Source organism: Anoxybacteroides rupiense (assembly GCF_014196195.1).
Lineage (GTDB): Bacteria > Bacillota > Bacilli > Bacillales > Anoxybacillaceae > Anoxybacteroides > Anoxybacteroides rupiense.
This window is the reverse complement of sequence record NZ_JACIDF010000013.1, coordinates 20,142-68,014: the sequence shown is the minus strand read 5'-3', so window position 1 is coordinate 68,014 and position 47,873 is coordinate 20,142. Positions and strand designations below refer to the sequence as shown.

Here is a 47,873-nt window from a genome sequence, read left to right as displayed (position 1 = left end):
TCACACCCGTTCCCATCCCGAACACGGAAGTTAAGCTCTCCAGCGCCGATGGTAGTTGGGGCTAACGCCCCTGCAAGAGTAGGACGTTGCTAGGCTGTATATAAAAAGCATGTTTCATAATGAAACATGCTTTTTTGTTTAATATATTGAAACCATCTGTAAATGCTTTACACTACTAATGATGGTGTTGCTAAATAAAAATATACTATTGACCATGCAACGGATGGCGATAACCTCCATAACTCATGCTGATCCTTGTCCTTTCATTTTGAGCTGATGGCCTATTCGTTCAATGTTGGTATGCAAGCCCCATAACTGTTTTCCAAATGTCACCTTCAACAACCCTGGAGTCATATTCGTTCTTTTGATTTCGAGGTGACCCAAAAACACTCCTATGTTCTCGGCGGGCGATAGTTTGAACCTTCTTGCTGTCATAGGCGGCATCTCCTAAAGCAAACCGAATGTTCCAGTCTTTGAGAGCTCAAAAAACCTCTGGTAAGCATATGGGAGACCACGATTTCGTCTGCGGTGATACCTGTATAAAGTTGATAGCCCTTAAACAAGTGATAAGAGTGGGCATCATCCTTCCCCTCATTTGAGAATCATAGGGGCTGCTTCGGAGTGCCATATTGTCAATCCACACAGCTGAAGGCTGCTTGACACTTAAATGCATAAGCAGTTGAGCATGAGATTCCGGAAACTCTTGCTCTTGAAACCATTGTTTTGTACGAGAAAGCGTCGAAACATGCAGAACGCTGTTAGTCCACAAAGGCGGCGACAATAATCAAACCACTGAAGGACTCACATCAACTCTCGCAACGAATCGAGCACAAAATACGTTTTTAAAAATAAGCACCTGAGTAATGCCTTTTTAAAATCGGCGGCCTCTCTGTTGTATACGGCGTGCCAAACAAAGAAAGCCGATGGATCTATTGGAAGAATGCATCAAAAGAGATTTCATCTCCTACATGCATGTTCTTTAATCAAATTAGAACGCATAATGTCCACTCTTTGGAGCTTATTGGTCGCTGTATAGGATTTTCAAGGGAGTGAGTGGGTTTTTATATGTCTTTATTCATTTATGATGCGCTTTGCGACATATTCACAATAAAATTGTACATTTCGTTTTTTCGATACGATTGGTTTTCACTGATTAAAATTTGAACCTCTATTCACCCCATATCATATCCTCGAGCATATTAAACGTTAAATCATGTGAATGACCACGTCAAACTCCTCGGTTCCTGTGCTTCTCTCTCATTCAAAAACAGCTTAATTGACATATTCTACGGATTGAATATGCTTTGCTGCACATGCGAAAACTCTAAAAAAGTGCTGGTGTCTGTTTCCATCGTTGAATGGTTTACTGCTTCAAAGATGGATCTTTGAGCATGTGTCATGTTGAGATATGTCCTTGCTTCATAATTATAACTTTTTTCTTGATATAAAGGATTTTTAGCATATGTTATCGAATTAATTCATACTGCTTTTGTTTTAAATTCGGAAAATCGGCAATCATATGATTATCTGCTCTTGTTTGTTGCATTTTTTTTATATCTGCTATATAGTAAAATTAAGGTCAAATATAGTCAAAGTCAACTACCTAAGCAAGGAGGGGTAGGGTGAGAAACATTTCTGATATTATCGAACAATATTTAAAGCAAGTTTTAAATATGAGTGAACAAGAAATTGTTGAGATTAAACGAAGTGAAATCGCCGATAAATTTCAGTGCGTTCCTTCACAGATTAATTATGTCATTAATACACGCTTTACTTTGGAACGAGGCTATATTGTAGAAAGCAAGCGCGGCGGTGGAGGCTATATTCGAATTATAAAAGTGAAAACAAAAAATGAATCGCAATTAATTGATCAGCTATTATCTTTAATTCGTCATCATGTCAGTCAATCGAGTGCAGAGGATATTATTCGCCGACTTGTTGAAGAAAAAGTCATTTCTGAACGAGAGGCAAATATTATGTTGAGCGTAATGGATCGATCTGTTTTATATATTGACTTGCCTCAAAGAGATGAGTTGAGAGCTAGAATGTTAAAAGCCATGTTAATGTCTTTGAAGTATAAATAGAAAGAGGTGAGATCTTTGATATGTCAAGAATGTAAGCAGAGACCGGCCACGATGCATTTTACGAAAATTATCAATGGTGAAAAGACAGAATTTCATCTTTGCGAACATTGTGCTCAAGAGCACGGGGACGTTTTTATGTTTCATGGAAATGCAGGATTCTCTCTGCAAAATTTATTGGCAGGTCTATTAAATTTTGAAGCTCCTACAAAGGGAGCCAAGCAAAATGCATTTCAAAGCATTGAAATTTTGCAATGTGAACGCTGCAACATGACATATAATCAATTCGCCAAAATTGGCCGTTTTGGCTGCTCTCATTGCTATCATACATTCGCTAAACAACTGCAGCCGATATTGAAACGACTTCATAGTGGCAATACTACTCATGCAGGGAAAATTCCAAGACGAATCGGTGGCAGTATTTATATTCGTAAACAAATCGCTCATTTAAAACAAAAACTGCAAGAGCTTATTGCCAGAGAAGAGTTTGAAAAAGCAGCTGAAGTTCGCGATCAAATTCGTTTGCTTGAATCACGTGTAAGTAAACATGGGGAGGAGGGCTAATTGTGTCGCTTGAGAAGTTTTTGAATACAGCAGTAAGCTCTTGGATGAACCAAGAAGGTCCGGACTCAGACATTGTATTGAGCAGTCGGATTCGGCTTGCAAGGAATATTGTAGATTACCAGTTTCCCACTGTTTTTGGCAACGAAGAAGCCCAGCATATCGTACAGCAATTTGAACAGACATTTGCACGCCAATCACATCCTGTAGTTGGTAGATTTGAGCTTTTAAAAATGAATGAGCTCCAAACGATCGAAAAAAGGGTATTGGTTGAAAAACATTTAATTAGTCCACATTTAGCGGAAGATTGCCCATTCGGAGCATGCTTGCTGTCGGAAAATGAAGAGGTAAGCATTATGATTAACGAGGAGGACCATATTCGTATTCAATGTTTATTTCCAGGACTGCAACTGACAGAAGCTTTAGAGATGGCCAATGCGCTGGATGATTGGATTGAAATGCATGTCAATTACGCATTTGATGAAAAGAAAGGTTATTTAACAAGCTGTCCTACAAATGTAGGAACAGGATTAAGAGCATCGGTAATGATGCATTTACCGGCTCTGACTCTAACACAGCAAATGAACCAAATCATTCCAGCCATTAGCCAACTAGGATTAGTGGTAAGAGGAACGTATGGAGAAGGAAGTGAGGCCTTAGGGAATATATTCCAAATATCAAATCAAATTACGCTTGGCAAATCAGAAGAAGATATTGTGGAGGATTTAAAAAGTGTTGTTCAACAATTAATTGCTCAGGAAAGAATGGCAAGAGAGGCATTAGTCAAAACTTTAAACATACAATTAGAAGACAGAGTCTTTCGCTCCTATGGCATCTTGACCAATTGCCGTGTTATCGAATCGAAGGAAGCGGCCCAATGTTTATCGGATGTACGTTTGGGAATTGATTTAGGGTATATTAAAAACATTTCTCGGAGCATTCTAAATGAGCTGATGATTTTAATGCAGCCGGGATTCTTACAGCAATATGCTGGCGGAGCATTAAGACCTAATGAACGGGATGTTCTTCGAGCTACTTTGATTCGAGAACGTTTAAAAATGGAAGAACGAAAAGCAATGGAGGGTGATGAAAATGATGTTCGGTAGATTCACAGAACGGGCGCAAAAAGTGTTGGCTTTAGCTCAAGAAGAAGCGGTACGTCTTGGTCACAATAACATTGGCACGGAGCATATTTTGCTTGGATTGATTCGCGAGGGGGAAGGGATTGCCGCTAAAGCTTTAATTGCTTTGGGGTTAGGACCAGAAAAGATTCAGAAGGAAGTAGAGGCATTGATTGGTCGAGGACATGAGGTGTCGCAAACGATTCACTATACGCCACGTGCCAAAAAAGTGATTGAGCTTTCTATGGATGAAGCCAGAAAGCTTGGACATTCGTATGTAGGTACAGAGCATATTTTGCTTGGCTTAATTCGTGAAGGAGAGGGAGTCGCCGCTCGTGTTCTCAATAATTTAGGAGTAAGCTTGAATAAAGCACGTCAACAAGTGTTACAACTATTGGGAAGCAATGAGTCTGTTTCCGGACACCAAGGCAGTGCTTCCCATGTGAGTACACCGACGTTAGACAGTCTTGCTCGCGATTTAACAGCCATTGCTCGCGAAGGCAGCTTAGATCCTGTCATTGGAAGAAGTAAAGAGATTCAACGTGTAATTGAAGTATTAAGCCGACGCACGAAAAACAACCCGGTATTAATCGGTGAACCTGGTGTAGGTAAAACAGCGATTGCAGAAGGATTGGCGCAGCAAATTGTCAATAATGAAGTTCCTGAAACGTTACGAGACAAGCGAGTCATGACGTTAGACATGGGGACAGTTGTTGCCGGAACCAAATATCGCGGTGAATTTGAAGACCGCTTGAAAAAAGTTATGGATGAAATTCGTCAAGCAGGAAATATTATTTTATTTATTGATGAGCTGCATACGCTCATCGGCGCAGGGGGAGCGGAAGGAGCTATTGATGCTTCAAACATTTTAAAACCTTCATTAGCTCGTGGTGAATTGCAGTGTATCGGTGCTACAACGTTAGATGAATACCGGAAATATATAGAGAAGGATGCTGCGCTAGAACGTCGTTTCCAGCCAATTTATGTTGATGAACCGACTGTTGAAGAGTCCATTCAAATTTTAAAAGGGTTACGTGACCGATATGAAGCGCATCATCGTGTCTCGATTTCTGATGAAGCAATTATTCAAGCAGTGAAGCTATCAGATCGATATATTACAGATCGCTTTCTCCCAGATAAAGCCATTGATTTAATTGATGAGGCATGCTCAAAAGTGCGTCTTCGTTCTTTTACCGCTCCTCCTAATTTAAAAGAGTTGGAACAAAAGTTAGAAGAGGTTCGTAAAGAAAAAGACGCTGCTGTTCAGAGTCAGGAATTTGAAAAAGCTGCTTCATTGCGCGATACGGAACAACGTTTGCGTGAGGAATTAGAAGAAACAAAACGCGCTTGGAAAGAAAAGCAAGGTCAGGAAAATTCGGAAGTAACAGTAGAGGATATTGCTTTGGTTGTATCTAGCTGGACAGGAATACCTGTATCGAAATTGGCGCAAACAGAAACAGAACGGTTGTTAAAGCTTGAAGAAATTTTGCATTCGCGAGTGATTGGACAGGAAGAAGCAGTGAAAGCAGTGGCGAAGGCGGTCCGACGCGCCCGTGCAGGATTAAAGGATCCAAAGCGTCCAATCGGTTCATTTATCTTCCTTGGACCAACTGGGGTAGGAAAAACAGAGTTAGCACGAGCACTGGCAGAAGCGATGTTTGGAGATGAGGATGCGTTGATTCGCATCGATATGTCCGAGTATATGGAGAAGCATTCTACTTCTCGACTTGTTGGTTCTCCTCCTGGATATGTCGGATATGAAGAAGGAGGACAATTGACAGAAAAAGTTCGCCGTAAACCATACTCGGTCGTTTTATTGGATGAGATGGAAAAAGCACATCCAGATGTATTTAATATTCTTCTGCAGGTATTAGAAGACGGACGTTTAACAGATTCAAAAGGAAGAACGGTTGATTTCCGCAATACGATTGTGATTATGACATCCAATGTGGGAGCTGATGCCCTGAAACGAAATAAGTATGTAGGCTTTAATGTTCAAGATGAAAGCCAGAAATATAAAGACATGAAGGGTAAAGTCATGGATGAATTGAAAAAAGCGTTCCGTCCAGAGTTTTTGAATCGTATTGACGAAATTATTGTATTCCACTCATTAGAAAAACAACATTTAGCAAAAATTGTTCATCTTATGGCCGATCAGCTTGTAAAACGTTTAACAGAGCAAGATATTGAATTAGAATTGACGGAAGAAACGATTGCAAAAATTGCTGAAGAAGGACATGACCCAGAATATGGTGCTCGTCCATTGCGCCGAGCTTTACAAAAACACATTGAAGACCGCTTATCTGAAGAGCTGTTGAAAGGAACGATCACAAAAGGGCAAAAAGTCATTGTAGATGTCAAAGACGGAGAATTTGTAGTTTTATCAGAACAAACCGTTCAGTAAAAGGTGGCAGCAAGGTATGCGGCAGAAGTAGATTGGCGCATACCTTCTTTTTGCATTTGCGAATAGAGAGGAATTAGCTGTTATGAAAAAGAAAACGAAATTTGTATGTCAAGAATGCGGATATGAATCAGCCAAATGGATGGGAAAGTGTCCAGGTTGTCAGACGTGGAACTCTATGATTGAGGAAATTGAGAAAGGAAAACCAGCAGCAAGGGGAGTATTTGTTCATACTGCTCCTTCTTCTATATCCAAGCCAGTGTCGATTACAACCGTAGCAACAGCACAGGAGCCAAGAATGGTAACGGATCTTGCGGAGTTTAATCGCGTGTTAGGTGGCGGAATCGTTAAAGGTTCTCTCGTTCTTATCGGCGGTGATCCTGGTATCGGAAAATCAACCATTCTTTTGCAGGTGTCTGCACAATTGGCGTTGAATCAATATAAGGTGCTATATATTTCCGGGGAAGAATCAGTCAAGCAAACGAAGCTGCGTGCTGACCGTTTGGGCATTTCCGCTAATGAGCTGTATGTATTATCAGAAACAGACTTGGAATATATTCATCAAGCGATTGAAGAAATTCAACCTGACTTTGTAGTAATTGATTCCATTCAAACGATCTATCGAGCCGAGATTACATCAGCTCCCGGCAGCGTTTCTCAAGTCAGGGAGTGTACAGGGGAATTGATGCGAATCGCTAAAACAAAAGGAATTGCGATTTTTATTGTCGGCCATGTAACAAAGGAAGGCTCCATTGCTGGACCGAGAATTTTAGAGCATATGGTAGATACAGTTTTGTATTTTGAAGGTGAGCGCCATCATACGTACCGAATTTTACGAGCAGTGAAGAATCGATTTGGATCGACTAATGAGATTGGTATTTTTGAAATGAGAGAAACGGGGCTGCTAGAGGTTGAAAACCCTTCAGAGGTATTCTTGGAAGAACGATCAAGCGGAGTGGCAGGATCAACGGTAGTAGCGTCAATGGAGGGCACAAGACCCGTGCTCGTGGAAATTCAAGCGTTAATTTCCCCAACAAGCTTTGGCAATCCAAGAAGAATGGCGACGGGAATTGACCATAACCGCGTATCATTGCTGATGGCTGTACTAGAAAAAAGAGTTGGGTTGCTTCTGCAAAACCAAGACGCTTATTTAAAAGTAGCCGGGGGAGTCAAATTAGATGAACCAGCTATTGATTTAGCCATCGCTGTAAGCATTGCTTCCAGCTTTCGCGATCTGCCGACGAATCCATCAGATGTCATCATCGGAGAGGTGGGGCTGACAGGAGAAGTACGTCGAGTCTCTCGTATCGAGCAGCGAGTTCAAGAAGCAGTAAAGCTTGGATTTCATCGTATTATTATTCCAAAAAATAATTTGGGAGGATGGCTGGCGCCAAAAGGAGTGGAAATTATCGGGGTGTCTCATGTCGCTGAAGCGTTGGAATACACGTTAGGAGACAGAAAATCTGTATGAATAAACGTTACAAACATGTATCAAATTTTTAAAAAAGATTAAAAACTGTGTTATCATTGGTTTCAAACATTGGAAACTGTTTATAATGTAGTTGAGGAGGTGAAAGTATGATGTTAAAGAGAGTAGTCCAATTATTTTTCTTAGTCGTCGGAGGGACCTTAGGAATTATTTTTCTTCCGAATATATTTCGACTGCTGAATATCCATCATCTTTCATTTTTTAACAATCCATATATGCTGGCGATTTTGGGAGCACTTATTTTCTTTATCATGACTTTTTGGCTAGTTGATTATGTAGTGGGTTTAATTCACTGGATTGAAGAATCTCTGGTAAAAGCACCTGTCACAGATATTTTGTTTGGAAGCTTAGGGTTAATTTTTGGATTGTTTGTTGCATTTTTAGTGGTGATGCCGCTTAAAGCATTTCAATTTCAAGTCGTTAATACCGTGCTGCCAGTTTTTTTAACGATTTTGCTTGGCTATTTAGGGTTTCAGGTAGGATTTAAGAAACGCCATGAGTTGATGAATTTATTTTCCATTTCTAGTCGCATGTCTAAGAAAAAAGGAACAGAAGAAGAAAGCGACAAGCAAAAAAACAGTACTTTAAAAATTCTTGATACAAGCGTGATTATTGACGGACGAATTGCTGATATTTGCCAAACAGGATTTTTAGAGGGAACGATTGTTATTCCTCGTTTTGTTCTAGAAGAATTACAGCATATTGCTGATTCCTCAGATGTACTGAAGCGAAATCGCGGCCGCCGCGGGCTTGATATTTTGAATCGCATTCAAAAAGAATTGGAAATGAAAGTAGAGATTTATGAAGGCGATTTTGATGACATTCAGGAAGTGGACAGCAAGCTAGTGAAATTAGCGAAATTAACATCAGGAGTGGTCGTGACGAACGATTTCAATTTAAATAAAGTCTGTGAACTGCAAAATGTGAGAGTCCTGAATATAAACGACTTGGCCAATGCAGTTAAACCGGTTGTTTTACCGGGAGAAGAATTGAATGTACAAGTCATTAAGGATGGAAAAGAGCATAACCAGGGCGTTGCCTATTTAGATGACGGAACGATGATTGTTGTCGAAGATGGCAGAGATTATATAGGCAAACGGGTTGACGTCTTAGTCACTAGTGTGTTACAAACTTCAGCAGGGAGAATGATTTTTGCGAAGCTCAAGCTTCTCCAAAAGGCATTATAAGTGTAGACTAGGAGAATAAGTCATATGTTATATCAAGTAGTCATTCCGGCAGCAGGACAGGGAAAGCGAATGAAGGCTGGCATGAACAAACTGCTTATTGAATTGCAGCATCAGCCTGTCATTATACACACGTTAAAGGTGTTTGAACAAGATGACGATTGTCGCGGAATTATTATGGTAGTAAACGAAACGGAAAGACCGCTGTTTGTTGAGCTACTGAAAAAGTTCGGGATCAAAAAAGTGATCTCGATCGTCAGTGGTGGCATCGAACGGCAACATAGCGTCTACAATGGGTTGCAGGCAGTTAAAGAAGGTGAGATTGTCCTCATTCATGATGGTGCCCGCCCGTTTATTAGGCTAGAAAAAATACACGAATTAGTGAAGGAAGCGCAAGAGCATGGTGCGGCAATTCCCGCTGTACCTATGAAAGACACCGTTAAAAAAGTTAGGAATGGAATGGCTGAGGAAACGGTGGAGCGCTCTAGCTTGTGGGCTGTACAGACTCCACAAGCTTTTCGTGTTTCCCTTGTTTTAGAAGCGCATAAACGGGCACAGGAAGAAGGGTATATCGGAACAGATGATGCCAGTCTTGTTGAACGGATGGGAAAAAAAGTGAAAATTGTGGAGGGAGATTATCGAAATATTAAATTAACAACGCCAGATGACTTACTATTTGCGGAAGCGATTTTATCATTAAAGGAAGCAAGGTGAATATATGTTTCGGATAGGGCAAGGATTTGACGTTCATCAATTAGTAACAGGCCGCCCTTTAATAATTGGCGGTGTTTGCATTCCTTATGAAAAAGGATTGCTTGGTCACTCAGATGCAGATGTGTTGTTGCATGCTGTGGCAGACGCGTGCTTAGGAGCCATTGGTGCTGGCGATATTGGGACGCATTTTCCAGATACGGATCAACAATATAAAGATGCCGACTCCGCGCGATTGCTACAGCAAGTTTGGAACCTCGTTAAGAAAGAGGGGTATAAGCTTGCCAATCTAGACTGTACCATTATTGCACAAAAACCGAAAATGGCTCCTTATATTGAACAAATGATAGAGAGAATGGCTGAGTTATTAGAAGCGGAGCGCTCTCAAGTAAATGTGAAGGCGACGACGACAGAAAAACTTGGATTTACTGGGCGTGAAGAAGGCATTGCTGCTCAAGCGGTTGTTTTATTGCAAAGGCAATAATGGCTTAACTTTGTGGTGGTATAATGTTAAAATAACGATACACAGTTAAATGTTGATGGAGGTCTTAACATGTCACAAGAGGTAAGAGTGCGTTATGCGCCGAGTCCGACTGGCCATTTACATATCGGAGGAGCGCGCACAGCTCTATTTAATTATTTGTTTGCTCGCCACCATAATGGGAAATTTATTGTGCGAATCGAAGACACTGATATCGAACGGAATGTGCCCGGCGGAGAGCAGTCTCAATTGGAGAATTTAAAATGGCTCGGCATTGATTACGATGAATCGGTAGACAAAGATGGAGGATATGGACCTTATCGCCAGACAGAGCGTCTTGATATATATCGTCAGTATGCAAATGAGCTATTAGAAAAAGGATATGCCTATAAATGCTTCTGTACGCCCGAAGAATTGGAGCAAGAACGTGAAGCCCAAAAGGCGGCGGGAATTGCAGCACCGCAATATAGTGGCAAATGCCGTCATCTAACGCCTGAACAGGTACAGCAGTTGGAGGCGGAAGGCAAGCCGTATACATTGCGTATAAAAGTACCTGAAGGGAAAGTATACGAGTTTGAAGACATGGTTCGTGGCAAAGTAGTGTTTGAATCAAAAGATATCGGTGACTGGGTCATCGTCAAAGCTAACGGAATTCCGACTTATAACTTTGCGGTGGTCATAGATGATTACTTAATGAAGATTACTCATGTATTTCGCGGCGAAGAACATTTATCGAACACGCCAAAACAGTTGATGATTTATGAGTATTTAGGTTGGGAGCCACCGCGCTACGGTCATATGACATTGATTGTAAATGAGCAGCGCAAAAAGTTATCCAAACGCGATGAATCGATTATTCAATTTGTTTCTCAATATAAAGAGCTTGGCTACCTTCCTGAAGCGATGTTTAACTTTTTTGCTTTATTAGGGTGGTCGCCAGAAGGAGAAGAAGAACTCTTTACGAAGGAAGAGCTCATTCGTATTTTTGATGTATCTCGCCTATCTAAATCTCCTTCGATGTTTGATAAACAGAAGCTGACATGGATGAATAACCAATATATTAAAAAGCTTGATTTAGATCGGCTTGTAGAACTGTCTTTGCCTCACTTAATCAAGGCGGGCTGTTTGCCGGCGCAAATGACCGGAGAGCAGCGGGAATGGGCTCGGCAATTAATTGCTTTATATCAAGAACAGATGAGCTATGGAGCAGAGATTGTAGAATTGTCCAAGCTGTTTTTTAAAGAAGATGTCGAGTATGACGAAGAAGCGCGGGCTGTATTAGTGGAAGAACAAGTTCCAGCCGTATTGAAGGCGTTTTTAGAGGCAGTGAAAAATCTGGAAACATTGGATGCAGAGTCCATTAAAGCCGCTATTAAAGCGGTACAAAAAACAACGGGACAGAAAGGCAAGAAATTATTTATGCCTATCCGTGTAGCTACCACAGGACAAACTCACGGACCGGAGCTGCCGCTCGCGATACAGCTGCTTGGAAAAGAAAAAGTGATTCAACGCTTAGAAAAACTAATTGACTAACATTTTTTCTTTTTTGTAATATGATGATTAACAAATCCATATATAAAGCGTAGATGAGGAGAAGTAAAAAGCATTAACATTACAGAGAGAGTCACCTTGGCTGGAAGTGATTCATGCTTAATGCTTTTGAAATGCGCCTCGGAGCCTCCTTTCGAAGCAGAGATGCTCTGTAGTAGAATGGAGCGGATTCTCTTCCGTTATAAGAGCTGAGGGAGCCAAGCTTTTCATTTGGCTAAACAGAGTGGAACCGCGCGTCCGAGCGTCTCTGTGTTTGCAAACACAGAGACGCTTTTTATTATTCCGATATTCTGGAAGTCTGAGGAGGAGGGAGAGAGATGTTTAAAATCTTGAAAGAGGACATTGAAGTTGTGTTTGAACAAGATCCGGCAGCAAGAAGCTATTTAGAAGTTATTTTGACTTACTCAGGATTACATGCTATTTGGGCGCATCGCATTGCTCATGCTTTTTATAAACGGAAACTGTACTTTCTTGCAAGGCTGATTTCACAAATTAGTCGCTTTTTTACAGGCATTGAGATTCATCCAGGTGCAAAGATCGGTCGTCGCTTTTTTATCGACCATGGCATGGGTGTTGTGATTGGAGAAACATGTGAAATTGGCGATAATGTGACGGTATATCAAGGAGTGACTTTGGGTGGGACAGGAAAAGAAAAAGGAAAGCGCCATCCGACCATTAAAGATAACTGTTTGATTGCAACAGGAGCTAAGGTGCTTGGTTCCATTACAATTGGAGAAAATTCAAAAATAGGAGCAGGATCGGTTGTTTTAAAAGATGTACCCCCGAACTCCACTGTTGTTGGTATTCCAGGGAAAGTCGTGGTGCATAATGGAGTCAGAGTGAACAAAGATTTAAACCATACGGATTTACCGGATCCTATTGCCGATCGTTTAAAAGAGCTAGAGAATCAGGTTGAAAAGCTACAAATGGAAATTCAACAACTTAAAGAAGGGAAGGCACAAAATGAGCATTCAGCTTTATAACACATTGACACGAAAGAAAGAGAAATTTGAACCGATTGAACCAAATAAGGTAAAAATGTATGTCTGTGGTCCAACGGTGTACAACTATATTCATATTGGAAATGCGCGTCCAGCTATTGTATTTGATACCGTCCGCCGCTATTTAGAATTTCGCGGCTATGATGTGCAATATGTTTCGAACTTTACTGATGTTGATGATAAATTGATTAAGGCGGCTAAAGAATTAGGAGAAGATGTTCCAACGATTGCTGAACGTTTTATTGAGGCTTATTTTGCAGATGTATCCGCATTAGGCTGCCGAAAAGCCGATGTTCATCCGCGTGTAACCGAAAATATTGACATTATTATTGAATTTATTGAGCAGCTGATCGAAAAAGGATATGCTTATGAAGTAGATGGGGATGTTTATTATAAAACAAGAGCGTTTGCAGAATACGGAAAACTTTCACATCAATCGGTTGATGAGCTTCGAGCGGGGGCCCGTATTGAAATTGGAGAAAAGAAAAAAGATCCGCTTGATTTTGCTTTATGGAAAGCAGCGAAAGAGGGCGAAATCGCTTGGGATAGCCCTTGGGGAAAAGGACGGCCGGGCTGGCATATCGAATGCTCAGCGATGGCGCACAAATATTTAGGAGATACTATCGATATTCATGCAGGTGGCCAAGATTTAACATTTCCACATCACGAAAACGAGATTGCCCAGTCAGAAGCGTTGACAGGAAAGACATTTGCGAAATATTGGATGCATAATGGCTACATTAATATCAATAATGAAAAAATGTCTAAATCTCTCGGGAACTTTGTTCTTGTACACGATATCATTCAGCAAGTAGATCCGAAAGTATTGCGCTTTTTTATGCTATCTGTTCATTACCGTCATCCGATTAACTATAGTCAAGAGTTGTTAGAAAGCACAAAGAACGGATTGGAACGTTTAAAAACGTCCTACCTTAATTTAAAACATCGTCTTGCGAGCTGCAGCAATTTAACCGATAGCGATGGGCAATGGTTAGATAAGATTAATGAATGCCGCAATGTTTTCATTACGGAGATGGATGATGATTTTAACACGGCAAATGCCATTGCTGTATTATTTGAGCTATCTAAACAGGCAAATTTATATTTGCTTGAAAAAAATACAGCTGAAAAAGTCATTTCTGCTTTCATACATGAGTTTGAAGAGCTATTAGGTGTATTGGGAATTTCTTTAACAGAGGATGAATTGCTCGATGACGAAGTCGAAGCATTGATCCAGAAGCGAAATGAAGCTAGAAAAAATCGCGATTTTGCCTTAGCTGATCAAATTAGGGATGAACTAAAAGCAAAAAATATTATTTTAGAAGATACGCCGCAAGGAACGAGATGGAAAAGAGGATAAGAGTGTGAAAGACTTTTTTGTAGATATAAAAGATGTAAAACAGCTTAATGGTTTAGCTCTTGCTTATATCGGTGATGCTGTCTACGAATTGTATGTGCGGCATCGCCTCCTTGCCAAAGGAAGCGTTAAGCCAAATCAATTACACAAGCAAGCCATCCGGTATGTTTCTGCCAAGGCGCAGGCAAAAGTGGTATTGGCGTTACTAGAACAAGCGATCTTAACGGAGGAAGAGCAAGCGGTCTTGCGCAGAGGGAGAAATGCTAAATCAGCTACAATTCCTAAAAATACCGATGTTCAAACGTATCGATACAGTACAGCCTTTGAAGCGTTGATTGGGTATCATTTCTTAGGAAATAATGAGGAAAGACTGAAAGAGCTCATCCGTTATTCATTTGATATTACTGAAGGCTAAGAAAGGAAGACGTAAAGAAATGGACCTTATTATCGGAAAAAATCCTGTATTAGAAGCGTTAAAGTCGGAACGGGAAGTAAATAAAATTTGGGTTGCCGAAGGGGCGCAGCGGGGAGCGATGCAATCGGTCATTGAGCTGGCTAAGCAGCAAAAAGTGATTGTGCAATATGTTCCGAAAAAAAAGCTGGATCAGATGGTTGATGGAAATCACCAAGGAGTTATTGCTCAAGTAGCTGCTTACCAATATTATGATATCGATGAATTATTTTACCGTGCGGCAGAAAAAAATGAACCTCCTTTCTTCTTGATGCTTGATGAGCTGGAAGACCCTCATAATTTAGGCTCTATTATGCGCACAGCCGATGCGGTCGGAGCACATGGCATTATTATCCCGAAGCGTCGTTCAGTTGGCTTAACCTCAACAGTGGCCAAAGCTTCCACAGGAGCGATTGAACATATTCCAGTTGCCCGTGTGACGAATTTAGCAAGAACGATTGATGAGCTAAAAGAACGGGGAATTTGGATTGTCGGCACGGATGCCAAAGCACAAGACGATTATCGCCAGCTGGATGGAACAATGCCTTTAGCCCTCGTAATTGGAAGTGAAGGGAAAGGAATTGGGAGGTTGATTTTGGAAAAATGTGACTTTTTAATTCGCCTTCCGATGAAGGGGAAGGTGACATCGCTAAACGCTTCAGTGGCAGCCAGTTTATTAATGTATGAGGTGTACCGTAAACGATATCCTTTAGGAGAATAACTCCATGGATATTCTCATTGTGGATGGCTACAACGTGATTGGTGCTTGGCCTGAGCTTCGCAAATTAAAAGAGCATGATCTTGCTTCAGCAAGAGATGTATTAATTTCTAAAATGGCTGAGTACCAAGGATTTACTGGATATAAAGTGATCATTGTTTTTGATGCACACCTCGTACAAGGCGTTGAGAAAAAATATACCAATTATCAAGTAGATGTTATTTTTACAAAAGAGAATGAAACAGCAGATGAGCGAATTGAAAAGCTTGCAAAGCAGCTAATTAATATTCGGACAAAAGTATATGTAGCGACCTCTGATTACACAGAACAATGGGCGATTTTTGGACAAGGTGCTTTGCGAAAGTCGGCTCGTGAGCTTTTGACCGAAATGGAATCAATTGAACAAGGAATTTCTAAAAAAGTAAAAGCCATTCACGAACAAAAACCAGTCTCAAAAATTCCTTTAACAGATGAAGTGGCAAGAATTTTCGAAAGATGGCGAAGAGGCGAAAAATGAGAGGTTGACGCTGTAAAATTTTGTACTGTATAATAATTTTATCGATTTGTGCGGTCGGAGGGATCGGCGTGGGCGAAGGCTTCAAAAGCAAAGATGAGAAAAAGTTGGAACAGTTTGAGGATGAAGTATTAGTCGAACGGGTGCACCAAGGAGACAGCGATGCCTTGGACTTTTTGATTCATAAGTATCAAAACTTTGTCCGAGCGAAAGCGCGTTCTTATTTTTTAGTTGGAGCAGATAAAGAGGACATTATTCAGGAGGGAATGATTGGCCTATATAAAGCGATTCGGGATTTTAAAGAGGACAAGCTTACTTCTTTTAAAGCCTTTGCGGAATTATGCATTACTCGGCAAATGATTACCGCAATCAAAACGGCCACAAGGCAAAAGCACATTCCGCTCAACTCATATGTTTCGCTTGATAAGCCTATTTATGATGATGAATCCGATCGAACACTGATGGATGTTATTTCCGGAACAAAAGCAACGGATCCAGAAGAGTTGATTATTAATCGTGAAGAAGTCGATGATATTGAAATTAAAATGGCCGAGCTTTTAAGTGACTTAGAGAGAAAGGTGCTTGTTCTATATTTAGATGGGCGGTCATATCAAGAAATTTCTGAAGAGCTTAACCGCCATGTTAAATCGATTGATAACGCTTTACAAAGAGTGAAGCGAAAGTTGGAAAGATATTTGGAATATCGCGAAATCAGTCTATAAATGAAAAGGGCATGCTGGGCAACAGGCTAAAGCACTATTTGTCATTGACATAAGAAAGATGGATATGTTAAATTTTTAAAGACATCTCGTAGAACGGTGGGAGGCATATGCGTAAAAAGGTGATATTAGCCTGCAGTCAATGCAATACCCGTAATTATTCAACGATGAAAAATACCGCAAATACTCAAGAGCGTCTAGATATCAAAAAGTTTTGCAAAACTTGCAATGAACATACAATTCACCGGGAAACGAAATAAGTTTTACGATCATGCCAATGACTGGCAAAGCAGCTCTAAGTTGTTGGAGGTTATTAATCATGCAACGTATTATCAATTTTTTTAATGAAGTCGCACGTGAGATGAAAAAAGTCAGTTGGCCGAAAAGAAAAGAGTTAGTCAATTATACCATTACCGTGTTAGCCACTGTTGCTTTCATGACCATTTTTTTTGCGGTTGTGGATCTAGGGATTTCTTCTTTAATTCGTTTTGTGCTTGAATAACTGGCGCTTTGTTATGGTATAATAAAAGATAATAAGGTAGAAATAAAAGGCCCGGAAACGGGTTTTTGTTTTGCTTATAAAACTTAATTGCTGTTTAAGGGGAGGGAAGGACGTTTAAGTCCCAGCCAATGGAGAAAAACTGGTATGTTATCCATACATATTCAGGCTATGAAAATAAAGTGAAGGCCAATCTGGAAAAACGTTTAGAATCGATGGGGATGCAGGATAAAATTTTTCGCGTTGTCGTTCCTGAAGAAGAAGAAACAGATATGAAAAACGGAAAGAAAAAAGTAACAAAGCGGAAGGTATTCCCTGGATATGTGTTGGTTGAAATGATTATGACGGATGACTCTTGGTATGTAGTGCGCAATACACCAGGAGTTACTGGATTTGTCGGATCAAGCGGAGCAGGATCAAAGCCAACCCCTCTTCTTGAAGAAGAGGTTCACTTAATTTTAAAACGTATGGGCGTGCCGCTTAATGAGCTTGATTTTGATTATGAGCTAAAAGAAACGGTACAGGTTAAGGAAGGGCCTTTTGCTAATTTCACAGGAACGATTGAAGAAATTGATATGGATCGGCGGAAGGTTAAAGTGCTTGTGAATATGTTTGGGCGTGAAACCCCAGTAGAGCTTGATTTTTCGCAAATTGAAAAAATATAATTGCTGAAACAACTTGCAATCAAAAAGGAAAAGTGATAATATTTTATAGTCAGTGTATCTCATGATACAAGCTGATCATATGAACTTTTTTATAATCAATGATAAATCAGTGGCATTTCCTATGCTTTAAGCATGATAGGAAATAGAAGGGCGAAAGGTTACGTCCTGCCTTACGAAAGAATAATGCAAATGCTGCATTATTCATAACCTTATATGAGTGGGAGGGAACGTCCCTAATACCACATCACGGACTTAAGGAGGTGTGTCTCGTGGCTAAAAAAGTAATCAAAGTTGTAAAGCTACAAATTCCTGCGGGTAAAGCGAATCCGGCACCACCAGTTGGTCCAGCTTTAGGTCAAGCTGGTGTAAACATTATGGGATTCTGTAAAGAATTCAATGCTCGTACAGCTGACCAAGCAGGTTTGATCATTCCTGTTGAAATTACGGTATACGAGGACCGTTCATTTACATTTATTACAAAAACTCCGCCTGCTGCTGTTTTGCTTAAAAAAGCGGCTGGCATTGAGTCAGGTTCTGGTGAGCCAAACCGTAATAAAGTAGCAACAATCAAGCGTGACAAAGTACGTGAGATTGCTGAAACAAAAATGCCAGATCTCAATGCTGCTAGCATTGAAGCAGCAATGCGTATGGTGGAAGGTACCGCACGCAGCATGGGAATTGTTATCGAAGACTAATCGTGTTATGGTATCTGGCTGCTGAAGGTTGCGAGTACAGAAATAATCTGTTTCGCAACCTTTATTCGTGGGAGGTTATTCCGCTAAAACCACAATAAGGAGGAAATTCAAATGGCTAAAAGAGGAAAAAAATATTTAGAAGCGGCGAAGCTTGTGGACCGCTATACAGCTTATTCTGTAACTGAAGCAATTGAATTAGTGAAGAAAACAAGCATTGCGAAATTTGATGCCACTGTAGAAGTTGCTTTCCGTTTAGGGGTTGACCCTAAAAAAGCGGATCAGCAAATTCGCGGGGCCGTTGTGTTGCCTCATGGAACAGGTAAAGTACAACGCGTGCTCGTATTTGCAAAAGGAGAAAAAGCAAAAGAAGCTGAAGCTGCGGGAGCAGATTATGTGGGCGATACAGAGTACATCAACAAAATCCAACAAGGATGGTTTGATTTTGACGTAATCGTAGCTACTCCTGACATGATGGGTGAAGTCGGTAAGCTAGGTCGTATCCTAGGACCTAAAGGATTAATGCCGAATCCAAAAACAGGAACAGTTACATTTGATGTAGCAAGAGCGGTAAAAGAAATCAAAGCTGGTAAAGTAGAGTACCGTGTTGATAAAGCTGGAAACATTCATGTGCCAATTGGCAAAATTTCGTTTGATAACGAAAAGCTAGTGGGCAACTTCACAACAATTTACGAAACAATTTTAAAAGTGAAGCCTGCTGCTGCTAAAGGCACGTATGTAAAAAATGTAACAGTAACTTCAACGATGGGACCTGGCATCAAAGTCGATCCTTCAACATTTGCTGTTGCAAAATAAGTGGCTGTTGACTTTCGGGCAGTCATTTAGTATCATAAAACTTGTCTGAAAAGAGAATATCATTTGTACCGTAGACAGTAGGTGCTCGGCATGAGCTTAATTTCCTACCGAGGTGTTTTGTTTATAGAAAGCAAAGTGCATCTTGTGGTGCTTTACAGTACCTCCATGTCTACGTGGCATGGAGGTTTTCTTATGAACGGTATAAGTGGTATTTCATCTTATCTTCTACAGGAGGTGTGAAAATGAGCAGCGCAATCGAACTCAAAAAACAAGTAGTCGCAGAAATCGCAGAGAAATTCCGCGCAAGCAAATCAACTATTATTGTAGACTATCGCGGTCTAAACGTAGCAGAAGTTACTGAACTTCGCAAACAGCTTCGCGAAGCTGGTATTGAGTTCAAAGTATACAAAAATACGTTAACTCGCCGTGCGCTTGCAGAAGTTGGTTTAGAAGGGTTAGATGAAGTACTTACTGGTCCAAATGCGATCGCGTTTAGTAACGAAGATGTAGTAGCTCCAGCCAAGCTTCTAAACGATTTTGCAAAAGCGCATGAAGCGTTGGAAATTAAAGCAGGAATTATTGAAGGCAACGTAGCTACAGTTGAAGAAGTGAAAGCACTTGCTAATCTTCCTTCTCGCGAAGGCTTGCTTTCTATGTTGCTTAGCGTTCTTCAAGCTCCTATCCGCAACTTCGCGCTTGTTACAAAAGCAGTTGCAGAGAAAAAAGAAGAACAAGGTGCTTAATCTTATAGTGGCTTAGCCCATTTGAAAAACAATGCTAAACATCTTGATATTAAGGGAGGAATATTACAATGACGAAAGAACAAATCATTGAAGCGGTTAAAAATATGACAGTTTTAGAATTAAACGATTTAGTAAAAGCAATTGAAGAAGAGTTCGGCGTAACTGCTGCTGCTCCTGTAGTAGTTGCTGGTGGCGGTGCTGCTGGTGGCGAAGCTGCTGCTGAAAAAACAGAATTCGATGTTATTCTTACAGATGGCGGCGCGCAAAAAATCAAAGTTATCAAAGTTGTGCGTGAACTTACTGGTCTTGGCTTAAAAGAAGCAAAAGACTTAGTTGACAACACTCCAAAGCCAGTTAAAGAAGGCATTTCTAAAGAAGAAGCTGAAGAAATCAAAGCTAAACTTGAAGAAGCTGGCGCTAGCGTAGAAGTGAAGTAATTTCTCTTTTCTTTATGTGGAATGAAAAAGCCCGCTAATGATAGCGGGCTTTTTCATCTTTACAGCACTTATCGTATCAGTCAAATAAAATCGATTCACTTTGTTGTCCTTGTACGGCATCAATACAAAGATGAAATGGATGGTATGTGTAAAAAACTATGGTTGTCTGACCGTCGAAATCGGACGAAGCAGGATCATCACCTGCTCACTTGGGAATTAATGTGGAGGCATCCGGCTATATATCTATATACATGGATTTTACAGCATATTCTGCTATCAAGTATGGAGAGAATGGTAAAAAGCCAATGAAAGGATGAGAATCATTGAGTGAACATTACTACTCCAAAGCTCCGTCTTCTTCAAGTGATCCACATACATGGAGTTACACACTTAGAGGAAATGATTTGCTCTTTACAACTGATCAAGGTGTTTTTTCTAAGCGTGAGGTGGATTTTGGCTCACGATTGCTTATTGAAACGTTTGAAGAGCCGTTGATTCAAGGGGACTTTTTGGATGTCGGCTGCGGCTACGGTCCGATTGGTTTAGCTTTAGCAAAATCTTTCCCTGAGCGCAAGGTGGAGATGGTTGACATTAATGAACGAGCGATTGCGTTAGCCCGCCAAAATCAGCAGCAAAATCAAATTCATAATGCCATCATCTATGAAAGCAATTTGTTTCAAGAGATCGGAATGAAAAAGTTCGCTACCATTTTAACGAATCCCCCAATTCGTGCGGGAAAGCAGATCGTTCATTCGATTTTTGCAGAAAGTGTGGATCATCTCCTTTCTGGTGGAGAATTATGGATTGTGATTCAGAAGAAGCAAGGGGCTCCTTCCGCTCTTGAAAAACTCCAATCACTATTTCCAGAAGTAGAAGTAATAACAAAGAAAAAAGGATATTATATCATAAAGGCAAAAAAATATTGACAGTTTTTTTTAGCTATGATAGCATTATAAAATGCCAAATGTGTAACCTTATGTAGCTATCTATAATTCATATGTATAATTTTATTTCTAATGGGGAAAATTATAAAATCAATAAATAGGTGAAAATGTGGTTTTCTTGTTATAGAAACCATTTTTCTTTTGTCTGATAGTAAGGCAAAAAATGCCTTCATCAGCAAGGCAGCCTTCTACTTTTTTATCAACGCTTGAATTTGAGGGGTGAATCAGTTGACAGGTCAACTAGTTCAATATGGACGACACCGCCAACGAAGAAGTTACGCGCGTATTAGTGAGGTATTGGAATTACCAAACCTTATCGAAATTCAGACCTCCTCTTACCAATGGTTTCTTGATGAAGGTCTGAGAGAAATGTTCAAAGAAATTTCGCCAATTGAGGATTTTTCCGGAAATCTATCTCTTGAATTTATCGACTATAGCCTAGGAGAGCCGAAATACTCAGTCGAAGAGTCGAAAGAACGCGATGTTACATATGCGGCACCTCTTCGCGTAAAAGTGCGCCTGATTAATAAAGAAACAGGCGAAGTAAAAGAGCAAGATGTTTTCATGGGCGATTTCCCTCTAATGACAGAGACGGGAACGTTTATTATTAACGGTGCCGAACGGGTCATTGTTTCGCAGCTTGTACGTTCTCCAAGCGTATATTATAGCGGAAAAGTAGATAAAAACGGCAAACGCGGATTCTCAGCCACTGTTATCCCAAACCGAGGCGCATGGCTGGAGTATGAAACAGATGCAAAGGACGTTGTCTATGTTCGCATTGACCGTACTCGTAAACTGCCTGTCACCGTGCTTTTGCGTGCTCTTGGATTTGGATCCGATCAAGAGATTATCGATTTAATCGGTGAAAACGAGTATATTCGTAATACGCTTGAAAAAGATAATACAGAAAATACGGAGAAAGCGTTACTAGAAATTTACGAGCGCTTACGTCCTGGCGAGCCGCCGACAGTAGAAAACGCGAAAAGCTTGCTTATTTCTCGTTTTTTTGATCCAAAACGCTATGATTTAGCGAGCGTCGGCCGCTATAAAATTAACAAAAAACTTCATATCAAAAATAGACTTTTCAATCAACGGCTTGCTGAAACGCTCGTTCATCCGGAGACTGGTGAAATTATCGCTGAAAAAGGAACGATGATTGATCGCAGAACGCTTGATCGAATTCTACCTTATCTCGAAAACGGGATCGGCTTCCGGACATATAAGCCATTCGGTGGTGTAGTAGATGAGGAGTTTACGCTTCAGTCCATTAAAATTTATGCACCGAATGATCCTGATGGTGAGCAAGTCATTAATGTCATTGGCAACGGATACATTGCTGAAGATGTCAAACACATTACGCCAAGCGATATTATTGCGTCCATTAGCTATTTCTTCAACCTTCTCCATGGAGTAGGTGACACGGATGATATCGATCATTTAGGAAACCGGCGCCTTCGTTCTGTAGGAGAGCTGTTGCAAAACCAATTCCGTATCGGTTTATCGCGCATGGAACGGGTAGTTCGCGAGCGCATGTCGATTCAGGACACAAATACGATCACACCTCAACAGCTTATTAATATTCGTCCAGTGATTGCTGCTATTAAGGAATTCTTTGGCAGCTCACAGCTTTCACAATTTATGGATCAAACCAATCCACTTGCTGAGCTGACTCATAAGCGCCGTTTATCCGCATTAGGACCAGGCGGTTTAACTCGCGAACGTGCGGGTATGGAAGTGCGTGACGTACACTATTCTCACTATGGACGCATGTGTCCGATTGAAACACCTGAGGGGCCAAACATCGGTTTAATTAACTCTTTATCTACGTATGCCAAAGTTAATAAATTTGGATTCATTGAAACACCTTATCGCCGTGTTGACCCTGAAACAGGAAAAATCACGGACCGCATCGACTATTTAACGGCTGACGAAGAAGATAACTATGTGGTAGCGCAGGCAAATGCCAGAATTGCTGAGGATGGAACATTCCTAGATGAAGATATTGTAGCGCGCTTCCGTGGTGAAAACATTGTCGTTAAACGCGATCGCGTCGACTATATGGACGTATCGCCGAAACAGGTCGTATCAGCGGCGACTGCGTGTATTCCATTCTTAGAAAATGACGATTCCAACCGGGCGTTGATGGGAGCAAACATGCAACGCCAAGCGGTGCCGTTATTGCAGCCGGAAGCACCAATTGTTGGTACAGGAATGGAATATGTATCAGCTAAAGATTCAGGTGCTGCTGTTATTTGTAAGCATCGTGGAATTGTTGAGCGGGTGGAAGCAAAAGAAATTTGGGTTCGCCGTTTGGTGGAAGTTGACGGGAAAGAGATAAAAGGCGATCTGGACAAATATCGTCTGCTTAAATTTGTTCGTTCCAACCAAGGAACATGCTATAATCAACGCCCAATTGTGAAAAAAGGCGATATTGTTGAAAAAGGAGAAATTCTCGCAGACGGACCATCAATGGAAAAAGGTGAACTGGCGCTCGGTCGCAACGTATTAGTTGCCTTTATGACATGGGATGGTTATAACTACGAAGACGCGATCATTATGAGCGAACGTCTTGTAAAAGAAGATGTATATACGTCTGTTCACATTGAAGAATATGAATCAGAATCTCGTGACACAAAATTGGGACCAGAGGAAATCACCCGCGATATTCCAAACGTTGGAGAAGACGCGTTGCGCAATCTAGATGAGCGCGGCATTGTGCGAATTGGCGCAGAAGTAAAAGACGGAGATTTGCTAGTAGGGAAGGTCACACCAAAAGGGGTGACAGAGCTGACAGCGGAAGAACGTCTGCTTCATGCTATCTTCGGAGAAAAAGCGCGTGAAGTGCGCGACACCTCGCTTCGTGTACCACACGGTGGCGGCGGGATCGTACTGGATGTCAAAGTCTTTAACCGAGAAGATGGGGATGAACTTCCTCCCGGCGTGAACCAGCTTGTGCGTGTATACATTGTTCAAAAACGGAAAATCTCTGCTGGAGATAAAATGGCTGGTCGTCACGGAAACAAAGGGGTTATCTCAAGAATTCTTCCGGAAGAAGATATGCCATTTTTACCAGATGGAACACCGGTGGATATCATGTTAAACCCATTGGGCGTTCCTTCACGCATGAACATTGGTCAGGTGCTTGAATTGCATTTGGGAATGGCTGCGAGAAAGCTTGGTCTTCATGTTGCTTCACCAGTATTCGATGGAGCTCGCGAAGAAGACGTTTGGGCCATTTTGGAGGAAGCTGGAATGGCACGTGATGCCAAAACGGTGCTTTATGATGGAAGAACTGGTGAGCCGTTCGATAATCGTGTCTCTGTCGGAATCATGTACATGATTAAACTTGCGCACATGGTTGACGATAAGCTCCATGCTCGTTCTACAGGTCCATACTCGCTTGTCACGCAACAGCCGCTTGGCGGTAAAGCTCAATTTGGCGGCCAGCGTTTTGGTGAGATGGAGGTTTGGGCTCTTGAGGCTTATGGTGCGGCATATACGCTACAAGAAATTTTGACTGTGAAGTCGGACGATGTAGTGGGTCGCGTAAAAACTTACGAAGCCATTGTCAAAGGTGAAAATGTTCCAGAACCAGGCGTTCCGGAATCATTTAAAGTTTTAATCAAAGAGCTTCAAAGCTTAGGAATGGATGTGACGATCCTTTCAAGTGACGAGAAAGAAATCAACATGGAAAACTTTGACGAAGATGATGATGTCCAACCAGCAGAAGCCATTGCCGTTGGAATAGAAGTGGAAAAAGAAGAAGAAAAAGATGCAGTGACAAAGGAATAAACCGATAAGGCAAAAAGGGTAAAACCTGGAGATTGAGAGGGAGGTAGGCCCCTTGCTAGATGTAAATAACTTTGAGTATATGAAAATCGGACTCGCTTCGCCGGAAAAAATTCGCTCTTGGTCCTATGGCGAAGTGAAAAAACCAGAAACGATTAACTATCGTACACTCAAGCCTGAAAAAGACGGGTTGTTCTGCGAGCGCATTTTTGGACCGACGAAAGACTGGGAATGCCATTGTGGAAAATATAAGCGCGTACGTTATAAAGGTGTTGTTTGCGATCGTTGTGGTGTAGAAGTTACTCGAGCGAAAGTTCGCCGTGAGCGTATGGGCCATATTGAACTGGCTGCCCCTGTTTCGCATATATGGTATTTTAAAGGGATTCCGAGCCGCATGGGACTTGTCCTAGACATGTCCCCGCGAGCTTTGGAAGAGGTAATTTATTTTGCCTCATATGTTGTTACAGATCCCGGAGATACACCGCTTGAGAAAAAGCAGCTTCTTTCCGAGAAGGAGTATCGTGCCTATCGTGAAAAATACGGAAGCTCATTCCAAGCATCAATGGGAGCAGAAGCCATTAAAAAGCTTTTACAGGATATTGATCTTGAAAAAGAAGTAGAAACATTAAAAGAAGAGCTAAAAACAGCGCAAGGACAACGGCGCGCTCGGGCGATTAAACGCTTAGAAGTGTTGGAAGCCTTCCGTAATTCCGGAAATGATCCAGCATGGATGGTGCTTGACGTACTTCCGGTTATTCCGCCTGAATTGCGCCCAATGGTTCAATTAGACGGTGGCCGTTTTGCGACTTCAGACTTAAATGATTTATATCGTCGTGTCATTAACCGGAACAATCGCTTGAAGCGTTTATTAGATCTGGGTGCGCCAAGCATCATTGTGCAAAACGAAAAAAGGATGCTTCAAGAAGCGGTGGATGCGTTAATTGACAATGGACGCCGTGGCCGTCCGGTAACAGGGCCAGGGAACCGTCCGCTTAAATCTTTATCGCATATGCTAAAAGGTAAACAAGGGCGTTTCCGCCAAAACTTACTTGGTAAACGCGTGGACTATTCTGGCCGCTCTGTAATCGTCGTCGGCCCGAACTTAAAAATGTATCAATGCGGTTTGCCAAAAGAAATGGCGCTGGAGCTCTTCAAGCCATTTGTTATGAAAGAGCTGGTTGAGCGTGGTTTGGCTCATAATATTAAAAGCGCGAAACGGAAAATCGAGCGTGTGCACCCGGAAGTTTGGGATGTATTGGAGTCTGTCATTAAAGAACATCCAGTGCTTTTAAACCGTGCTCCAACTTTGCATAGACTTGGAATTCAAGCGTTTGAACCAACGCTTGTTGAAGGACGGGCAATTCGTCTGCATCCGCTTGTATGTACAGCCTATAATGCGGACTTTGACGGAGACCAAATGGCTGTACACGTTCCGTTATCAGCAGAAGCACAAGCGGAAGCGCGTTTGCTTATGCTGGCGGCCCAGAACATTTTGAATCCGAAAGATGGAAAACCAGTTGTTACTCCTTCACAGGATATGGTGTTAGGAAACTATTACTTGACGATGGAACGCGAGGGTGCGGTCGGTGAAGGAATGATCTTCAAAGATACAGATGAGGCGTTGCTCGCTTACCATAGCGGCTACGTGCATTTGCACACTCGAATTGCCATCCATGCGGGTTCGTTGAAAAATGAAACATTCACAGAAGAGCAAAATCAGAAGTTGCTCATTACAACCGTCGGGAAGTTGATCTTTAACGAAATTCTGCCGAAGTCTTTCCCGTATATTAACGAGCCGACGCAGGAAAATATTGAAGAAAGAACGCCGGATAAATACTTCCTTGATAAAGGTGTAAACGTAAAAGAAGAAATCCGCAAGCGCGAGCTTGTGCCTCCATTTAAAAAGAAAATACTTGGTAATATTATTGCTGAAGTATTTAAACGGTTCAAAATCACGGAAACATCTAAAATGTTAGACCGGATGAAGGATCTTGGATTTAAGTATTCGACAAAAGCTGGTATCACTATTGGTGTAGCCGATATCGTCGTATTGCCGGAAAAGCAAGAAATCCTTCAAGAAGCGCAAACGAAAGTAGATACAGTGTTAAAGCAGTTTAGACGCGGTTTAATTACAGATGAAGAGCGTTATGAACGTGTCATTTCCGTGTGGAGCGCTGCGAAGGATAAAATTCAAAGCAAGCTGATGGAGTCCTTAGATAAGCGTAACCCGATCTTTATGATGAGTGATTCTGGAGCGCGTGGTAACGCCTCTAACTTTACACAGCTTGCAGGTATGCGCGGGTTGATGGCGAACCCGGCGGGACGCATTATCGAATTGCCGATCAAATCATCCTTCCGTGAAGGTTTAACAGTATTGGAATACTTTATTTCCACACACGGTGCGCGTAAAGGACTTGCTGATACAGCATTAAAAACAGCGGATTCTGGTTATTTAACGCGCCGACTTGTCGACGTTGCCCAAGATGTCATTGTTCGTGAAGATGATTGCGGTACAGACCGTGGTATGCTTGTGAAATCACTAACTGATGGAACAGAAGTGATTGTGAAGCTAGAGGAGCGTCTAGTAGGACGCTATGCGCGGAAAACAGTGAAACATCCAGAAACAGGAGAAATTCTAGTAAAAGAGAACGAAATGATCACAGAGGATATTGCTAACGCTATTATTAAAGCCGGCATTGATCAAGTATGGATTCGTTCTGCTTTTACATGCAACACTCGCCATGGAGTATGTAAAAAATGTTATGGCCGCAACCTTGCTACTGGTGCAGAAGTAGAAGTAGGAGAAGCAGTTGGCATTATCGCTGCCCAATCCATCGGTGAACCTGGTACACAGCTAACGATGCGTACATTCCACACAGGTGGGGTAGCAGGAGACGATATCACACAAGGTTTGCCTCGGGTTCAGGAGCTATTTGAAGCGCGTAATCCGAAGGGGCAAGCGGTCATCTCTGAAATTGATGGTATCGTCGTTGCTATTAATGAAACGAGAGACCGTCAACAAGAAATCGTCGTAAAAGGCGAGGTTGAGACACGGACATATACAGCTCCATACAACGCAAGATTAAAAGTTCAAGAAGGAAAGCAAGTTGAGAGAGGTCAAGAGTTGACAGAAGGATCGATTGATCCGAAGGAGCTCCTCAAAGTAAAAGACATCACGGCTGTTCAAGAGTACTTATTGCGTGAAGTGCAAAAAGTATACCGGATGCAAGGGGTAGAAATTAGCGATAAGCATATTGAAGTGATGGTGCGTCAAATGCTTCGCAAAGTTCGAGTCATTGACGCTGGAGACACAGATGTACTCCCAGGTACCTTGCTTGATGTTCATCAATTTACAGATGCGAATATGCAGGTTCTGCTTGAAGGAAAACGTCCAGCTACGGCTCGCCCGGTGCTTCTTGGTATTACAAAAGCGTCACTCGAAACAGATTCGTTCTTATCCGCTGCTTCATTCCAAGAAACGACGCGTGTGTTAACGGATGCAGCTATCAAAGGTAAGCGCGATGAATTGCTGGGTTTAAAAGAAAATGTGATCATCGGTAAGCTTGTGCCAGCCGGAACGGGAATGGCGCGTTATCGAAAAATCAAGCCTGCGGTTAAACAGCATCAGGATGAACAGGTAACAACCAAGTAAATCATGATTTATGGAGTTACCGGCAGGTAAGACCTGCCGGTAACAAATTCATCAAATAAGAGTTGACAATGTCATGTAGAACATGTTAATGTAATAAAGGTGTTCCGAAAACCTGTTGCTTTGGAGGATATGGCATATGTCTTATGAAAAAGTATTACAGGCTCAACAAGTGTTAGTGGGAACAAAGCAAACAATGCGCGCCCTAAAAGAAGGAAGCGCACAGGAAGTAGTGGTTGCCGAGGATGCTGATCCAGCCATTACCACTAAAATTATGGAAGCAGCAAACAAGGCAGGCGTCCCTGTAACAAAGGTAGATTCAATGAAGAAGCTTGGAGAAGCGTGTGAAATCCAAGTAAGGGCAGCAGCTGTTGCGATTATTCGTTAAAACTGTTTTTGTGGATTTTCTACAAAAACTTTGTTTTTGCATAAATAATGAGCCACCTGGATGTGTGGACTTGAACTTATGTGTGAAGGGAGGATTTTTATTATGCCTACAATTAACCAATTAGTACGCAAAGGCCGTACGAAAAAAGTTGTGAAATCTAAATCCCCTGCTTTAAATAAAGGGTATAACAGCTTCAAAAAAATACAAACGAACGTTGCTTCTCCGCAAAAACGCGGTGTATGTACACGTGTAGGTACAATGACGCCGAAGAAGCCAAACTCAGCGCTTCGTAAATATGCCCGTGTGCGTTTATCAAACGGAATCGAGGTAACAGCATACATTCCGGGTATCGGCCACAACCTACAAGAGCACAGCGTTGTATTAATTCGCGGTGGCCGTGTTAAAGACTTGCCGGGTGTGCGCTATCACATCGTTCGCGGTGCATTAGATACTGCAGGTGTGGCTAACCGTATGCAAGGCCGTTCTAAATACGGTGCTAAGAAACCAAAAGCTGCTAAAAAATAATAGATGATGACAATTGAAAAAATAGGATTTTTTTCTTGAAAGGAGGAAAAACTATGCCACGTAAAGGTTCGGTTGCGAAAAGAGATGTATTACCAGATCCAATTTACAATTCGAAACTCGTAACACGCCTCATCAACAAAATCATGATTGATGGTAAAAAAGGAAAGGCGCAAAAAATTCTTTACACATCGTTCGATATTATTCGTGAACGCACTGGCAAAGATCCGATGGAAGTATTTGAACAAGCATTAAAAAATGTAATGCCTGTTCTTGAGGTGCGTGCACGTCGCGTTGGTGGTGCGAACTACCAAGTTCCAGTAGAGGTTCGTCCTGACCGCCGCACAACATTAGGTCTTCGTTGGTTAGTAAACTACGCTCGTCTTCGTGGTGAGAAAACGATGGAAGAGCGTTTAGCAAACGAAATTTTAGATGCTGCAAACAATACAGGAGCATCTGTGAAAAAACGCGAAGATACTCACAAAATGGCAGAGGCAAACAGAGCATTTGCTCACTATCGCTGGTAATCGTATTGCCTTAATGAAACGATGGATCTTTTATGTCCAATGAGGAAAATAGGTGAAGACGATCAGGTGTTGACCTTGTTCGTATACTCACCTATCTTCCTATATTTGCAACTATTTATTAAATTAAGATACTTAACTTATCAAGGAAGGAGAAAAAACCAAGATGGCAAGAGAGTTCTCCTTAGAAAACACTCGCAATATTGGTATCATGGCTCATATCGATGCCGGTAAAACGACAACAACGGAACGTATCCTTTTCTATACAGGTCGCGTTCATAAAATCGGTGAAGTGCATGAAGGCGCTGCTACGATGGACTGGATGGAACAAGAGCAAGAGCGCGGGATTACCATCACGTCTGCGGCGACAACAGCTCAATGGAAAGGTCATCGTATTAACATTATCGACACACCAGGACACGTAGATTTCACAGTGGAAGTTGAACGTTCTTTACGCGTTTTAGACGGAGCAGTAGCAGTACTTGATGCGCAATCTGGGGTAGAGCCTCAGACTGAAACGGTATGGCGTCAGGCGACTACATACGGTGTTCCTCGTATTGTATTCGTTAACAAAATGGACAAAATCGGCGCTGATTTCTTATATTCTGTTAAAACACTTCATGACCGTTTGCAAGCGAATGCTCATCCGGTCCAATTGCCGATTGGCGCTGAAGATCAATTCAATGGCATTATTGATCTTGTTGAAATGTGCGCTTATCATTACCACGATGAATTAGGCAAAAACATTGAGCGCATTGAAATTCCAGAAGATTACCGCGATGTAGCAGAAGAATATCGCGGGAAATTGATTGAAGCAGTAGCGGAGCTTGATGAAGAATTAATGATGAAATATTTAGAAGGAGAAGAGGTTACAACAGAGGAATTAAAGGCAGCAATCCGTAAAGCCACTATTTCTGTTGAATTCTTCCCAGTATTCTGCGGCTCTGCTTTCAAAAACAAAGGTGTTCAGTTAATGCTAGATGGAGTCGTAGATTACCTACCTGCTCCAGTGGACATCCCGCCAATTAAAGGGGTTGTTCCAGATACAGAAGAAGAGACAGTGCGTGAATCTCGCGATGATGCTCCATTTGCAGCATTAGCGTTTAAAATTATGACAGACCCTTACGTTGGTAAGTTGACGTTCTTCCGCGTATATTCTGGTGCATTAGATTCCGGTTCATACGTATTGAACTCGACAAAACGTAAACGTGAACGTATCGGTCGTATTCTACAAATGCATGCGAACCACCGCCAAGAAATTTCTACAGTATATGCGGGTGATATCGCTGCAGCAGTAGGTTTAAAAGATACAACGACTGGAGATACTCTGTGCGATGAAAAAGATCCTGTTATTTTGGAATCGATGACATTCCCAGAGCCAGTTATTCAAATTGCGATTGAACCAAAATCAAAAGCAGACCAAGACAAAATGAGCACAGCGTTGCAAAAGCTTCAAGAAGAAGACCCAACATTCCGCGCGTGGACAGACCAAGAAACAGGTCAGACCATTATTGCGGGTATGGGTGAGCTTCACCTTGATATCATTGTTGACCGTATGCGTAGGGAGTTCAAAGTAGAAGCGAATGTAGGTGCTCCGCAAGTTGCATACCGCGAAACATTCCGCAAGTCTGCTCAAGTAGAAGGTAAATTCGTACGTCAGTCTGGTGGTCGCGGTCAATACGGTCACGTTTGGATTGAATTTACGCCAAACGAAGAAGGAAAAGGCTTTGAATTTGAAAATGCGATTGTCGGTGGGGTTGTTCCAAGAGAGTATATCCCGGCAATTCAAGCGGGTCTTGAAGACGCAATGCAAAATGGTGTTCTCGCTGGATATCCAGTTGTTGATATCAAAGCGAAACTATTCGATGGTTCTTACCACGATGTAGACTCAAGTGAAATGGCATTCAAAATTGCTGCTTCTCTTGCATTGAAAAACGCAGCAACAAAATGTGACCCAGTATTACTTGAGCCAATTATGAAAGTAGAAGTTGTCATTCCAGAAGAATACCTTGGTGACATTATGGGTGACATCACTTCTCGCCGCGGACGCGTAGAAGGCATGGAGGCTCGCGGTAACGCGCAAGTGGTACACGCGATGGTTCCATTATCCGAAATGTTCGGATATGCCACTTCATTGCGTTCTAATACGCAAGGACGCGGAGTATTCTCCATGGTATTTGATCACTATGAAGAAGTTCCAAAGAGCATTGCTGAGGAAATCATCAAAAAAAATAAAGGCGAATAATTGATTTTCTAGCATTGTTCAAGTATAAATACTTATGTAAGACTTGGGAGCAGACATGCTTGCATGTTTGCTTCCAAGCATTCAATATACTTAAAAATTAAAATGAAAATTATTATTTAAGGAGGATATCTATAATGGCTAAAGCGAAATTTGAACGCTCTAAACCACACGTTAACATTGGTACAATTGGCCACGTTGACCATGGTAAAACAACTTTAACAGCTGCAATCACAACTGTTCTTGCGAAACAAGGTAAAGCAGAAGCTCGTGCATACGATCAAATCGACGCTGCTCCAGAAGAGCGTGAGCGCGGTATCACAATCTCAACTGCACACGTTGAGTACGAAACTGACAACCGCCACTATGCACACGTTGACTGCCCAGGACACGCTGACTACGTGAAAAACATGATCACTGGTGCGGCACAAATGGACGGCGCGATCCTTGTAGTATCTGCTGCTGACGGTCCAATGCCACAAACTCGTGAGCACATTCTTCTTTCTCGCCAAGTAGGCGTACCATACATCGTAGTATTCTTAAACAAATGCGATATGGTAGACGACGAGGAATTATTAGAACTTGTTGAAATGGAAGTTCGTGACCTATTGTCTGAATACGAATTCCCTGGCGATGAAATCCCAGTAATCAAAGGTTCTGCGTTAAAAGCTCTTGAAGGTGACGCTGAATGGGAAGCTAAAATCGTTGAGCTTATGAACGCTGTTGATGAGTATATCCCAACTCCACAACGCGACACTGATAAACCATTCATGATGCCAGTTGAGGACGTATTCTCTATCACTGGTCGTGGTACAGTTGCTACTGGTCGTGTTGAGCGCGGTATCTTAAAAGTTGGTGACGTTGTAGACATCATCGGTCTTGCTGATGAGCCAAAATCTACAACAGTTACTGGTGTAGAAATGTTCCGTAAGCTTCTTGACCAAGCAGAAGCTGGTGACAACATCGGTGCACTTCTTCGCGGTGTTGCTCGCGATGAAATCCAACGTGGTCAAGTACTTGCAAAACCAGGCACAATCACACCACACACAAAATTTAAAGCAGAAGTTTACGTATTATCTAAAGAAGAAGGTGGACGTCATACCCCATTCTTCTCTAACTACCGTCCACAATTCTACTTCCGTACAACTGACGTTACTGGTATCATCACTCTACCAGAAGGCGTAGAGATGGTTATGCCTGGCGACAACATCGAAATGACAGTAGAATTGATTGCACCTATCGCGATTGAAGAAGGTACAAAATTCTCTATCCGCGAAGGTGGACGTACAGTAGGCGCTGGCGTTGTATCTTCTATCATTGAATAATCATAGAAAGGGTTTGCTTGAAGCAAACCCTTTTTTATTGTTGAAAATCTATCTGGGCAGCGTTGTCTTCATTACTTGTCTATGACGGAAAGTTGCGTCGCCATCAAAAAGATGAAAATTGTGTTTTGCTATGTTTTGGTTCTCATAAATAATAAAAACTCGTGGTGCTAGATCTAATCGAATCACTTATTGTCTCCATGCTTGTATACATATGATGATATCTATTAAAACTCATGATCGTTTGACTGCAAAAGTAAATCATCATCCGCTCATATGAGAATCAAATCATGTCGATATGAAAGTATTTTCAACATAGACTCAAGAAATAGGGGCCTAAATCTCAATAATGAAATTCAGGCCAATAGGTTTATAAATGTCCCCATTCGTCTACAATGGATTCAGGCATTTTTGACACGCGTTGATAAGCTGTAGCGAAAATCAGTTTTACGATAAAACAATGGATGCAAAGCGAGATTTTGCTTGCATTTCATTATAGATATCTGTATAATATCTAATGTTGGTCTTTGACTGCGATGAAGTGGAAGGTTGCTGACACACCCGGCCGCTTTGCCATGGCGAGTGTGAGGAAATTTCCACGGAGAATGTCTATTTTTAAAATAGGCGAAGAAGGAGGGAAAATAATGGCAAAAGAAAAAATTCGTATCCGTTTAAAAGCTTACGATCATCGAATCCTTGATCAATCTGCTGAGAAAATCGTAGAGACAGCAAAACGTTCAGGTGCAAAAGTATCTGGGCCGATTCCATTACCAACAGAAAGAACTGTTTATACGATTTTACGTGCTGTTCACAAGTATAAAGACTCTCGTGAACAATTTGAAATGCGTACACATAAACGTTTGATCGATATCGTAAACCCAACTCCACAAACTGTGGATTCATTAATGCGTTTGGACTTACCATCCGGTGTCGATATTGAAATCAAGCTTTAATTGTAAAAACGAATTTATAGGAGGTGTGACAAATGACCAAAGGAATCTTAGGGAGAAAAATTGGTATGACGCAGGTATTCGCAGAAAACGGCGATCTAATTCCGGTAACGGTAATTGAAGCGACTCCTAACGTTGTTCTTCAAAAGAAAACAGTTGAAAATGATGGCTATGAAGCAATCCAATTAGGTTTTGAAGATAAACGCGAAAAGTTAGCCAACAAACCGGAAAAAGGTCATGTAGCCAAAGCGAACACTGCACCTAAGCGCTTCATCCGTGAAATCCGCGGTGCTAACGCAGCGGAATACGAAGTTGGTCAGGAAGTCAAAGTTGATATTTTCGCTGAGGGCGATATGATCGATGTAACAGGAGTTTCAAAAGGTAAAGGATTCCAAGGTGCAATTAAGCGCCATGGCCAATCTCGTGGACCTATGGCTCACGGTTCTCGCTATCATCGCCGTCCTGGTTCAATGGGTCCTATTGCGCCAAACCGCGTATTTAAATCGAAAGAATTGCCAGGTCGCATGGGCGGAGAGCGTGTTACAGTTCAAAACTTGAAAATTGTAAAAGTAGATGTAGAACGTAATCTGCTTCTTGTTAAAGGAAATGTACCTGGTCCAAATAAAGGACTTGTTGTGATCAAAAGTGCGGTTAAAGCAAAAGTGAAATAACTTTCTTAAGAAAGGAGGAATTATCCAATGCCAAAAGTAGCATTGTACAACCAAAACGGAGCAACTGTTGGAGAAATTGAATTAAACGATTCCGTATTTGGTATTGAGCCAAATAAACATGTGTTATTTGAAGCAGTGATTATGCAACGTGCTTCTTTGCGTCAAGGAACGCACAAAACGAAAAATCGCGCTGAAGTAAGCGGCGGTGGCCGTAAACCATGGCGCCAAAAAGGTACTGGACGTGCTCGTCAAGGTTCGATCCGCTCTCCACAATGGCGTGGCGGCGGTACTGTGTTTGGTCCAGTTCCACGCAGTTACAGCTACAAGCTTCCAAAGAAAGTTCGTCGTTTAGCTATTAAATCTGCTTTGTCTTCAAAAGTTCTTGAAAATAACATTGTTGTATTAGACAACTTAGCTTTAGAAGCACCAAAAACAAAAGAAATGGTGAAAATTTTAAGCAATCTTTCTGCAGACCGCAAAGCGTTAATCGTAACAGCGGACATCAATGAAAATATCATGCTATCGGCACGCAACATTCCTGGAGTAACAGTGGTTGCTGCTAACGGAATCAACGTGCTTGATGTGTTAAACCACGATAAGCTTGTGATTACAAAAGCAGCCGTGGAAAAAGTAGAGGAGGTGCTTGCATAATGAAAGATCCTCGCGATATTATTAAGCGCCCCGTTATCACTGAAAACTCAATGAATTTAGTGGCTGAGAAAAAATATACATTCGAAGTGGATGTAAAAGCAAACAAAACAGAAGTAAAAGATGCTGTCGAAGCAATTTTTGGCGTAAAGGTTGCGAAAGTCAACATCATGAACTACAAAGGAAAGTTCAAACGAGTTGGCCGTTATAGCGGGCTTACAAACCGCCGTCGCAAAGCGATTGTGACATTAACACCAGACAGCAAAGAGATCGAATTGTTCGAAGTATAAGTTTAACAGAGAAGGAGGGAAACCGACATGGCGATTAAAAAATACAAACCAACGTCCAACGGTCGCCGTGGCATGACAGTTCTTGATTTCTCAGAAATCACAACTGACAAGCCAGAGAAATCATTGCTTGCGCCTTTAAAGAAAAAAGGTGGTCGTAACAACCAAGGTAAGTTGACAGTTCGTCACCAAGGTGGCGGTCATAAGCGTCAATATCGTATCATCGATTTCAAACGCGACAAAGATGGCATTCCAGGACGCGTTGCTACAATCGAGTACGATCCAAACCGTTCAGCGAACATTGCGTTGATTCACTATGTAGATGGTGAAAAACGTTATATTATCGCTCCTAAAAACTTAGAAGTAGGCATGGAAATCATGTCTGGTCCAGAAGCGGACATCAAAGTAGGGAATGCACTACCGCTTGCGAATATCCCTGTTGGTACTTTAGTACACAACATTGAATTGAAACCAGGAAAAGGTGGACAGCTTGTTCGTTCTGCTGGTACATCTGCACAAGTGCTTGGTAAAGAAGGCAAGTATGTTCTTGTTCGTTTAGCTTCTGGTGAAGTTCGCATGATTTTAGGTGCTTGCCGTGCGACAATTGGTCAAGTAGGTAACGAACAACATGAGCTTGTCAATGTTGGTAAAGCAGGACGTGCTCGTTGGTTAGGCATCCGTCCAACTGTTCGCGGTTCCGTTATGAACCCTGTTGATCACCCACATGGCGGTGGTGAAGGTAAAGCACCAATCGGACGCAAGTCGCCAATGACTCCATGGGGTAAACCAACTCTTGGATTCAAAACTCGTAAAAAGAAAAATAAATCCGATAAATTTATTGTACGTCGTCGTAAAAAATAACGGGGTTGAACTACGGTTCTTAAGAACCGTAGAACAATCACGAAGGGAGGTTTATTTATGGGTCGCAGCCTAAAAAAAGGTCCTTTTTGTGATGATCATTTAATGAAAAAAGTTGAAAAGTTAAATGAGACTGGACAAAAACAAGTAATTAAAACATGGTCTCGTCGTTCGACGATTTTCCCACAATTCATCGGTCACACAATCGCGGTATATGATGGACGCAAACATGTACCTGTGTACATTACAGAGGATATGGTAGGACACAAGCTTGGTGAATTCGCACCAACGCGCACATACAAAGGTCATGCTGGCGATGATAAGAAAACAAAACGTTAATGAGAGGAGGCTCATTTATGCAAGCTAAAGCTGTTGCTAGAACAGTTCGTATTGCTCCTCGTAAAGCTCGTTTAGTGATTGATTTGATTCGAGGAAAGCAAGTAGGTGAAGCAGTAGCGATTCTTCGTCATACTCCTAAAGCTGCTTCTCCAATTATTGAGAAAGTATTGAAATCTGCTGTAGCGAATGCAGAGCATAACTATGATATGGATGTTAACAATTTAGTCGTAACAGAGGCATATGTGGATGAAGGTCCAACATTGAAACGCTTCCGTCCTCGCGCAATGGGTCGTGCGAGCGCGATCAACAAACGCACAAGCCATATTACGATCGTTGTTTCAGAAAAGAAGGAGGGATAATCAGTGGGTCAAAAGGTGAATCCAGTCGGTCTTCGCATCGGTATTATCCGTGATTGGGAATCAAGATGGTATGCTGAAAAAGATTATGCGGATCTTTTGCATGAAGACCTTAAAGTGCGTGAGTACATCACGAAACGTTTAAGCGATGCGGCTGTTTCTAAAGTAGAAATCGAACGTGCAGCTAACCGTATCAACATTACGATCCATACTGCTAAACCAGGCATGGTTATCGGTAAAGGCGGCACAGAAGTCGAAGCGCTTCGCAAAGCTCTTAACCAACTAACTGGAAAACGTGTTCATATCAACATTTTAGAAATCAAAAAACCGGATTTAGATGCGAAATTAGTAGCTGAAAATATTGCGCGTCAAATTGAAAACCGCGTATCGTTCCGTCGTGCACAAAAACAAGCGATTCAACGCACAATGCGTGCTGGTGCAAAAGGAATTAAAACAATGGTATCTGGTCGCTTAGGCGGTGCCGATATCGCTCGTTCTGAACACTACAGTGAAGGAACAGTTCCACTCCACACTCTTCGTGCTGACATTGACTATGCAACAGCAGAAGCGGATACAACATATGGAAAAATCGGTGTGAAAGTATGGATTTATCGTGGAGAGGTCCTTCCTGCGAAAAAGAAAACTGAGGAAGGAGGAAATTAATTATGTTAATGCCAAAACGCGTGAAATTCCGTCGTGAACATCGTGGACGCATGAGAGGCCGCGCAAAAGGCGGTACAGAAGTGCATTTCGGTGAATATGGATTACAAGCATTAGAATCTGCTTGGATTACGAACCGTCAAATCGAGGCTGCTCGTCGTGCGATGACTCGTTATATGAGACGTGGCGGTAAAGTTTGGATCAAAATTTTCCCTTCAAAGCCTTATACAGCAAAACCTTTAGAAGTGCGCATGGGTTCCGGTAAAGGGGCGCCTGAAGGTTGGGTAGCGGTTGTAAAACCTGGTAAAGTAATGTTCGAAATTGCGGGTGTTTCTGAAGAAGTAGCACGCGAAGCATTGCGTTTAGCTTCTCATAAACTTCCGATTAAGTGTAAGTTTGTAAAACGTGAAGAAATTGGTGGTGAATCTAATGAAAGCTAAAGAAATCCGTGACCTTACCACTGCCGAGATTGAACAAAAAATTAAATCTTTAAAAGAAGAATTATTCAACCTTCGCTTCCAATTAGCGACAGGCCAATTAGAAAACACAGCTCGCATTCGCGAAGTGCGTAAATCTATTGCCCGCATGAAAACGATCGTTCGCGAGAGAGAGATTGCTGCTAATAAATAAACGCTTGAGAGGAGGTTCGCGACATGAGTGAACGCAATCAACGTAAAGTATACATTGGCCGCGTTGTGTCTGACAAAATGGACAAAACGGTGACGGTTCTTGTAGAAACATACAAAAAACATCCGCTTTATGGAAAGCGTGTTAAATACTCCAAAAAATATAAAGCGCATGACGAAAACAACGTAGCAAAAGTTGGCGATATCGTAAAAATCATGGAAACTCGTCCGCTTTCTGCAACAAAGCGTTTCCGTCTTGTAGAAGTAGTGGAAAAAGCGATTATTCTTTAATGATGTTCGGATGATTGATATAATTCCGAAGGGAGGTTTCGTAAATGATTCAACAAGAAACTCGTATGAAGGTTGCAGATAACTCTGGTGCGCGTGAAGTGCTTGTCATTAAAGTGTTAGGTGGTTCCGGTCGTCGCTATGCGAACATCGGCGATGTTGTTGTAGTGACTGTTAAGGACGCAACACCAGGTGGCGTTGTTAAAAAAGGTCAAGTTGTAAAAGCTGTTGTGGTTCGTACAAAACGTGGTGTGCGTCGCGCAGACGGCTCTTACATTCGCTTTGACGAAAACGCATGCGTGATCATCCGTGACGACAAAAGCCCACGCGGAACTCGTATTTTCGGCCCAGTTGCGCGTGAATTACGTGAAAAAGATTTTATGAAAATCGTTTCTCTAGCTCCAGAAGTGATTTAATGAATAGGAAAAGCCTTTCAAGGAGGTGCGAACTACGATGCATGTAAAAAAAGGTGATAAAGTACAAGTAATCTCTGGTAAAGATAAAGGAAAGCAAGGGGTTGTACTTGCAGCGTTCCCTAAGAAAAACCGAGTGCTTGTAGAAGGAGTAAACATCGTTAAAAAACACGCAAAACCATCTCAAGTAAACCCTCAAGGCGGTATTATTAGCAAAGAGGCACCAATTCACGTTTCAAACGTAATGCCTTTAGATCCTAAAACAGGAACTCCAACTCGCGTAGGCTATAAATTAGTAGATGGAAAAAAAGTACGTTACGCGAAAAAATCTGGTGAAATTTTAGATAAATAATCGTGATGTGAGAAAGGAGGTACTTACATGAACCGCCTAAAAGAAAAATATGTAAAAGAAGTTATTCCTGCTCTTATGAGCAAGTTTAACTATAAATCTGTAATGCAAGTTCCAAAAATCGAAAAAATCGTCATCAACATGGGTGTTGGTGATGCGGTGCAAAACGCGAAAGCATTGGACAATGCTGTTGAAGAGCTAGCATTAATTTCTGGTCAAAAACCAGTTGTCACTCGTGCGAAAAAATCAATCGCTGGTTTCCGTCTTCGTGAAGGTATGCCAATCGGAGCGAAAGTCACATTACGCGGAGAGCGCATGTATGAGTTTTTTGATAAATTAATCTCTGTTTCTCTTCCACGTGTTCGCGACTTCCGCGGCGTATCAAAAAAATCATTCGACGGCCGCGGTAACTATACATTAGGGATCAAAGAACAGCTAATTTTCCCTGAAATTGACTACGATAAAGTCAACAAAGTTCGTGGTATGGACATTGTGATCGTTACAACAGCAAACACTGATGAGGAAGCTCATGAGTTGTTAACATTGCTTGGTATGCCGTTCCAAAAATAATGAATCCCATTTATAAAAAGAGGGAGGCGAAAATGTGGCTAAGAAATCAATGATCGCGAAACAAAAACGCGCACCAAAGTTTAAAGTTCAGGCGTACACTCGCTGCGAACGCTGCGGACGTCCACACTCCGTTTATCGCAAGTTTAAACTTTGCCGTATTTGTTTCCGTGAATTAGCATATAAAGGTCAAATTCCTGGTGTGAAAAAAGCAAGCTGGTAATCAACCCGTGAATTGGGAAGGAGGTAAAACATAATGGTGATGACAGATCCAATTGCAGATATGCTTACTCGCATTCGTAATGCGAACATGGTGCGTCACGAAAAACTTGAAGTCCCTGCTTCGAAAATGAAGAAAGAAATCGCAGAAATCTTAAAACGTGAAGGCTTCATTCGTGATGTCGAATACATCGAAGATAACAAACAAGGTGTTCTCCGTATTTTCTTAAAATACGGTCCAAATAATGAGCGCGTTATTACTGGTCTTAAACGCATCAGCAAGCCTGGTTTGCGCGTTTATGCCAAAGCTAATGAAGTGCCTCGTGTATTGAACGGTTTAGGTATCGCTATTATTTCTACGTCTCAAGGAATTTTAACAGATAAAGAAGCGCGTCAAAAAGGAACTGGCGGCGAAGTGTTAGCATACATCTGGTAATCAGTCTTTTTAAGAATGGAGGTGTCAAGTTATGTCACGTGTTGGTAAAAAACCAATCGAAATTCCTGCAGGTGTAACAGTAACAGTTAACGGCAGCACCGTTACAGTAAAAGGACCGAAAGGCGAATTGACTCGTGCTTTCCATCCTGATATGACAATCACAGTGGAAGACAATATTCTCACAGTTTCTCGTCCAAGTGATGCAAAAGAGCATCGCACTCTTCACGGTACAACACGCAGCTTATTGGCGAACATGGTGGAAGGAGTTTCAAAAGGATACGAGAAAGGCCTTGAATTAGTAGGGGTCGGTTATCGTGCATCAAAACAAGGCAAAAAGCTCGTTCTTAGTGTCGGGTACTCTCATCCTGTTGAAATTGAGCCAGAAGAGGGTCTTGAAATTGAGGTTCCTTCACAAACAAAAATTGTTGTTAAAGGTGCGGACAAACAACGTGTTGGTGAATTAGCAGCAAACATTCGTGCGGTACGCTCTCCAGAACCATACAAAGGAAAAGGTATTCGTTACGAAGGCGAAGTTGTACGTCGTAAAGAAGGTAAAACAGGTAAGAAATAATGCTGCTTAGGTAAATGAAAGGAGTGACGGAAATGATCACTAAGCTTGATAAAAACGCAGTTCGCAAAAAAAGACATGCTCGCGTTCGGAGAAAATTATTTGGAACTGCTGAACGTCCACGCTTAAATGTGTTCCGTTCCAACAAGCACATTTATGCACAAATTATTGATGATGTCAAAGCTGTAACCATTGTTAGTGCTTCTACACTTGATAAAGAGTTCAACTTAGACGCAACTGGAAATGTAGATGCAGCACAAAAAGTGGGCGAATTAGTTGCAAAACGCGCATTAGAAAAAGGAATTAAAAGCGTAGTATTTGACCGCGGTGGATACTTATATCATGGCCGTGTAAAAGCACTTGCTGACGCTGCTCGCGAAGCTGGGTTAGAATTCTAATTATAAAGGAGGGACAGAGATGCGTCGCATTGATCCAAATAAACTTGAACTTGAAGAACGCGTAGTTGCCGTTAACCGTGTAGCAAAAGTAGTAAAAGGTGGACGTCGATTCCGTTTCGCTGCTCTTGTTGTTGTTGGTGACAAGAACGGTCATGTCGGATTTGGAACTGGAAAGGCTCAAGAGGTTCCAGATGCGATTCGCAAAGCGATTGAAGATGCTAAGAAAAACTTGATTACAGTGCCGATCGTTGGTACAACCATTCCTCATGAAGTAGTCGGCCACTTTGGTGCGGGTGAAATCATCTTAAAGCCGGCTTCTGAAGGTACAGGAGTTATCGCAGGTGGTCCAGCTCGTGCAGTACTTGAATTAGCAGGAGTAAGTGACATTCTATCTAAATCCATCGGTTCTAACACGCCTGTCAACATGGTGCGCGCGACAATCGACGGCTTAAAACAATTGAAACGCGCAGAAGATGTAGCAAAATTGCGTGGTAAAACAGTTGAGGAACTGTTAGGATAAGGAGGGAAATACAAATGGCGAAAAAATTAGCGATTACCCTCACTCGCAGCGTGATTGGTCGTCCTGAAGATCAACGTGTCACTGTAAAAACTTTAGGTTTGCGAAAATTGCATCAAACAGTTGTTCATAACGATAATCCAGCGATTCGCGGAATGATTAATAAAGTATCGCATCTTGTGAAAGTACAAGAGCTAGAACAATAATTAGTATAAGGAGGTGCCTCGCGATGAAACTTCATGAATTACAACCAGCACCAGGCTCCCGCAAAGAACGTAACCGTGTGGGTCGTGGTATCGGTTCTGGTAACGGTAAAACGTCTGGTAAAGGTCACAAAGGACAGAATGCTCGTTCAGGTGGCGGTGTAAGACTTGGTTTTGAAGGTGGTCAAACTCCTTTATTCCGTCGTCTTCCAAAACGCGGCTTTACAAACATCAATCGAAAAGAATATGCGATCGTAAATCTTGATACGCTCAACCGCTTTGAAGATGGCACAGAAGTAACACCTGAGCTTCTTTTAGAAACAGGTGTAATCAGCAAGCTGAAAGCTGGTTTGAAAATTTTAGGAAATGGTCAAATTGAGAAAAAATTAACAGTGAAAGCACATAAATTCTCCTCTGCTGCAAAAGAAGCGATTGAAGCTGCTGGCGGTAAAACTGAGGTGATTTAATGTTTCGAACAATCTCCAACTTTATGCGCGTGGGTGACATAAGAAAGAAAATTCTGTTCACCCTCCTTATGCTCATTGTGTTCCGGATTGGGACGTTTATTCCTGTTCCAAGCGTGAACGCTGATGTATTGAAAATGCAAGACCAGTTAAATGTGTTCGGCGTTCTCAATACATTTGGGGGAGGGGCTTTAAAAAACTTCTCCATTTTTGCTATGGGGGTTATGCCTTACATTACAGCATCCATCATCGTACAGCTGCTACAGATGGATGTTGTTCCTAAATTTACGGAATGGTCCAAACAAGGAGAGGTTGGACGACGTAAATTAGCTCAGTTTACCCGCTACTTTACGATTGTGCTTGGCTTCATCGAAGCATTCGGTATGTCATACGGCTTTAACAATATGACAAATGGCATGTTAATTAAAAATCCTGGAGTGCCGACATATTTGCTTATCGCGCTTGTATTAACTGCGGGTACATCGTTTTTAATGTGGTTAGGAGAACAAATTACAGCAAAGGGAGTAGGAAACGGAATCTCCATTATCATCTTTGCGGGTATCGTTTCGGGAATCCCTTCTACTCTTAACCAAATTTACGCCCAGCAGTTTGAAAACGCTGGTGATCAGCTATTTTTAAGAATTGTAACGGTGCTTCTTATCGCTTTAGCTGTGATTGCCATCATTGTTGGAGTCATCTACGTTCAACAAGCGTTTAGAAAGATTCCAATTCAGTATGCAAAGCGATTGGAGGGACGCAGTCCGGTAGGCGGTCACTCTACTCATTTGCCGTTAAAAGTAAATCCGGCAGGGGTTATTCCTGTTATTTTTGCGGTGTCGTTTATTGTTGCACCACCGACAATTGCATCGTTTTTCGGCTCGAATGATGTAACATTGTGGATCAAGAAAACGTTTGATTATACACAGCCAGTTGGTATGATTATATATGTGGCATTAATTATTGCCTTTACGTACTTCTATGCCTTTGTTCAAGTGAACCCGGAGCAAATGGCGGACAATCTGAAAAAACAAGGTGGATATATTCCAGGCATTCGCCCAGGAAGAAACACTCAAGAATACGTAACCAAAGTTCTTTATCGTCTCACATTTGTTGGTTCAATATTTTTAGCAGTAATCGCTGTTCTTCCTGTATTTTTTGTCAAGGTTGCTAATTTGCCAGATTCTGCTCGAATCGGTGGAACGAGCTTGCTGATTGTGATTGGAGTTGCGCTTGAAACCATGAAGCAGCTTGAAAGTCAATTAGTTAAACGACATTACAAAGGTTTCATTAAGTAAAGAGGTTTGCGGGGGAGTTCATTCCCTCTACCTCACTAGAGTTGAGGGGGAACTATGATGAACTTAGTTTTAATGGGATTGCCAGGTGCCGGAAAAGGGACACAGGCAGAAAAAATTGTGGAGAAATATGAGATTCCTCATATTTCAACTGGAGACATGTTTCGAGCAGCTATTAAAGAAAGAACAGCATTAGGATTACAAGCTAAAGAATACATGGATCGTGGCGATCTTGTACCAGACGAAGTTACAATCGGCATCGTTCGTGAACGCTTAAGCAAAGACGATTGCCAAAGAGGATTTTTGCTTGATGGGTTCCCACGAACAGTAGCTCAAGCGGAAGCATTAGAAAGCATGCTAATGGAGCTTGGCCGTTCGATTGATTCCGTTATTAATATTCAAGTAGATAAAGAAATTTTAATGGAACGTTTGACAGGAAGACGCATTTGCAAAGACTGCGGTGCCACATACCATTTAGTATTCAATCCACCTGCCCAATCAGGAGTTTGTGATAAGTGTGGTGGAGAGCTTTACCAGCGTGCAGATGACAATGCCGAAACGGTTGCGAACCGTTTGGAAGTCAATATGAAGCAAGCACAGCCGTTGCTTGATTTTTATCAGTCTAAAGGGTATTTGCACAACATTAACGGACAACAGGAAATTGAACAGGTTTTTGCGGATATTTGTGAATTGCTTGGGGGCTTAAAGTAATGATCATTTGCAAAACCCCTCGTGAAATCGAAGTGATGCGTGAAGCTGGGCGAATCGTAGCTCTTACTCACCAAGAATTGCAAAAACATATTCAGCCTGGAATCACTACTAAAGAGCTTGATCAAATCGCTGAAAAAGTCATTCGCCAGCATGGAGCCACTCCTTCTTTTAAAGGATACAACGGATTCCCGGGCAGCATTTGCGCTTCAGTGAATGAAGAGCTGGTGCACGGCATCCCTGGTAACCGCGTTTTAGAAGAGGGCGATATCATTAGCATTGATATCGGTGCTCAATATAATGGCTACCATGCTGATTCAGCTTGGACGTATCCAGTCGGCCCAATTGCTGACGAAACGAAAAAGCTTCTAGAAGTGACGGAACAATCTTTATATATAGGTTTAAAGGAAGCGAAGCCAGGAGTCCGCTTATCCAATATTTCTCATGCTATTCAAACATATGTAGAAGCACACCATTTTTCAATTGTCCGCGAGTATGTCGGGCATGGAATTGGTCAAAACTTACATGAAGACCCGCAAATTCCACATTATGGCCCGCCAAATAAAGGGCCACGGCTGAAGCCAGGCATGGTATTGTGCATTGAACCGATGGTGAATGCGGGGAGCCGTTATGTAAGAACGCTTGAAGATGATTGGACAGTTGTAACAGTAGACGGAAAAATGTGCGCTCATTTTGAGCATACAATCGCCATTACAGAGACCGGCTATGAGATTTTAACTACCCTCTAATCGAAGGTGAAATCATTGCATACAGGCTCACCATGCCAAATCGGACAAATTGTGTTGATTACACATGGTCGTGAAGCAGGGCAATATGCTGTCGTTGTTGGAATCGTTGATGAGCGGTTTGTTCTGCTTGCTGATGGAAGCAAGCGGAAGTTTGACTTCCCGAAAAAGAAGAATGTCCAGCATATAAAGTTGCTAGACATTATTTCCCCGGAAGTTAAAAACAGCATCCTTGAAACTGGTCGTGTGACAAACGGTAAATTGCGTTATGCATTAATGAAATATGTTACTGATTCGAAGAAGGGAGAGCCGATCCATGGCGAAGGACGATGTAATTGAAGTGGAAGGAACAGTTGTTGAGACATTGCCTAATGCAATGTTTAAGGTGGAGCTTGAAAATGGCCACACAGTGTTAGCACATGTTTCTGGTAAAATTCGCATGCATTTCATTCGTATTTTACCTGGAGATAAAGTTACGGTAGAATTATCTCCATACGATTTAACTCGTGGCAGAATTACGTACCGTTATAAATAATCAGTACTCCGCATGAACAAGGAGGTAAAAAATCATGAAGGTCAGACCATCAGTGAAACCAATCTGCGAAAAATGTAAAGTCATTCGCAGACGTGGAAAAGTTATGGTAATTTGCGAAAACCCAAAACACAAACAAAAACAAGGGTAATTTTTAAGGAGGTGTAAAAATTATGGCACGTATTGCAGGTGTAGATATTCCTCGTGAGAAACGTGTAGTTATTTCTTTAACATACATTTACGGTATCGGTAAACCAACTGCACAAAAAATTCTAGCAGAAGCAGGTGTTTCTGAAGATACTCGCGTTCGCGATTTAACAGAAGAAGAATTAGGGAAAATCCGTGAAATTGTTGACCGCTTAAAAGTAGAAGGAGATCTTCGTCGTGAAGTATCTTTAAATATTAAACGTCTGATGGAAATTGGCTGCTACCGTGGCCTTCGTCATCGCCGCGGCTTGCCAGTTCGCGGTCAAAATACGAAAAACAATGCTCGCACACGTAAAGGTCCGCGCCGCACAGTAGCGAATAAGAAAAAATAATTAGGCAAAGGAGGTACATGAACGAATGGCACGTAAAACAAATACACGCAAACGCCGCGTGAAAAAAAATATTGAATCAGGTATTGCTCATATTCGTTCTACATTTAACAATACAATCGTGACAATTACTGATGTCCATGGCAATGCAATCTCTTGGTCAAGTGCTGGTGCATTAGGGTTCAAAGGTTCTCGTAAGTCTACTCCATTTGCGGCACAAATGGCTGCAGAAGCAGCTGCGAAAGCTTCGATGGAGCATGGTATGAAAACTATTGAGGTAAACGTAAAAGGTCCTGGCGCTGGTCGTGAGGCTGCCATCCGTGCACTTCAAGCTGCTGGATTGGAAATTACAGCAATTAAAGATGTTACTCCTGTTCCACATAATGGATGCCGTCCGCCAAAACGTCGCCGTGTTTAATTTCTCTGTATAGATTTTGTATCCTCTTGTCAATAATGGGATATGATATCGTTTTCTAGCAGAGAAGCTTTACTCATTTAATGCGCACATTCGGGAACTGATTCATGGGGGAATTTCGATTAGACGCATATCGTTTGGTCGGGGTTTCGACGTTTTGAAGGAGGGTATGTATAGATCATGATCGAAATCGAAAAGCCAAAAATCGAGACGGTTGAAATCAGCGAAGATGCCAAGTATGGCAAATTCGTCGTT

At 41.8% G+C, this 47,873-nt stretch carries 60 protein-coding genes, 1 rRNA gene and 2 other annotated features; all 61 genes read left to right on the top strand.

Features of this window, described 5'->3' with window-relative positions; all coding sequences use genetic code 11:
* Positions 1 to 95 (top strand): 5S ribosomal RNA (gene rrf, locus GGQ95_RS16535); the annotation flags it as partial.
* 1,527 nt (positions 96 to 1,622) lie between these two features.
* Positions 1,623 to 2,084 (top strand): CtsR family transcriptional regulator, encoded by a 462-nt coding sequence (locus GGQ95_RS16530; protein ID WP_044744090.1) that lies wholly within the window; start codon positions 1,623 to 1,625, stop codon positions 2,082 to 2,084.
* Between the two features lie 15 nt (positions 2,085 to 2,099).
* Positions 2,100 to 2,645: a protein-arginine kinase activator protein McsA gene (mcsA, locus tag GGQ95_RS16525; protein WP_044744089.1), complete on the top strand. Its 546-nt coding sequence runs from the start codon at positions 2,100 to 2,102 to the stop codon at positions 2,643 to 2,645.
* Between the two features lie 2 nt (positions 2,646 to 2,647).
* Positions 2,648 to 3,748 (top strand): protein-arginine kinase McsB, encoded by a 1,101-nt coding sequence (gene mcsB, locus GGQ95_RS16520; protein ID WP_066150182.1) that lies wholly within the window; start codon positions 2,648 to 2,650, stop codon positions 3,746 to 3,748.
* The gene (clpC, locus tag GGQ95_RS16515) at positions 3,735 to 6,167 is read left to right on the top strand and encodes an ATP-dependent protease ATP-binding subunit ClpC (protein ID WP_066150184.1); all 2,433 of its coding nucleotides are present in this window, start codon (positions 3,735 to 3,737) and stop codon (positions 6,165 to 6,167) included. The genes mcsB and clpC overlap by 14 nt, the downstream gene beginning before the upstream one ends.
* Before the next feature lie 82 nt (positions 6,168 to 6,249).
* A complete protein-coding gene (gene radA, locus GGQ95_RS16510; RefSeq protein WP_066150187.1) occupies positions 6,250 to 7,635 on the top strand; it encodes a DNA repair protein RadA in 1,386 nt (461 codons plus the stop codon).
* Between the two features lie 110 nt (positions 7,636 to 7,745).
* Positions 7,746 to 8,840, top strand: a complete 1,095-nt coding sequence (locus GGQ95_RS16505) for a PIN/TRAM domain-containing protein (protein WP_044744093.1) — start codon at positions 7,746 to 7,748, stop codon at positions 8,838 to 8,840.
* Positions 8,841 to 8,864: 24 nt separating this feature from the next.
* Positions 8,865 to 9,551, top strand: coding sequence for a 2-C-methyl-D-erythritol 4-phosphate cytidylyltransferase (gene ispD, locus GGQ95_RS16500; RefSeq protein ID WP_066150190.1), 687 nt, complete (start codon positions 8,865 to 8,867; stop codon positions 9,549 to 9,551).
* A gap of 4 nt (positions 9,552 to 9,555) precedes the next feature.
* On the top strand, positions 9,556 to 10,032 hold the full coding sequence (ispF, locus tag GGQ95_RS16495) for a 2-C-methyl-D-erythritol 2,4-cyclodiphosphate synthase (RefSeq protein WP_044744084.1): 477 nt from the start codon (positions 9,556 to 9,558) through the stop codon (positions 10,030 to 10,032).
* A gap of 69 nt (positions 10,033 to 10,101) precedes the next feature.
* Positions 10,102 to 11,562, top strand: coding sequence for a glutamate--tRNA ligase (gene gltX, locus GGQ95_RS16490; RefSeq protein ID WP_080862214.1), 1,461 nt, complete (start codon positions 10,102 to 10,104; stop codon positions 11,560 to 11,562).
* A gap of 41 nt (positions 11,563 to 11,603) precedes the next feature.
* Positions 11,604 to 11,832 (top strand) — a binding site (T-box leader).
* A gap of 65 nt (positions 11,833 to 11,897) precedes the next feature.
* A complete protein-coding gene (gene cysE, locus GGQ95_RS16485; RefSeq protein ID WP_066150196.1) occupies positions 11,898 to 12,563 on the top strand; it encodes a serine O-acetyltransferase in 666 nt (221 codons plus the stop codon).
* On the top strand, positions 12,544 to 13,941 hold the full coding sequence (gene cysS / locus GGQ95_RS16480; RefSeq protein WP_183187159.1) for a cysteine--tRNA ligase: 1,398 nt from the start codon (positions 12,544 to 12,546) through the stop codon (positions 13,939 to 13,941). Before cysE ends, cysS begins: the two co-directional genes overlap by 20 nt.
* Before the next feature lie 4 nt (positions 13,942 to 13,945).
* Positions 13,946 to 14,353 carry a Mini-ribonuclease 3 gene (locus tag GGQ95_RS16475; RefSeq protein WP_231734667.1) on the top strand — a complete coding sequence of 136 codons (408 nt, stop codon included), beginning with the start codon at positions 13,946 to 13,948 and terminating at the stop codon, positions 14,351 to 14,353.
* 19 nt (positions 14,354 to 14,372) lie between these two features.
* A complete protein-coding gene (gene rlmB / locus GGQ95_RS16470; protein WP_066150202.1) occupies positions 14,373 to 15,110 on the top strand; it encodes a 23S rRNA (guanosine(2251)-2'-O)-methyltransferase RlmB in 738 nt (245 codons plus the stop codon).
* Positions 15,111 to 15,114: 4 nt separating this feature from the next.
* On the top strand, positions 15,115 to 15,624 hold the full coding sequence (locus tag GGQ95_RS16465) for an NYN domain-containing protein (RefSeq protein WP_066150205.1): 510 nt from the start codon (positions 15,115 to 15,117) through the stop codon (positions 15,622 to 15,624).
* 68 nt (positions 15,625 to 15,692) lie between these two features.
* A complete protein-coding gene (sigH, locus tag GGQ95_RS16460) occupies positions 15,693 to 16,343 on the top strand; it encodes an RNA polymerase sporulation sigma factor SigH (RefSeq protein ID WP_066150211.1) in 651 nt (216 codons plus the stop codon).
* 107 nt (positions 16,344 to 16,450) lie between these two features.
* Positions 16,451 to 16,600, top strand: a complete 150-nt coding sequence (gene rpmG, locus GGQ95_RS16455; RefSeq protein ID WP_080862215.1) for a 50S ribosomal protein L33 — start codon at positions 16,451 to 16,453, stop codon at positions 16,598 to 16,600.
* A gap of 59 nt (positions 16,601 to 16,659) precedes the next feature.
* Positions 16,660 to 16,842 (top strand): preprotein translocase subunit SecE, encoded by a 183-nt coding sequence (gene secE, locus GGQ95_RS16450; protein WP_044744077.1) that lies wholly within the window; start codon positions 16,660 to 16,662, stop codon positions 16,840 to 16,842.
* 128 nt (positions 16,843 to 16,970) lie between these two features.
* Positions 16,971 to 17,504 carry a transcription termination/antitermination protein NusG gene (nusG, locus tag GGQ95_RS16445; protein WP_044744076.1) on the top strand — a complete coding sequence of 178 codons (534 nt, stop codon included), beginning with the start codon at positions 16,971 to 16,973 and terminating at the stop codon, positions 17,502 to 17,504.
* A 269-nt stretch (positions 17,505 to 17,773) separates the two neighbouring features.
* The gene (gene rplK / locus GGQ95_RS16440; RefSeq protein WP_027410223.1) at positions 17,774 to 18,199 is read left to right on the top strand and encodes a 50S ribosomal protein L11; all 426 of its coding nucleotides are present in this window, start codon (positions 17,774 to 17,776) and stop codon (positions 18,197 to 18,199) included.
* 111 nt (positions 18,200 to 18,310) lie between these two features.
* Positions 18,311 to 19,012: a 50S ribosomal protein L1 gene (gene rplA / locus GGQ95_RS16435; protein ID WP_066150214.1), complete on the top strand. Its 702-nt coding sequence runs from the start codon at positions 18,311 to 18,313 to the stop codon at positions 19,010 to 19,012.
* 50 nt (positions 19,013 to 19,062) lie between these two features.
* Positions 19,063 to 19,212: a sequence feature (ribosomal protein L10 leader region), on the top strand.
* Positions 19,213 to 19,254: 42 nt separating this feature from the next.
* Complete coding sequence (gene rplJ / locus GGQ95_RS16430) at positions 19,255 to 19,755, top strand: 50S ribosomal protein L10 (RefSeq protein WP_044744074.1); 501 nt, start codon at positions 19,255 to 19,257, stop codon at positions 19,753 to 19,755.
* 68 nt (positions 19,756 to 19,823) lie between these two features.
* Positions 19,824 to 20,192, top strand: a complete 369-nt coding sequence (gene rplL, locus GGQ95_RS16425) for a 50S ribosomal protein L7/L12 (protein WP_183187158.1) — start codon at positions 19,824 to 19,826, stop codon at positions 20,190 to 20,192.
* 323 nt (positions 20,193 to 20,515) lie between these two features.
* Positions 20,516 to 21,118 (top strand): class I SAM-dependent methyltransferase, encoded by a 603-nt coding sequence (locus GGQ95_RS16420; protein ID WP_183187157.1) that lies wholly within the window; start codon positions 20,516 to 20,518, stop codon positions 21,116 to 21,118.
* A 246-nt stretch (positions 21,119 to 21,364) separates the two neighbouring features.
* Positions 21,365 to 24,928, top strand: coding sequence for a DNA-directed RNA polymerase subunit beta (rpoB, locus tag GGQ95_RS16415; protein WP_044744071.1), 3,564 nt, complete (start codon positions 21,365 to 21,367; stop codon positions 24,926 to 24,928).
* Between the two features lie 52 nt (positions 24,929 to 24,980).
* Complete coding sequence (gene rpoC / locus GGQ95_RS16410) at positions 24,981 to 28,577, top strand: DNA-directed RNA polymerase subunit beta' (RefSeq protein ID WP_159719168.1); 3,597 nt, start codon at positions 24,981 to 24,983, stop codon at positions 28,575 to 28,577.
* A 136-nt stretch (positions 28,578 to 28,713) separates the two neighbouring features.
* Positions 28,714 to 28,962, top strand: a complete 249-nt coding sequence (locus tag GGQ95_RS16405; protein WP_183187156.1) for a 50S ribosomal protein L7ae-like protein — start codon at positions 28,714 to 28,716, stop codon at positions 28,960 to 28,962.
* A gap of 102 nt (positions 28,963 to 29,064) precedes the next feature.
* Positions 29,065 to 29,487, top strand: coding sequence for a 30S ribosomal protein S12 (rpsL, locus tag GGQ95_RS16400; protein ID WP_080862218.1), 423 nt, complete (start codon positions 29,065 to 29,067; stop codon positions 29,485 to 29,487).
* Positions 29,488 to 29,540: 53 nt separating this feature from the next.
* Positions 29,541 to 30,011: a 30S ribosomal protein S7 gene (gene rpsG, locus GGQ95_RS16395; RefSeq protein ID WP_044744067.1), complete on the top strand. Its 471-nt coding sequence runs from the start codon at positions 29,541 to 29,543 to the stop codon at positions 30,009 to 30,011.
* Positions 30,012 to 30,174: 163 nt separating this feature from the next.
* Positions 30,175 to 32,253 carry an elongation factor G gene (fusA, locus tag GGQ95_RS16390; RefSeq protein ID WP_044744066.1) on the top strand — a complete coding sequence of 693 codons (2,079 nt, stop codon included), beginning with the start codon at positions 30,175 to 30,177 and terminating at the stop codon, positions 32,251 to 32,253.
* Between the two features lie 134 nt (positions 32,254 to 32,387).
* Positions 32,388 to 33,575 carry an elongation factor Tu gene (tuf, locus tag GGQ95_RS16385; protein ID WP_066150224.1) on the top strand — a complete coding sequence of 396 codons (1,188 nt, stop codon included), beginning with the start codon at positions 32,388 to 32,390 and terminating at the stop codon, positions 33,573 to 33,575.
* Between the two features lie 641 nt (positions 33,576 to 34,216).
* Positions 34,217 to 34,525 (top strand): 30S ribosomal protein S10, encoded by a 309-nt coding sequence (rpsJ, locus tag GGQ95_RS16380; protein WP_003247558.1) that lies wholly within the window; start codon positions 34,217 to 34,219, stop codon positions 34,523 to 34,525.
* Positions 34,526 to 34,557: 32 nt separating this feature from the next.
* The gene (gene rplC, locus GGQ95_RS16375; protein ID WP_066150227.1) at positions 34,558 to 35,193 is read left to right on the top strand and encodes a 50S ribosomal protein L3; all 636 of its coding nucleotides are present in this window, start codon (positions 34,558 to 34,560) and stop codon (positions 35,191 to 35,193) included.
* 27 nt (positions 35,194 to 35,220) lie between these two features.
* A complete protein-coding gene (rplD, locus tag GGQ95_RS16370; protein WP_044744063.1) occupies positions 35,221 to 35,844 on the top strand; it encodes a 50S ribosomal protein L4 in 624 nt (207 codons plus the stop codon).
* Positions 35,844 to 36,131 (top strand): 50S ribosomal protein L23, encoded by a 288-nt coding sequence (gene rplW, locus GGQ95_RS16365; RefSeq protein WP_044744062.1) that lies wholly within the window; start codon positions 35,844 to 35,846, stop codon positions 36,129 to 36,131. Before rplD ends, rplW begins: the two co-directional genes overlap by 1 nt.
* Positions 36,132 to 36,158: 27 nt before the next feature.
* Positions 36,159 to 36,989 (top strand): 50S ribosomal protein L2, encoded by an 831-nt coding sequence (gene rplB / locus GGQ95_RS16360; protein ID WP_044744061.1) that lies wholly within the window; start codon positions 36,159 to 36,161, stop codon positions 36,987 to 36,989.
* Positions 36,990 to 37,046: 57 nt separating this feature from the next.
* Positions 37,047 to 37,325, top strand: coding sequence for a 30S ribosomal protein S19 (rpsS, locus tag GGQ95_RS16355; protein WP_044744060.1), 279 nt, complete (start codon positions 37,047 to 37,049; stop codon positions 37,323 to 37,325).
* 17 nt (positions 37,326 to 37,342) lie between these two features.
* Complete coding sequence (gene rplV, locus GGQ95_RS16350) at positions 37,343 to 37,684, top strand: 50S ribosomal protein L22 (protein ID WP_044744059.1); 342 nt, start codon at positions 37,343 to 37,345, stop codon at positions 37,682 to 37,684.
* Positions 37,685 to 37,687: 3 nt separating this feature from the next.
* Complete coding sequence (gene rpsC, locus GGQ95_RS16345; protein WP_044744058.1) at positions 37,688 to 38,344, top strand: 30S ribosomal protein S3; 657 nt, start codon at positions 37,688 to 37,690, stop codon at positions 38,342 to 38,344.
* A 2-nt stretch (positions 38,345 to 38,346) separates the two neighbouring features.
* Entirely contained in the window at positions 38,347 to 38,781 is a 435-nt protein-coding gene (gene rplP, locus GGQ95_RS16340; RefSeq protein WP_044744057.1) for a 50S ribosomal protein L16, read from the top strand.
* The gene (gene rpmC / locus GGQ95_RS16335; RefSeq protein ID WP_044744056.1) at positions 38,771 to 38,971 is read left to right on the top strand and encodes a 50S ribosomal protein L29; all 201 of its coding nucleotides are present in this window, start codon (positions 38,771 to 38,773) and stop codon (positions 38,969 to 38,971) included. The genes rplP and rpmC overlap by 11 nt, the downstream gene beginning before the upstream one ends.
* Before the next feature lie 23 nt (positions 38,972 to 38,994).
* Complete coding sequence (gene rpsQ / locus GGQ95_RS16330) at positions 38,995 to 39,258, top strand: 30S ribosomal protein S17 (RefSeq protein ID WP_044744055.1); 264 nt, start codon at positions 38,995 to 38,997, stop codon at positions 39,256 to 39,258.
* 44 nt (positions 39,259 to 39,302) lie between these two features.
* Positions 39,303 to 39,671 carry a 50S ribosomal protein L14 gene (rplN, locus tag GGQ95_RS16325; protein WP_044744054.1) on the top strand — a complete coding sequence of 123 codons (369 nt, stop codon included), beginning with the start codon at positions 39,303 to 39,305 and terminating at the stop codon, positions 39,669 to 39,671.
* Positions 39,672 to 39,708: 37 nt separating this feature from the next.
* Positions 39,709 to 40,020 (top strand): 50S ribosomal protein L24, encoded by a 312-nt coding sequence (rplX, locus tag GGQ95_RS16320; RefSeq protein ID WP_044744053.1) that lies wholly within the window; start codon positions 39,709 to 39,711, stop codon positions 40,018 to 40,020.
* Between the two features lie 27 nt (positions 40,021 to 40,047).
* Complete coding sequence (gene rplE / locus GGQ95_RS16315) at positions 40,048 to 40,587, top strand: 50S ribosomal protein L5 (RefSeq protein WP_066150230.1); 540 nt, start codon at positions 40,048 to 40,050, stop codon at positions 40,585 to 40,587.
* 34 nt (positions 40,588 to 40,621) lie between these two features.
* Complete coding sequence (locus tag GGQ95_RS16310) at positions 40,622 to 40,807, top strand: type Z 30S ribosomal protein S14 (protein ID WP_066150233.1); 186 nt, start codon at positions 40,622 to 40,624, stop codon at positions 40,805 to 40,807.
* A gap of 33 nt (positions 40,808 to 40,840) precedes the next feature.
* Positions 40,841 to 41,239, top strand: a complete 399-nt coding sequence (gene rpsH, locus GGQ95_RS16305) for a 30S ribosomal protein S8 (RefSeq protein WP_044744051.1) — start codon at positions 40,841 to 40,843, stop codon at positions 41,237 to 41,239.
* Positions 41,240 to 41,270: 31 nt separating this feature from the next.
* Complete coding sequence (rplF, locus tag GGQ95_RS16300) at positions 41,271 to 41,810, top strand: 50S ribosomal protein L6 (protein WP_044744050.1); 540 nt, start codon at positions 41,271 to 41,273, stop codon at positions 41,808 to 41,810.
* A 32-nt stretch (positions 41,811 to 41,842) separates the two neighbouring features.
* Positions 41,843 to 42,205 (top strand): 50S ribosomal protein L18, encoded by a 363-nt coding sequence (gene rplR, locus GGQ95_RS16295; RefSeq protein WP_044744049.1) that lies wholly within the window; start codon positions 41,843 to 41,845, stop codon positions 42,203 to 42,205.
* Between the two features lie 19 nt (positions 42,206 to 42,224).
* Positions 42,225 to 42,725 carry a 30S ribosomal protein S5 gene (gene rpsE / locus GGQ95_RS16290; protein ID WP_044744048.1) on the top strand — a complete coding sequence of 167 codons (501 nt, stop codon included), beginning with the start codon at positions 42,225 to 42,227 and terminating at the stop codon, positions 42,723 to 42,725.
* A 14-nt stretch (positions 42,726 to 42,739) separates the two neighbouring features.
* A complete protein-coding gene (gene rpmD, locus GGQ95_RS16285; protein WP_044744047.1) occupies positions 42,740 to 42,928 on the top strand; it encodes a 50S ribosomal protein L30 in 189 nt (62 codons plus the stop codon).
* Positions 42,929 to 42,951: 23 nt separating this feature from the next.
* A complete protein-coding gene (gene rplO / locus GGQ95_RS16280) occupies positions 42,952 to 43,392 on the top strand; it encodes a 50S ribosomal protein L15 (RefSeq protein WP_044744046.1) in 441 nt (146 codons plus the stop codon).
* Positions 43,392 to 44,684 (top strand): preprotein translocase subunit SecY, encoded by a 1,293-nt coding sequence (gene secY / locus GGQ95_RS16275; protein ID WP_066150236.1) that lies wholly within the window; start codon positions 43,392 to 43,394, stop codon positions 44,682 to 44,684. Before rplO ends, secY begins: the two co-directional genes overlap by 1 nt.
* A 57-nt stretch (positions 44,685 to 44,741) precedes the next feature.
* Positions 44,742 to 45,392 (top strand): adenylate kinase, encoded by a 651-nt coding sequence (locus tag GGQ95_RS16270; RefSeq protein WP_183187155.1) that lies wholly within the window; start codon positions 44,742 to 44,744, stop codon positions 45,390 to 45,392.
* Complete coding sequence (gene map, locus GGQ95_RS16265) at positions 45,392 to 46,138, top strand: type I methionyl aminopeptidase (RefSeq protein ID WP_044744043.1); 747 nt, start codon at positions 45,392 to 45,394, stop codon at positions 46,136 to 46,138. Before GGQ95_RS16270 ends, map begins: the two co-directional genes overlap by 1 nt.
* Positions 46,139 to 46,153: 15 nt before the next feature.
* Positions 46,154 to 46,474: a KOW domain-containing RNA-binding protein gene (locus GGQ95_RS16260; RefSeq protein ID WP_066150243.1), complete on the top strand. Its 321-nt coding sequence runs from the start codon at positions 46,154 to 46,156 to the stop codon at positions 46,472 to 46,474.
* Positions 46,452 to 46,670 (top strand): translation initiation factor IF-1, encoded by a 219-nt coding sequence (gene infA / locus GGQ95_RS16255; RefSeq protein ID WP_003178377.1) that lies wholly within the window; start codon positions 46,452 to 46,454, stop codon positions 46,668 to 46,670. The genes GGQ95_RS16260 and infA overlap by 23 nt, the downstream gene beginning before the upstream one ends.
* 34 nt (positions 46,671 to 46,704) lie before the next feature.
* Complete coding sequence (gene rpmJ / locus GGQ95_RS16250) at positions 46,705 to 46,818, top strand: 50S ribosomal protein L36 (protein WP_000868344.1); 114 nt, start codon at positions 46,705 to 46,707, stop codon at positions 46,816 to 46,818.
* A 22-nt stretch (positions 46,819 to 46,840) separates the two neighbouring features.
* Positions 46,841 to 47,206 (top strand): 30S ribosomal protein S13, encoded by a 366-nt coding sequence (gene rpsM, locus GGQ95_RS16245; RefSeq protein WP_027410257.1) that lies wholly within the window; start codon positions 46,841 to 46,843, stop codon positions 47,204 to 47,206.
* Between the two features lie 25 nt (positions 47,207 to 47,231).
* Entirely contained in the window at positions 47,232 to 47,621 is a 390-nt protein-coding gene (gene rpsK, locus GGQ95_RS16240) for a 30S ribosomal protein S11 (protein ID WP_066150249.1), read from the top strand.
* A 177-nt stretch (positions 47,622 to 47,798) separates the two neighbouring features.
* A partial coding sequence (locus GGQ95_RS18460; RefSeq protein WP_244963778.1) for a hypothetical protein occupies positions 47,799 to 47,873 on the top strand: 75 nt, incomplete at its 3' end.

What these genes read in the sequence shown, in the direction of transcription:
- GGQ95_RS16405 (WP_183187156.1), top strand. Translation starts at nt 28,714, where the DNA reads ATGTCTTATGAAAAAGTATTACAGGCTCAACAAGTGTTAGTGGGAACA.
- rplN (WP_044744054.1), top strand. Translation starts at nt 39,303, where the DNA reads ATGATTCAACAAGAAACTCGTATGAAGGTTGCAGATAACTCTGGTGCG.
- rpsJ (WP_003247558.1), top strand. Translation starts at nt 34,217, where the DNA reads ATGGCAAAAGAAAAAATTCGTATCCGTTTAAAAGCTTACGATCATCGA.
- rplC (WP_066150227.1), top strand. Translation starts at nt 34,558, where the DNA reads ATGACCAAAGGAATCTTAGGGAGAAAAATTGGTATGACGCAGGTATTC.
- rplL (WP_183187158.1), top strand. Translation starts at nt 19,824, where the DNA reads ATGACGAAAGAACAAATCATTGAAGCGGTTAAAAATATGACAGTTTTA.
- rpmG (WP_080862215.1), top strand. Translation starts at nt 16,451, where the DNA reads ATGCGTAAAAAGGTGATATTAGCCTGCAGTCAATGCAATACCCGTAAT.
- secY (WP_066150236.1), top strand. Translation starts at nt 43,392, where the DNA reads ATGTTTCGAACAATCTCCAACTTTATGCGCGTGGGTGACATAAGAAAG.
- rplJ (WP_044744074.1), top strand. Translation starts at nt 19,255, where the DNA reads ATGAGCAGCGCAATCGAACTCAAAAAACAAGTAGTCGCAGAAATCGCA.
- rplF (WP_044744050.1), top strand. Translation starts at nt 41,271, where the DNA reads ATGTCACGTGTTGGTAAAAAACCAATCGAAATTCCTGCAGGTGTAACA.
- radA (WP_066150187.1), top strand. Translation starts at nt 6,250, where the DNA reads ATGAAAAAGAAAACGAAATTTGTATGTCAAGAATGCGGATATGAATCA.
- rpsQ (WP_044744055.1), top strand. Translation starts at nt 38,995, where the DNA reads ATGAGTGAACGCAATCAACGTAAAGTATACATTGGCCGCGTTGTGTCT.
- rpsE (WP_044744048.1), top strand. Translation starts at nt 42,225, where the DNA reads ATGCGTCGCATTGATCCAAATAAACTTGAACTTGAAGAACGCGTAGTT.
- rplX (WP_044744053.1), top strand. Translation starts at nt 39,709, where the DNA reads ATGCATGTAAAAAAAGGTGATAAAGTACAAGTAATCTCTGGTAAAGAT.
- rplP (WP_044744057.1), top strand. Translation starts at nt 38,347, where the DNA reads ATGTTAATGCCAAAACGCGTGAAATTCCGTCGTGAACATCGTGGACGC.
- rpmC (WP_044744056.1), top strand. Translation starts at nt 38,771, where the DNA reads ATGAAAGCTAAAGAAATCCGTGACCTTACCACTGCCGAGATTGAACAA.
- ispF (WP_044744084.1), top strand. Translation starts at nt 9,556, where the DNA reads ATGTTTCGGATAGGGCAAGGATTTGACGTTCATCAATTAGTAACAGGC.
- rplO (WP_044744046.1), top strand. Translation starts at nt 42,952, where the DNA reads ATGAAACTTCATGAATTACAACCAGCACCAGGCTCCCGCAAAGAACGT.
- rplE (WP_066150230.1), top strand. Translation starts at nt 40,048, where the DNA reads ATGAACCGCCTAAAAGAAAAATATGTAAAAGAAGTTATTCCTGCTCTT.
- rpsS (WP_044744060.1), top strand. Translation starts at nt 37,047, where the DNA reads ATGGGTCGCAGCCTAAAAAAAGGTCCTTTTTGTGATGATCATTTAATG.
- rplV (WP_044744059.1), top strand. Translation starts at nt 37,343, where the DNA reads ATGCAAGCTAAAGCTGTTGCTAGAACAGTTCGTATTGCTCCTCGTAAA.
- rplW (WP_044744062.1), top strand. Translation starts at nt 35,844, where the DNA reads ATGAAAGATCCTCGCGATATTATTAAGCGCCCCGTTATCACTGAAAAC.
- rpmD (WP_044744047.1), top strand. Translation starts at nt 42,740, where the DNA reads ATGGCGAAAAAATTAGCGATTACCCTCACTCGCAGCGTGATTGGTCGT.
- tuf (WP_066150224.1), top strand. Translation starts at nt 32,388, where the DNA reads ATGGCTAAAGCGAAATTTGAACGCTCTAAACCACACGTTAACATTGGT.
- rplR (WP_044744049.1), top strand. Translation starts at nt 41,843, where the DNA reads ATGATCACTAAGCTTGATAAAAACGCAGTTCGCAAAAAAAGACATGCT.
- rplB (WP_044744061.1), top strand. Translation starts at nt 36,159, where the DNA reads ATGGCGATTAAAAAATACAAACCAACGTCCAACGGTCGCCGTGGCATG.
- GGQ95_RS16505 (WP_044744093.1), top strand. Translation starts at nt 7,746, where the DNA reads ATGTTAAAGAGAGTAGTCCAATTATTTTTCTTAGTCGTCGGAGGGACC.
- GGQ95_RS16465 (WP_066150205.1), top strand. Translation starts at nt 15,115, where the DNA reads ATGGATATTCTCATTGTGGATGGCTACAACGTGATTGGTGCTTGGCCT.
- rpsM (WP_027410257.1), top strand. Translation starts at nt 46,841, where the DNA reads ATGGCACGTATTGCAGGTGTAGATATTCCTCGTGAGAAACGTGTAGTT.
- infA (WP_003178377.1), top strand. Translation starts at nt 46,452, where the DNA reads ATGGCGAAGGACGATGTAATTGAAGTGGAAGGAACAGTTGTTGAGACA.
- rplA (WP_066150214.1), top strand. Translation starts at nt 18,311, where the DNA reads ATGGCTAAAAGAGGAAAAAAATATTTAGAAGCGGCGAAGCTTGTGGAC.
- secE (WP_044744077.1), top strand. Translation starts at nt 16,660, where the DNA reads ATGCAACGTATTATCAATTTTTTTAATGAAGTCGCACGTGAGATGAAA.
- clpC (WP_066150184.1), top strand. Translation starts at nt 3,735, where the DNA reads ATGATGTTCGGTAGATTCACAGAACGGGCGCAAAAAGTGTTGGCTTTA.
- fusA (WP_044744066.1), top strand. Translation starts at nt 30,175, where the DNA reads ATGGCAAGAGAGTTCTCCTTAGAAAACACTCGCAATATTGGTATCATG.
- rlmB (WP_066150202.1), top strand. Translation starts at nt 14,373, where the DNA reads ATGGACCTTATTATCGGAAAAAATCCTGTATTAGAAGCGTTAAAGTCG.
- rpsK (WP_066150249.1), top strand. Translation starts at nt 47,232, where the DNA reads ATGGCACGTAAAACAAATACACGCAAACGCCGCGTGAAAAAAAATATT.
- ispD (WP_066150190.1), top strand. Translation starts at nt 8,865, where the DNA reads ATGTTATATCAAGTAGTCATTCCGGCAGCAGGACAGGGAAAGCGAATG.
- gltX (WP_080862214.1), top strand. Translation starts at nt 10,102, where the DNA reads ATGTCACAAGAGGTAAGAGTGCGTTATGCGCCGAGTCCGACTGGCCAT.
- rpsG (WP_044744067.1), top strand. Translation starts at nt 29,541, where the DNA reads ATGCCACGTAAAGGTTCGGTTGCGAAAAGAGATGTATTACCAGATCCA.
- rplD (WP_044744063.1), top strand. Translation starts at nt 35,221, where the DNA reads ATGCCAAAAGTAGCATTGTACAACCAAAACGGAGCAACTGTTGGAGAA.
- rpsL (WP_080862218.1), top strand. Translation starts at nt 29,065, where the DNA reads ATGCCTACAATTAACCAATTAGTACGCAAAGGCCGTACGAAAAAAGTT.
- rpmJ (WP_000868344.1), top strand. Translation starts at nt 46,705, where the DNA reads ATGAAGGTCAGACCATCAGTGAAACCAATCTGCGAAAAATGTAAAGTC.
- map (WP_044744043.1), top strand. Translation starts at nt 45,392, where the DNA reads ATGATCATTTGCAAAACCCCTCGTGAAATCGAAGTGATGCGTGAAGCT.
- cysE (WP_066150196.1), top strand. Translation starts at nt 11,898, where the DNA reads ATGTTTAAAATCTTGAAAGAGGACATTGAAGTTGTGTTTGAACAAGAT.
- cysS (WP_183187159.1), top strand. Translation starts at nt 12,544, where the DNA reads ATGAGCATTCAGCTTTATAACACATTGACACGAAAGAAAGAGAAATTT.
- rpsH (WP_044744051.1), top strand. Translation starts at nt 40,841, where the DNA reads ATGGTGATGACAGATCCAATTGCAGATATGCTTACTCGCATTCGTAAT.
- nusG (WP_044744076.1), top strand. Translation starts at nt 16,971, where the DNA reads ATGGAGAAAAACTGGTATGTTATCCATACATATTCAGGCTATGAAAAT.
- GGQ95_RS16270 (WP_183187155.1), top strand. Translation starts at nt 44,742, where the DNA reads ATGAACTTAGTTTTAATGGGATTGCCAGGTGCCGGAAAAGGGACACAG.